This window comes from Streptomyces sp. NPDC006207, assembly GCF_040613835.1.
GTDB lineage: Bacteria > Actinomycetota > Actinomycetes > Streptomycetales > Streptomycetaceae > Actinacidiphila.
Map to the genome: position 1 here is coordinate 56,911 of NZ_JBEXSX010000004.1, position 56,095 is coordinate 113,005.

General features: G+C 72.3%; 51 protein-coding genes, 7 tRNA genes and 3 pseudogenes (2 of these 61 running past the window's edge). 20 read left to right on the top strand and 41 right to left on the bottom strand.

Annotation, left to right across the window (positions count from 1 at the left end):
• Both ABZ312_RS04170 and ABZ312_RS04175 read right to left on the bottom strand, forming a co-directional pair.
• Positions 1-741, bottom strand: the 5' portion of a protein-coding gene (locus ABZ312_RS04170) for a replication-associated recombination protein A (RefSeq protein WP_500324427.1). Its footprint begins 609 nt before the window's first position; 741 of the gene's 1,350 nt are visible here — the first part of the coding sequence; its start codon is at positions 739-741; its stop codon lies off the left edge, out of view.
• A 44-nt stretch (positions 742-785) separates the two neighbouring features.
• The gene (locus ABZ312_RS04175; protein ID WP_500324428.1) at positions 786-1,430 is read right to left on the bottom strand and encodes a vitamin K epoxide reductase family protein; all 645 of its coding nucleotides are present in this window, start codon (positions 1,428-1,430) and stop codon (positions 786-788) included.
• 280 nt (positions 1,431-1,710) lie between these two features.
• On the opposite strand from ABZ312_RS04175, the gene ABZ312_RS04180 reads away from it, so the two are divergent.
• Together ABZ312_RS04180 and ABZ312_RS04185 are read left to right on the top strand one after the other, a co-directional pair.
• Positions 1,711-2,520, top strand: a complete 810-nt coding sequence (locus tag ABZ312_RS04180; RefSeq protein WP_500324429.1) for an SAM-dependent methyltransferase — start codon at positions 1,711-1,713, stop codon at positions 2,518-2,520.
• Complete coding sequence (locus tag ABZ312_RS04185; RefSeq protein WP_500358910.1) at positions 2,517-4,622, top strand: putative bifunctional diguanylate cyclase/phosphodiesterase; 2,106 nt, start codon at positions 2,517-2,519, stop codon at positions 4,620-4,622. The genes ABZ312_RS04180 and ABZ312_RS04185 overlap by 4 nt, the downstream gene beginning before the upstream one ends.
• 94 nt (positions 4,623-4,716) lie before the next feature.
• Here the strand turns inward: ABZ312_RS04185 and hisS are convergent, their stop codons facing one another.
• Together hisS and ABZ312_RS04195 are read right to left on the bottom strand one after the other, a co-directional pair.
• Positions 4,717-5,979, bottom strand: a complete 1,263-nt coding sequence (gene hisS / locus ABZ312_RS04190; protein WP_500324431.1) for a histidine--tRNA ligase — start codon at positions 5,977-5,979, stop codon at positions 4,717-4,719.
• Positions 5,980-5,992: 13 nt separating this feature from the next.
• Positions 5,993-6,709 (bottom strand): MBL fold metallo-hydrolase, encoded by a 717-nt coding sequence (locus tag ABZ312_RS04195; RefSeq protein WP_500324432.1) that lies wholly within the window; start codon positions 6,707-6,709, stop codon positions 5,993-5,995.
• A 193-nt stretch (positions 6,710-6,902) separates the two neighbouring features.
• Between ABZ312_RS04195 and ABZ312_RS04200 the strand changes: the two genes are divergently transcribed.
• Both ABZ312_RS04200 and ABZ312_RS04205 read left to right on the top strand, forming a co-directional pair.
• Complete coding sequence (locus ABZ312_RS04200) at positions 6,903-7,727, top strand: peptidylprolyl isomerase (protein ID WP_500324433.1); 825 nt, start codon at positions 6,903-6,905, stop codon at positions 7,725-7,727.
• Positions 7,728-7,947: 220 nt separating this feature from the next.
• Positions 7,948-9,177 carry a DUF349 domain-containing protein gene (locus ABZ312_RS04205; protein WP_500436434.1) on the top strand — a complete coding sequence of 410 codons (1,230 nt, stop codon included), beginning with the start codon at positions 7,948-7,950 and terminating at the stop codon, positions 9,175-9,177.
• Positions 9,178-9,285: 108 nt separating this feature from the next.
• On the opposite strand, the gene ABZ312_RS04210 is transcribed toward ABZ312_RS04205, so the two are convergent.
• From ABZ312_RS04210 to pgsA, 15 genes are all read right to left on the bottom strand, one after another.
• A complete protein-coding gene (locus tag ABZ312_RS04210; RefSeq protein ID WP_500324435.1) occupies positions 9,286-11,838 on the bottom strand; it encodes a RelA/SpoT family protein in 2,553 nt (850 codons plus the stop codon).
• Positions 11,839-12,082: 244 nt separating this feature from the next.
• On the bottom strand, positions 12,083-12,643 hold the full coding sequence (locus ABZ312_RS04215; protein ID WP_499510796.1) for an adenine phosphoribosyltransferase: 561 nt from the start codon (positions 12,641-12,643) through the stop codon (positions 12,083-12,085).
• Between the two features lie 55 nt (positions 12,644-12,698).
• Complete coding sequence (secF, locus tag ABZ312_RS04220) at positions 12,699-13,838, bottom strand: protein translocase subunit SecF (protein ID WP_500324436.1); 1,140 nt, start codon at positions 13,836-13,838, stop codon at positions 12,699-12,701.
• Positions 13,838-15,598: a protein translocase subunit SecD gene (gene secD / locus ABZ312_RS04225; protein WP_500436436.1), complete on the bottom strand. Its 1,761-nt coding sequence runs from the start codon at positions 15,596-15,598 to the stop codon at positions 13,838-13,840. The genes secF and secD overlap by 1 nt, the downstream gene beginning before the upstream one ends.
• A 105-nt stretch (positions 15,599-15,703) precedes the next feature.
• Positions 15,704-16,129, bottom strand: a complete 426-nt coding sequence (yajC, locus tag ABZ312_RS04230) for a preprotein translocase subunit YajC (RefSeq protein WP_500324439.1) — start codon at positions 16,127-16,129, stop codon at positions 15,704-15,706.
• A 161-nt stretch (positions 16,130-16,290) separates the two neighbouring features.
• The gene (gene ruvB / locus ABZ312_RS04235; RefSeq protein ID WP_500324441.1) at positions 16,291-17,355 is read right to left on the bottom strand and encodes a Holliday junction branch migration DNA helicase RuvB; all 1,065 of its coding nucleotides are present in this window, start codon (positions 17,353-17,355) and stop codon (positions 16,291-16,293) included.
• Positions 17,356-17,386: 31 nt separating this feature from the next.
• On the bottom strand, positions 17,387-18,001 hold the full coding sequence (gene ruvA / locus ABZ312_RS04240) for a Holliday junction branch migration protein RuvA (RefSeq protein ID WP_500324442.1): 615 nt from the start codon (positions 17,999-18,001) through the stop codon (positions 17,387-17,389).
• Entirely contained in the window at positions 17,998-18,528 is a 531-nt protein-coding gene (ruvC, locus tag ABZ312_RS04245) for a crossover junction endodeoxyribonuclease RuvC (protein ID WP_500436437.1), read from the bottom strand. The genes ruvA and ruvC overlap by 4 nt, the downstream gene beginning before the upstream one ends.
• A gap of 136 nt (positions 18,529-18,664) precedes the next feature.
• On the bottom strand, positions 18,665-19,417 hold the full coding sequence (locus ABZ312_RS04250) for a YebC/PmpR family DNA-binding transcriptional regulator (protein WP_499510803.1): 753 nt from the start codon (positions 19,415-19,417) through the stop codon (positions 18,665-18,667).
• Between the two features lie 61 nt (positions 19,418-19,478).
• Positions 19,479-20,078, bottom strand: coding sequence for a pyridoxal 5'-phosphate synthase glutaminase subunit PdxT (gene pdxT, locus ABZ312_RS04255; RefSeq protein WP_500324444.1), 600 nt, complete (start codon positions 20,076-20,078; stop codon positions 19,479-19,481).
• Between the two features lie 85 nt (positions 20,079-20,163).
• The gene (pdxS, locus tag ABZ312_RS04260) at positions 20,164-21,078 is read right to left on the bottom strand and encodes a pyridoxal 5'-phosphate synthase lyase subunit PdxS (RefSeq protein WP_500324446.1); all 915 of its coding nucleotides are present in this window, start codon (positions 21,076-21,078) and stop codon (positions 20,164-20,166) included.
• Positions 21,079-21,226: 148 nt separating this feature from the next.
• The gene (locus ABZ312_RS04265) at positions 21,227-21,784 is read right to left on the bottom strand and encodes a LemA family protein (protein ID WP_500324448.1); all 558 of its coding nucleotides are present in this window, start codon (positions 21,782-21,784) and stop codon (positions 21,227-21,229) included.
• 101 nt (positions 21,785-21,885) lie between these two features.
• On the bottom strand, positions 21,886-23,073 hold the full coding sequence (locus ABZ312_RS04270; protein ID WP_500324449.1) for a glycosyltransferase family 4 protein: 1,188 nt from the start codon (positions 23,071-23,073) through the stop codon (positions 21,886-21,888).
• Positions 23,070-24,053, bottom strand: coding sequence for a phosphatidylinositol mannoside acyltransferase (locus tag ABZ312_RS04275; RefSeq protein ID WP_500324451.1), 984 nt, complete (start codon positions 24,051-24,053; stop codon positions 23,070-23,072). The genes ABZ312_RS04270 and ABZ312_RS04275 overlap by 4 nt, the downstream gene beginning before the upstream one ends.
• The gene (pgsA, locus tag ABZ312_RS04280; RefSeq protein ID WP_499510809.1) at positions 24,050-24,709 is read right to left on the bottom strand and encodes a phosphatidylinositol phosphate synthase; all 660 of its coding nucleotides are present in this window, start codon (positions 24,707-24,709) and stop codon (positions 24,050-24,052) included. The genes ABZ312_RS04275 and pgsA overlap by 4 nt, the downstream gene beginning before the upstream one ends.
• 247 nt (positions 24,710-24,956) lie before the next feature.
• Between pgsA and ABZ312_RS04285 the strand changes: the two genes are divergently transcribed.
• Entirely contained in the window at positions 24,957-27,161 is a 2,205-nt protein-coding gene (locus tag ABZ312_RS04285; RefSeq protein ID WP_500324452.1) for an elongation factor G-like protein EF-G2, read from the top strand.
• A gap of 179 nt (positions 27,162-27,340) precedes the next feature.
• Positions 27,341-28,984 carry an AbeC-like domain-containing protein gene (locus ABZ312_RS04290; RefSeq protein WP_500324454.1) on the top strand — a complete coding sequence of 548 codons (1,644 nt, stop codon included), beginning with the start codon at positions 27,341-27,343 and terminating at the stop codon, positions 28,982-28,984.
• Positions 28,985-29,048: 64 nt separating this feature from the next.
• Here ABZ312_RS04290 and ABZ312_RS04295 read toward each other — a convergent pair whose 3' ends face one another.
• A complete protein-coding gene (locus tag ABZ312_RS04295) occupies positions 29,049-29,609 on the bottom strand; it encodes an HIT family protein (RefSeq protein ID WP_499510812.1) in 561 nt (186 codons plus the stop codon).
• Between the two features lie 66 nt (positions 29,610-29,675).
• On the opposite strand from ABZ312_RS04295, the gene ABZ312_RS04300 reads away from it, so the two are divergent.
• A complete protein-coding gene (locus ABZ312_RS04300) occupies positions 29,676-30,350 on the top strand; it encodes a potassium channel family protein (protein ID WP_500324456.1) in 675 nt (224 codons plus the stop codon).
• Between the two features lie 37 nt (positions 30,351-30,387).
• Here ABZ312_RS04300 and thrS read toward each other — a convergent pair whose 3' ends face one another.
• From thrS to ABZ312_RS04315, 3 genes are all read right to left on the bottom strand, one after another.
• Positions 30,388-32,370, bottom strand: coding sequence for a threonine--tRNA ligase (thrS, locus tag ABZ312_RS04305; RefSeq protein WP_499510814.1), 1,983 nt, complete (start codon positions 32,368-32,370; stop codon positions 30,388-30,390).
• Between the two features lie 133 nt (positions 32,371-32,503).
• Complete coding sequence (locus ABZ312_RS04310; RefSeq protein ID WP_500436439.1) at positions 32,504-33,691, bottom strand: hypothetical protein; 1,188 nt, start codon at positions 33,689-33,691, stop codon at positions 32,504-32,506.
• A complete protein-coding gene (locus ABZ312_RS04315; RefSeq protein ID WP_499510816.1) occupies positions 33,691-34,257 on the bottom strand; it encodes a DUF4365 domain-containing protein in 567 nt (188 codons plus the stop codon). Before ABZ312_RS04315 ends, ABZ312_RS04310 begins: the two co-directional genes overlap by 1 nt.
• Before the next feature lie 172 nt (positions 34,258-34,429).
• Between ABZ312_RS04315 and ABZ312_RS04320 the strand changes: the two genes are divergently transcribed.
• Complete coding sequence (locus ABZ312_RS04320; protein WP_500324460.1) at positions 34,430-35,170, top strand: exonuclease domain-containing protein; 741 nt, start codon at positions 34,430-34,432, stop codon at positions 35,168-35,170.
• Between the two features lie 47 nt (positions 35,171-35,217).
• Here ABZ312_RS04320 and ABZ312_RS04325 read toward each other — a convergent pair.
• Positions 35,218-35,289 (bottom strand) — tRNA-Val (locus ABZ312_RS04325).
• 38 nt (positions 35,290-35,327) lie between these two features.
• A complete protein-coding gene (locus ABZ312_RS04330) occupies positions 35,328-35,804 on the bottom strand; it encodes an SRPBCC family protein (protein ID WP_500324462.1) in 477 nt (158 codons plus the stop codon).
• Positions 35,805-35,884: 80 nt separating this feature from the next.
• Between ABZ312_RS04330 and ABZ312_RS04335 the strand changes: the two genes are divergently transcribed.
• Positions 35,885-38,230, top strand: coding sequence for an SCO7613 C-terminal domain-containing membrane protein (locus tag ABZ312_RS04335; protein ID WP_500436440.1), 2,346 nt, complete (start codon positions 35,885-35,887; stop codon positions 38,228-38,230).
• Between the two features lie 541 nt (positions 38,231-38,771).
• On the opposite strand, the gene ABZ312_RS04340 is transcribed toward ABZ312_RS04335, so the two are convergent.
• From ABZ312_RS04340 to ABZ312_RS04365, 6 genes and pseudogenes are all read right to left on the bottom strand, one after another.
• Positions 38,772-39,353 (bottom strand): DUF624 domain-containing protein, encoded by a 582-nt coding sequence (locus tag ABZ312_RS04340; protein WP_500436442.1) that lies wholly within the window; start codon positions 39,351-39,353, stop codon positions 38,772-38,774.
• Between the two features lie 5 nt (positions 39,354-39,358).
• Positions 39,359-40,215: pseudogene (locus ABZ312_RS04345) on the bottom strand (carbohydrate ABC transporter permease).
• Positions 40,216-41,152 (bottom strand): annotated as a pseudogene (locus ABZ312_RS04350) (carbohydrate ABC transporter permease); the annotation flags it as partial.
• 32 nt (positions 41,153-41,184) lie between these two features.
• Positions 41,185-42,465: an extracellular solute-binding protein gene (locus ABZ312_RS04355; protein ID WP_500324470.1), complete on the bottom strand. Its 1,281-nt coding sequence runs from the start codon at positions 42,463-42,465 to the stop codon at positions 41,185-41,187.
• Positions 42,466-42,688: 223 nt separating this feature from the next.
• Positions 42,689-42,760 (bottom strand) — tRNA-Val (locus ABZ312_RS04360).
• 62 nt (positions 42,761-42,822) lie between these two features.
• On the bottom strand, positions 42,823-43,296 hold the full coding sequence (locus tag ABZ312_RS04365; RefSeq protein WP_500324471.1) for a TIGR02611 family protein: 474 nt from the start codon (positions 43,294-43,296) through the stop codon (positions 42,823-42,825).
• Positions 43,297-43,486: 190 nt separating this feature from the next.
• Between ABZ312_RS04365 and ABZ312_RS04370 the strand changes: the two genes are divergently transcribed.
• Together ABZ312_RS04370 and ABZ312_RS04375 are read left to right on the top strand one after the other, a co-directional pair.
• Positions 43,487-43,900 carry an SsgA family sporulation/cell division regulator gene (locus ABZ312_RS04370; protein ID WP_003959770.1) on the top strand — a complete coding sequence of 138 codons (414 nt, stop codon included), beginning with the start codon at positions 43,487-43,489 and terminating at the stop codon, positions 43,898-43,900.
• Positions 43,901-44,056: 156 nt separating this feature from the next.
• Complete coding sequence (locus ABZ312_RS04375; protein ID WP_499510824.1) at positions 44,057-44,641, top strand: CGNR zinc finger domain-containing protein; 585 nt, start codon at positions 44,057-44,059, stop codon at positions 44,639-44,641.
• Here the strand turns inward: ABZ312_RS04375 and ABZ312_RS04380 are convergent.
• Both ABZ312_RS04380 and ABZ312_RS04385 read right to left on the bottom strand, forming a co-directional pair.
• On the bottom strand, positions 44,620-44,754 hold the full coding sequence (locus tag ABZ312_RS04380) for a hypothetical protein (RefSeq protein WP_499510825.1): 135 nt from the start codon (positions 44,752-44,754) through the stop codon (positions 44,620-44,622). The two genes, ABZ312_RS04375 and ABZ312_RS04380, sit on opposite strands and share 22 nt — an antisense overlap.
• 143 nt (positions 44,755-44,897) lie before the next feature.
• A complete protein-coding gene (locus ABZ312_RS04385; RefSeq protein WP_500324473.1) occupies positions 44,898-45,344 on the bottom strand; it encodes a hypothetical protein in 447 nt (148 codons plus the stop codon).
• A gap of 126 nt (positions 45,345-45,470) precedes the next feature.
• Between ABZ312_RS04385 and ABZ312_RS04390 the strand changes: the two genes are divergently transcribed.
• On the top strand, positions 45,471-45,977 hold the full coding sequence (locus ABZ312_RS04390) for a DsbA family protein (RefSeq protein ID WP_500436444.1): 507 nt from the start codon (positions 45,471-45,473) through the stop codon (positions 45,975-45,977).
• Positions 45,978-46,112: 135 nt separating this feature from the next.
• On the opposite strand, the pseudogene ABZ312_RS04395 reads toward ABZ312_RS04390, so the two are convergent.
• The 4 genes and pseudogenes from ABZ312_RS04395 to ABZ312_RS04410 all read right to left on the bottom strand — a co-directional run.
• Positions 46,113-46,358 (bottom strand): annotated as a pseudogene (locus tag ABZ312_RS04395) (transposase); the annotation flags it as partial.
• Positions 46,359-46,780: 422 nt separating this feature from the next.
• A complete protein-coding gene (locus ABZ312_RS04400) occupies positions 46,781-47,623 on the bottom strand; it encodes a GNAT family N-acetyltransferase (protein WP_500436446.1) in 843 nt (280 codons plus the stop codon).
• Between the two features lie 65 nt (positions 47,624-47,688).
• A complete protein-coding gene (locus tag ABZ312_RS04405; RefSeq protein ID WP_500324478.1) occupies positions 47,689-48,552 on the bottom strand; it encodes an aminotransferase class IV in 864 nt (287 codons plus the stop codon).
• Entirely contained in the window at positions 48,539-49,606 is a 1,068-nt protein-coding gene (locus ABZ312_RS04410; RefSeq protein ID WP_500360682.1) for a chorismate-binding protein, read from the bottom strand. Before ABZ312_RS04410 ends, ABZ312_RS04405 begins: the two co-directional genes overlap by 14 nt.
• Positions 49,607-49,808: 202 nt before the next feature.
• Between ABZ312_RS04410 and ABZ312_RS04415 the strand changes: the two genes are divergently transcribed.
• The 5 genes from ABZ312_RS04415 (at position 49,809) to ABZ312_RS04435 (ending at position 50,272) form a co-directional block, all read left to right on the top strand.
• Positions 49,809-49,881, top strand: a tRNA-Gly gene (locus tag ABZ312_RS04415).
• Positions 49,882-49,908: 27 nt separating this feature from the next.
• A tRNA-Cys gene (locus tag ABZ312_RS04420) sits at positions 49,909-49,979 on the top strand.
• Between the two features lie 4 nt (positions 49,980-49,983).
• Positions 49,984-50,055 (top strand) — tRNA-Val (locus ABZ312_RS04425).
• Positions 50,056-50,102: 47 nt separating this feature from the next.
• Positions 50,103-50,174: transfer RNA gene (locus ABZ312_RS04430), tRNA-Val, on the top strand.
• Positions 50,175-50,197: 23 nt separating this feature from the next.
• Positions 50,198-50,272, top strand: a tRNA-Val gene (locus tag ABZ312_RS04435).
• 41 nt (positions 50,273-50,313) lie between these two features.
• Here ABZ312_RS04435 and ABZ312_RS04440 read toward each other — a convergent pair.
• From ABZ312_RS04440 to ABZ312_RS04455, 4 genes are all read right to left on the bottom strand, one after another.
• Positions 50,314-50,604, bottom strand: coding sequence for a TFIIB-type zinc ribbon-containing protein (locus ABZ312_RS04440; RefSeq protein WP_499510831.1), 291 nt, complete (start codon positions 50,602-50,604; stop codon positions 50,314-50,316).
• A gap of 7 nt (positions 50,605-50,611) precedes the next feature.
• A complete protein-coding gene (locus tag ABZ312_RS04445; RefSeq protein ID WP_500360683.1) occupies positions 50,612-51,589 on the bottom strand; it encodes a phosphotransferase enzyme family protein in 978 nt (325 codons plus the stop codon).
• Positions 51,590-51,781: 192 nt separating this feature from the next.
• Positions 51,782-51,985: a hypothetical protein gene (locus tag ABZ312_RS04450; protein ID WP_018564248.1), complete on the bottom strand. Its 204-nt coding sequence runs from the start codon at positions 51,983-51,985 to the stop codon at positions 51,782-51,784.
• A gap of 263 nt (positions 51,986-52,248) precedes the next feature.
• Entirely contained in the window at positions 52,249-52,491 is a 243-nt protein-coding gene (locus tag ABZ312_RS04455; protein WP_499510833.1) for a DUF8836 family protein, read from the bottom strand.
• Between the two features lie 207 nt (positions 52,492-52,698).
• Here ABZ312_RS04455 and ABZ312_RS04460 point away from each other — a divergent pair, with 207 nt between their 5' ends.
• The 3 genes from ABZ312_RS04460 to ABZ312_RS04470 all read left to right on the top strand — a co-directional run.
• Entirely contained in the window at positions 52,699-53,934 is a 1,236-nt protein-coding gene (locus ABZ312_RS04460) for a serine/threonine-protein kinase (protein ID WP_500322405.1), read from the top strand.
• Positions 53,935-54,385: 451 nt separating this feature from the next.
• Positions 54,386-55,570 (top strand): acyl-CoA dehydrogenase family protein, encoded by a 1,185-nt coding sequence (locus tag ABZ312_RS04465; RefSeq protein WP_500322388.1) that lies wholly within the window; start codon positions 54,386-54,388, stop codon positions 55,568-55,570.
• Positions 55,567-56,095, top strand: the start of a protein-coding gene (locus tag ABZ312_RS04470; RefSeq protein WP_500322387.1) for an acyl-CoA dehydrogenase family protein. The gene runs 596 nt beyond the window's last position; the window shows 529 of its 1,125 coding nt (coding positions 1-529); it begins with the start codon at positions 55,567-55,569; its stop codon lies beyond the right edge, outside the window. Before ABZ312_RS04465 ends, ABZ312_RS04470 begins: the two co-directional genes overlap by 4 nt.

The following is a 56,095-nucleotide window of genomic DNA, read 5'->3' on the forward strand; positions in this document are numbered from 1 at the left end:
CTCGAGGGTGCTCAGGGAGATCTCCGGCTCGCCCTTCGCCAGGGCCGCGCCCGCGCCGGCCTCCAGGGCGGTCAGCGCCCGGCGGGCGTCCCCGCCGGCGATCCGCAGCAGGTGCTCCTCGGTGTCCTCGGGCAGCGTGACCGCGCCCTTGAGCCCGCGCTCGTCGGCGAGCGCCCGCCGCAGCAGGCCGCGCAGGTCGTCGTCGGTCAGGGGCTCCAGGGTGAGCAGCAGGGACCGGGACAGCAGCGGGGAGATGATCGAGAAGTACGGGTTCTCGGTGGTGGCGGCGATCAGGGTGACCCAGCGGTTCTCGACGGCGGGGAGCAGGGAGTCCTGCTGGGCCTTGCTGAACCGGTGGATCTCGTCCAGGAAGAGCACGGTGTCGCGGCCGTAACCGCCGGACTCGCGCTTGGCGCTCTCGATGACCGCGCGGACCTCCTTGACGCCCGCGGTGATCGCCGACAGCTCGACGAAGCGCTTGTTGGTGGCGTGGCTGACGACGTAGGCGAGGGTCGTCTTGCCGATGCCCGGCGGACCCCACAGGATCACCGAGGACGGTCCCGCCGGTCCGCCGCCGCCCTCGCCGACCAGGCGCCGCAGCGGCGACCCGGGCCTGAGCAGATGGCCCTGCCCCACGACCTCGTCGAGGGTGCGCGGGCGCATCCGTACGGCCAGGGGGCTGCCTCCGGGCTCCCTCGACTGGCGTTCCTCTGCGGCGGCGGTGAACAGGTCGGGCTCCACGGCAAGGAAGCCTATGTCACGGCACCGACACCGCGGCCCCGCCGTCAGATCAGGGTGCTCCAGTACGTCCACCAGCGGGTCAGGATCGCGACCGCGATCACGCCGTACCAGAGGACGGGGACGACCCAGTGGAATTCCAGCACCAGGTCCCGGACACGGGCGGGCGCCGGGATGATCTCGTGCTTGAGGTTGTGGACGAGGGTGTACCAGAACAGCGCGATGGTGACGACCCACGCCAGCGAGCACCACAGGCACAGCGAGCCGATGCTGTACAGCGACTGGTACTGCAGCCATGTGACGAAGCCGACGCCGAAGAGCGTCCCGGCCTGCAGTCCGAGCCAGAACCAGCGACGGTAGCGCGCGCCGGCGAGCATTCCCACGGCGAGGGCGATGACGACCGGGTAGGCGACCATGCCGATCATCGGGTTGGGGAAGCCGAAGGCGTGCGCCTGCTCGCTCTTCATGATGTTGCCGCAGGAGATGATCGGGTTCAGGCTGCAGCCGGGGACGAAGTTCGGGTCCTCCAGCAGCTTGAACTTGTCGATCGTGATGACCCACGAGGCGAGCAGGCCGAGCGCACCGCAGACCACGAGCAGCCAGGTGAAGGCCCTGCCCGCGCCGACGAGCCCGTCCGTGGACTCCTGGCTCCCGCCGTCGGTGCGAGCCGTGTCAACCACCGTAGTCACCATGTCGCCGTTTCCGTGGGTCGGGGATGTGCCGCACTGCCCAACGCGTCGAACCTGCCGGAAGTGCCGGGTCCCATGGTGCCGTGTCACCCGCGCGAGCGACAACGGCCGGGCGGGAGGGCGGAATTCTGCTGCTCTTCGTGTGGCAGCCGTCGCGCCGTGTTACCGGCCGCCGCGCAGGCGCGATGGACCGCACCCTCCAAAAATGCGCATACATAAGACATATAGGATTCTCAGAGGACCCGGAGATCCGAGGATCCACTTCGACGGGGAGAGGTGCCCCATGCGTCGACCCGAGTGGGTGCCCGCAGGGACGGACGTCGAGACGCCGAACGCCGCCCGGGTCTACGACTACTACCTGGGCGGATCCCACAACTTCGAGGCCGACCGCGACATGGCGCGGCAGGCCATGGCGCTGTGGCCCGACCTGCCGGTGATCATGCGTGCCAACCGCGCCTTCCTGCGCCGCGCGGTCCAGCACCTCGCCGGCCTGGGCATCACCCGCTTCCTGGACATCGGCTCCGGGATCCCGACCTTCGGCGCCGTGCACGAGGTCGCGCGGGCCGTCCGCCCGGAAGCACACGTGGTGTACGTCGATCTGGACCCGATCGCGGTGGCCCACAGCCGCCTGCTGCTCCAGGACGACCCGCTGAGCGCCATGGTGATGGCCGACATGACCGACACCGGCGACCTGCTCTCCCGGCCCGAGGTCACCGCCCTGCTGGCACCCGGGGAACCGGTGGCGGTGCTGCTGGTGGCGATGCTCCACTTCGTCACCGACGCCGAGGACCCCCCCAAGATCGTGGGCGCGCTGCGCGACGCGGTACCGCCCGGCAGCCATCTGGTACTCACCCACGCCTCCCGGGACAGCCGCCCCGAGCAGGCGGACTCGCTGGCGGAGCTGTACGCGCGGCGCACCACGACGCCGCTGGTCATGCGGACCAGGAAGGACGTGACGGCGTTCTTCGACGGCTGGGACCTCCTGCCGCCGGGCCTGGTGTGGCTGCCCGAGTGGCGCCCGGAGGGCCCCGAGTCGGTGGGGCCGCATCCGGAGTGGATGTCGGGCCTGGCCGGCGTGGGGAGGCGGCCGTGAGCCAGTCGCCGTCGCCCGTCGCGGGACCCGCCCCGGACTTCGCGGACGCCTGGTCGCACCTGCTGCGTTCCGGCCCGGGGCTCGCCCTGCCCCCGTTGACCCTGCACCGGGTGGCGGCAACGACCGCGGAGCTGCTCGGGCGGGCGCTGGGCGACCCCACGTGCGACACCGCGCAAGCGGAACAGGCCGGCATGCTGCTGGTGGAGGCCCACTTCACCGACCCGGAGATCCTGGCGGCCGCCGTGGCGCTGCTGCAGATCCAGCCGGCTGCTCCCGACCGGGTGCCGGTGGTGGCCGGCGCCTTCGCCTCCGGCTGGGCGGCGGCGCTGCGCGAGCGGACGCTTCGCGAGCAGGAGGCGATCCAGCGCGCGGCCTTCCGTGCCCGTGAGGACGCCGAGCGGGCCCGGCACGCCTCGGAGGCCCGGTTCCGCGCCCTGTTCGAACACGCCGCCATCGGCATCGGCATCGCGGACGTGGACGGCACGATCGTGCAGTTCAACCAGGCGCTCCGGGATCTGCTCGGGGCCCGCCCGGAGGACCTGCGGGGCCGCCGGGTCACGGAGCTGGTGCACCCCGAGGATGCCCCGGGGGTGTGGGAGGCGTACGACGACCTGGTCAACGGCCGCCGCGAGCGGTTCCAGTGCGACAAGCCGTACTACCGGCGCGACGGCGAGGTGGTGTGGACCCACCTGACCGTCTCGCTGATCCGCGACGAACACGGCGAGCCCCGCTACCAGGTGGCGATGGTCGAGGACATCACCGACCGCTACCGGCTGCAGGAGCGGCTGCGTCACCAGGCCACCCACGACCCGCTGACCGGGCTGCCCAACCGCACGGCGTTCTTCGAGCGGCTGGAGGGCCTCTTCGAGCAGCCGCAGCCCGGCGCCCGCTTCGGCCTGTGCTACGTCGACCTCGACGGCTTCAAGGTCGTCAACGACAGCCTCGGTCACGGGACCGGGGACCAGTTGCTGACGGCCGTGGCCGAGCGGCTGGACGCCGCGCTCGCCCCGCTGGGGCACCTGGTCGCCCGGCTGGGCGGGGACGAGTTCGTGGTGCTGCTGGAGGAGTGCCGCGGCGACCAGGAGGCGGTGGCGGTCGCCAAGCTCGTCCTGACCACGCTCGCGCGGCCCTTCCTCGTGGGCGGCCAGCAGTTGACGATCGGCGCGAGCGTCGGGGTGCTGGCGCAGCGGATCGCCGCCACGACCCCGGGGGCGGCGGTACGGGCGGCGGATCTGACGCTGTACCGCTCCAAGGAGGCCGGCCGCGGCCGCTGGACGCTCTTCGACCCCCGGCACAACGCGCGCGCCGTGAGCCGGTACGCCATCTCCGTACGGCTGCCGGTGGCGCTGGACCGCGGGGAGTTCTTCATCGACTACCAGCCGCTGTGCTCGCTCGCCGACGGCTCCCTGGCGGCGGTGGAGGCGCTGGTGCGGTGGCGTCACCCGCAGTTCGGGGTGCTGGGGCCGGACGAGTTCGTGGGGACGGCGGAGGAGACCGGGCTGATCATGCCGCTGGGCCGGTGGATCCTGGAGCGGGCGGTCGGGCAGGCGGCCGCCTGGGTGCGGCGCTACGGGGAGGCGGCCCCGCAGATCAACGTCAACCTGGCGGTCCGTCAGATCCGCAACCCCGGCCTGGTGCACGACGTCACGTCGATCCTGGAGAGCACCGGGCTCGAACCCGGGCGCCTGGAGCTGGAGATCACCGAGAGCGCCGTGATCGGGCCCGAGGACGAGTCGCTGCGCGCCCTGCAGGCGATCGCCGACGCCGGGGTCTCACTGGCCGTCGACGACTTCGGCACCGGCTGGTCGAACCTCGCCTACCTGAGGGATCTTCCGGTGTCCGGGCTGAAGATCGCCGGCGCGTTCGTCACCGACCCCCACCGCGCCGGAACGGACGACCCGGTGGGCTGGCGGATCGTCGGCGGCCTGGTGTCGCTGGCGCACGCGCTCGGCCTCACGGTCACCGCCGAGGGCGTGGAGAGTTCCCAGCACGCCCGGCGGCTGCGCTCACTGGGCTGCGACTGGGGCCAGGGCTGGTACTTCGGGCGGCCGATGCGGCCGGAGCGGATCGCCCGGTGGATCGAGCGGGGACGGCCGGAGTGACCCGCGGCCGGGAGGCCGGTGGCCGACGGCCGGTGCGCGCGCACGGCGCGGCCGGCCGGTGGGGACACCGGCCGGCCGCGTGACCGCCGGACGGTCAGACGAGCCGCTCGCGCACGGCCGCGACGACGCCGTCGAGCGGCACCGCGCTCTGCTCGCCGCTCTCCAGGTCCTTCACCTGCACGACGCCCTCGGCGAGGTCGCGCTCGCCGGCGACGATCGCCAGGCGCGCTCCCGAACGGTTGGCTGATTTCATCGCGTTCTTCAGCCCCTTGCCGCCGAAGGCGAAGTCCGTGGCGACGCCCGCCCGGCGCAGCTCGGTGACCACCGCGAACAGCACCCGGCGCGCCTCCTCGCCCATCGGCACGGCGAACACCTGCGTGGCAGCGGGCAGTTCGAGCTCGATGCCCTCGGCCTCCAGGGCCAGCACCGTACGGTCCACGCCCAGCGCCCAGCCCACCGACGGCAGCGCGGGGCCGCCGATCATCTCGGACAGGCCGTCGTAGCGGCCGCCGCCGCCGACCGCGGACTGCGAGCCGAGGCCGTCGTGCACGAACTCGAAGGTGGTGCGGGTGTAGTAGTCCAGACCGCGCACCAGCTTCGGGTCGTCCTCGTAGGCCACGCCCGCGGCCGTCAGCAGCTCGCGCACCTGCTCGTGGTAGGCCTTGCAGGCCTCGCACAGGTGGTCGCGCATCATCGGGGCCCCGACGAGCTGCTTCTGCACGCTGTCGCGCTTGTCGTCCAGGACGCGCAGCGGGTTGATCTCGATCCGGCGCCGGGTGTCCTCGTCGAGGTCTAGGCCGCGCAGGAAGTCCTGGAGGGCGGCCCGGTAGACCGGACGGCACTCGCGGTCGCCCAGCGAGTTGAGCAGCAGGCGGAAGTCACGCAGCCCCAGCGAGCGGTAGGCGTCCACGGCCAGGATGATCAACTCGGCGTCCAGCGCCGGGTCCTCGGCGCCGATCGCCTCGGCGCCGACCTGGGAGAAGTGGCGGTAACGCCCGGCCTGCGGCCGCTCGTAGCGGTAGTACGAGCCGGAGTACCAGAGCTTGACCGGCAGGTTGCCGGCCTTGTGCAGGTTGGCCTCCAGCGCGGCGCGCAGCACGGAGGCGGTGCCCTCGGGGCGCAGCGCGAGGTTCGTGCCGCCCTTGGTGGTGAGGGTGTACATCTCCTTGGTCACGATGTCGGTGGACTCGCCGACGCCGCGGGAGAAGAGCTCGACCTGCTCGAATCCGGGGGTCTCGACGTAGCCGTAGCCGGACCGCCGCAGCGGCGCGGCCAGCGCCTCGCGGACCGCCAGGAACACGGCGGAATCGGGCGGCAGGAGGTCATAGGTGCCCTTGGGGGCCTGGAAGGTGCTCACAGGAGGTCTCTCGTCACATTCCTCGTCGCGGAGGGGCGGGGTGGTCGTCCCCTCCGAGGCCGCGGGCCACCTCCGCCAGGTACGGGTTGGTGGCGCGCTCACGGCCGATGGTCGTCTGGGGTCCGTGGCCGGACAGCACCACGGTCGAGTCGTCGAGCGGCAGGCACACACGGGCCAGCGACACGAACAGCTCGTCCATGGAACCGCCGGGCAGATCGGTGCGGCCGACGGAGCCGGCGAACAGCAGGTCGCCCGAGAAGAACACCGAGGGGATCTCGGCGGTCTCGGGGAGCCTGAAGGTCACCGACCCCTCGGTATGGCCGGGCGCGTGCGCCACGGACAGCTCGAGACCGGCGAGCTCCAGCGTGCTGCCGTCGGTGAGCTCCTTCAGGTCGTCGGGCTCGCCGATGGTCAGTTCGCCGAGCAGCTGCGCGCCGATCGAGCGGCCGAGGGCCTTCTCCGGGTCGTTCAGCATGTAGCGGTCCCGGGGGTGGATCCAGGCCGGGACGCCATGGGCCCCGCAGACCGGGACGACCGAGGCCGTGTGGTCGAGATGGCCGTGGGTGAGGATGACGGCGACGGGCTTGAGACGGTGTTTGGCGAGCGTGTCCTCGACGCCCTGGGCCGCTTCGTGGCCCGGGTCGATGATCACGCACTCCTCACCGGCGGCGGGGGCGACCACGTAGCAGTTGGTGCCCCAGGCCCCGGCGGGGAACCCGGCAATGAGCACGTTCGTCCTTCTGTCGGCAGTCGTTCTCGGCAGGTCGTACCGCACGACGGCGGTCCCACGAGCCTACCGGCGCCGACGCGGCCATCGCGAACCAGTAACGTCGCTGGACTGGGGGCGCGCCGGGCGCGAAGATCGGCGGCGAACGTTTGTCACATTCGGACGCGACGAGCAGAACGCATCGGGAGACGGCTCAGTGGTCACCAAGGATCAGCGGCGGCGCCAGCTCGCCCGGGAGAAGTTCGAGCGGCAGCACGACCGCCGTGTGCAGGCCCACCGGAAGACCGTACGGCGCAACGCGGTGGTCGCCGCCGTGCTCGCCGTGGTCCTGGCGGCGGGCGCCACGGCCTGGGCGGCCGGCGCCTTCGGTTCGGACCCCAAGAAGGACGACGCCGCCGCCGCGGGCGCCTCCCCCACCCCCGCGGAGACGAGCAAGGCGCCCGACCCGTGCGCCAAGCCCGCCGCGGGCAGCCCCGGCACGGAGCAGTGGAAGAAGGAGCCCGCGGTCACCGTCGACACCGCGGCGAAGTACACCTTCGCGCTGCAGACGACCTGTGGCGACATCGCGCTGGACCTCGACGCGAAGAACGCCCCGCACACGGTCAACTCCTTCGCGTTCCTGGCCGGCAAGGGCTACTTCGACCACACGAAGTGCCACCGGCTCACCACCAGCGGCATCTACGTGCTGCAGTGCGGCGATCCGACGGCCCAGGGCAGCGGCGGCCCCGGCTACACCATCCCGGACGAGAACCTGAAGGCGAAGGAGATCGCCGGGGGCACGTACCCGGCAGGCACGGTCGCCATGGCCAACACCGGCCAGGCGCACACCGGCGGCAGCCAGTTCTTCCTGGTCTACAAGGACAGCCCGCTGCCGCCGAACTACACCCCGTTCGGGACGATCAGCGCGGCCGGCATGAAGGTGCTGGACAAGATCGCGGCCGCGGGCGAGTCGACCGGTGCCGGAGACGGCGCCCCGAACGCCACCGTGGTGATCAACAAGGCGACGGTCGGGAAGTCCTGACCGCCGCGTCCCGCACCCGCAGGTGAATTTCGCGGGTGCGGGATGCGGACAGCCGGGGCACCGGTCGCCTATGTTGGCGTTGTGTAGGGTGCCTGCTCCGACGGCTGCACCATGGATGTGAGCGGACCGTCGGACCGGTCAGGGCACGGCCCGGCCGAATGGAACTGTGGACGATGCCCGCGAGCCGTACGGCGGCCGGGCATCACGTGGAGGAGGCGCTGTGAGCAGCGACCCGTGGGGCCGCGTCGACGAGACGGGGACCGTGTACGTGCGTACGGCCGATGGCGAGCGTGAAGTCGGCTCGTGGCAGGCAGGCTCCCCTGAGGAGGCGCTCGCCTACTTCGAGCGGAAATACGAGGGCCTCGTCGTCGAGATCGGCCTCCTCGAACGCCGGGTGAAGACCACCGACCTGTCCCCCAAGGACGCGTTGACCGCCATCGATCACCTGCGCGCCACGGTGACCGAGGCCCACGCCGTGGGAGACCTGGAAGCCCTCGCCAAGCGGCTGGACGCGCTGACCGACCAGGTCGACGCGCGCCGCGAGGAGCGCAAGGTCGCCAAGGCCAAGGCCTCCGAGGAGGCCAAGACGGCCAAGGAGGACCTGGTCACCGAGGCCGAGCAGCTGGCGCAGAGCGAGCAGTGGCGGGCCGCCGGTGAGCGGCTGCGCGCCCTGGTCGACATCTGGAAGGGCCTGCCCCGGCTGGACCGCAAGACCGACGACGAGCTGTGGCACCGCTTCAGCCACGCCCGTTCGGTCTTCTCCAAGCGGCGCAAGGCCCACTTCGCGGCGCTCGACTCGCAGCGCGAGGACGCCCGCCGGCGCAAGGAGAAGCTGGTGGAGGAGGCGCAGGCGCTGTCCGGCTCCACCGACTGGGGTCCCACGGCGGCGCGCTACCGCGAGCTGATGACCGACTGGAAGGCCGCCGGCCGCGCCCAGCGCGAGGCGGAGGAGGACCTGTGGAACCGCTTCCGCGGCGCCCAGGACGTCTTCTTCGCGGCCCGCTCCGAGGTCTTCGCCGAGCGCGACACCGAGCAGCGCGAGAACCTCACGCTGAAGGAGGAGCTGGCCATCGAGGCCGAGAAGCTGCTCCCGGTCACCGACTTGAAGGCGGCGCGCGCCGCCTTCCGCGGCATCAACGAGCGCTGGGAGGCGATCGGCCACGTGCCGCGCGACGCCCGGCCGCGCATCGAGGGCCGCATGCACGCGGTGGAGCGCTCCATCCAGGAGGCCGAGGAGGCCGAGTGGCGCCGCACCAACCCCGAGGCGCGGGCGCGTGCCGCGGGCCTGACCGGGGCGCTCCAGGCGGCCGTCGACAAGCTGCGCGAGCAGATCGAGGCGGCGCGGGCGGCGGGGAACACCTCCAAGGCCGACAAGCTGCAGCGGGAACTGGACGGGCGGCAGGCGCTGCTCGACCAGGCGCTGAAGTCCCTGGACGAGTTCGGCGGCTGAGGCTCGGCTGATGCTCCGCTGAGCCACCGGGGCATCGGCAGGACCACGAAGGACGAAGGGCCCGTACGCGAGGCGTGCGGGCCCTTCTGCGTGCTTCTCCGCGCCGTGTCAGCGCTGGCGCGCCGACGTCACCCGGTACACGTCGTAGACGCCCTCGACGCCGCGCACGGCCTTCAGGACGTGCCCGAGGTGCTTGGGGTCGCCCATCTCGAAGGTGAAGCGCGAGGTGGCCACCCGGTCGCGGGAGGTCTGGACGGCGGCGGACAGGATGTTGACGTGCTGGTCGGACAGGACACGCGTGACGTCCGACAGCAGACGGGACCGGTCCAGCGCCTCGACCTGGATGGCGACCAGGAAGACCGAGGACTGGGTCGGCGCCCACTCGACGTCGATGATCCGCTCGGGCTGCTGCGAGAGCGACTCGACGTTCACGCAGTCGGCCCGGTGCACGGAGACGCCGTTGCCGCGGGTGACGAAGCCGATGATCGGGTCGCCCGGCACCGGGGTGCAGCAGCGGGACAGCTTGACCCAGACGTCCTTCTCGCCCTTGACGATGACACCCGGGTCGGCGGCCGAGCGGCGCTTGGTGCGGCTGCGCGACGGGGTCGTGACCTCGGCGATGTCCTCGGTCGCGCCCTCCTCACCGCCCAGGGCCTCGACGAGTTTGTGCACGACGGACTGCGCGGTGATGTGCCCCTCGCCGATCGCCGCGTAGAGCGCGGAGATGTCGGGGTAGCGCATCTCGTGGGCGAGCGTGACGAGCGAGTCGCCGGTGAGCACCCGCTGGATCGGCAGGTTCTGCTTGCGCATCGCACGCGCGATGGCTTCCTTGCCCTGCTCGACGGCCTCCTCGCGGCGCTCCTTGGAGAACCAGGCGCGGATCTTGTTGCGGGCGCGCGGGGACTTGACGAAGCCGAGCCAGTCGCGGGACGGGCCGGCGCCCGCCGCCTTGGAGGTGAAGACCTCCACGGTGTCGCCGTTGTCGAGGGTCGACTCCAGCGGCACCAGGCGGCCGTTGACCCGCGCCCCTATCGTGCGGTGGCCGACCTCGGTGTGGACTGCGTACGCGAAGTCGACGGGGGTCGCGCCGGCGGGCAGCGCGATGACATCACCCTTGGGGGTGAAGACGAAGACCTCGTTGCGGGACAGGTCGAAGCGCAGCGACTCCAGGAACTCGCCCGGGTCCTCCGTCTCCTTCTGCCAGTCGAGCAACTGCCGCAGCCACGCCATGTCGTTGACGGCGTCGTCCTTCTTGGCGGACTTCGGGCTGTCGGTGCGCACCTTGGAGGCGCCGGCGACGGCCTCCTGCTTGTACTTCCAGTGCGCCGCGATGCCGTACTCGGCGCGGCGGTGCATGTCGAAGGTGCGGATCTGGATCTCGACCGGCTTGCCGCTGGGCCCGATGACCGTCGTGTGGAGCGACTGGTACATGTTGAACTTGGGCATCGCGATGTAGTCCTTGAACCGCCCCGGCACCGGGTTCCACCGCGCGTGGATGGTGCCCAGCGCCGCGTAGCAGTCGCGGACGGTGTCGACCAGGACGCGGATGCCCACCAGGTCGTAGATCTCGGCGAAGTCCCGGCCCCGCACGATCATCTTCTGGTAGACGCTGTAGTAGTGCTTGGGGCGACCGGTGACGGTCGCCTTGATGCGGGCGGCGCGCAGGTCCTGCTGCACCTGGTCGGTGACGACCGCCAGGTACTCGTCCCGCTTGGGGGCGCGCTCGGCGACCAGCCGGACGATCTCGTCGTACATCTTGGGGTAGAGGATCGCGAACGCGAGGTCCTCCAGCTCCCACTTGATGGTGTTCATGCCCAGCCGGTGCGCCAGCGGGGCGTAGATCTCCAGCGTCTCGCGGGCCTTCTTCTCCTGCTTCTCCCGCTTGAGGTAACGCATGGTGCGCATGTTGTGCAGGCGGTCCGCGAGCTTGATGACCAGCACGCGCGGGTCCTTCGCCATGGCGACGACCATCTTGCGCACCGTCTCGGCCTGCGCGGCCTCGCCGAACTTGACCTTGTCCAGCTTGGTGACGCCGTCCACCAGCAGCGCGACGGAGTCGCCGAAGTCGCGGCGCAGCGCGTCCAGGCCGTACTCGGTGTCCTCGACGGTGTCGTGCAGCAGCCCGGCCATCAGCGTCGCCGGGTCCATGCCCAGCTCGGCCAGGATCGTCGTGACCGCCAGCGGGTGCGTGATGTACGGGTCGCCGCTCTTGCGCTTCTGGCCGCGGTGCCAGCGCTCGGCGACCTGGTAGGCGCGCTCGATCTGGCGCAGCTGCGACGTGTCGCCCTTGGGGTCGTTGCTGCGGACTATGCGCAGCAGGGGCTCCAGGACCGGGTTGTACGGGCTGGAACGCTGGACGCCGAGCCGGGCGAGACGGGCACGGACACGGTTGGAGGAGGTGGCGGGCCGGTTCGGGGCCACGCTCCCGGGAGTGCGTGCGGGCCGGGCGGCGGGGGTCGCCGGGGCGGCGGGAGCGGGCCCTGCGGCCTTGCTCTCCGCGGGTGCGGCGGGCGCGACGGGAGGAGCCGCGGAGAGGGCAGCCGCCTGCTTCCCGTCTGCGGTCGTCGTCGGCTGAGCCTGCCTGGCCTCTTCTTGCAAGGGCACTCCTTCTGGTCCCCTCCCGGCCGGAGACGGGCGAGGAGGGAGGTTCCGAGACACCATGGTAGCGATCTGACCGGGTGGACCGCGTCCCGTCCGCCCCGTGGACCCCCCGCAACGCCCGGAGGCGGGCCCCGGACCGCTTCCGGGCCGGGAGCCCGCCTCCCGCCGTCGAGCCGCCGACGGGCTGGTCAGGCCCTCGGCGCCCGCGGTCGTCCCGGCATCCCCGCGTCCTCGCGTCCCCGCATCCGGACATGCGTGTGGCGCCGGAGCCGGGACTCTGGCGCCACACGTCGGAGAAGGGTGCTCAGACCGCGATCAGTGCCTCCAGGGGGGCACCGCCCAGGGACCGGGCGAGGCGGGCGCGCCCGCCGAGGAAGCCCAGTTCCAGGAGGACCGCGACACCGGCGACGTCGGCGCCGGTGCGGCGGATCAGCTCCAGGGACGCCTCCGCCGTGCCGCCGGTGGCGAGCACGTCGTCGATGACCAGGACCCGGTCACCGGCCGAGAAGGCGTCCTGGTGGACCTCGATCTCGGCGGTGCCGTACTCCAGCTCGTACGCCTGGCCCAGCGTCGCCCCGGGCAGCTTGCCCGCCTTGCGCACGGGCACGAACCCGAGCCCGGCGCGGGCGGCCGCCGGGGCGGCGAGGATGAACCCGCGCGCCTCGAGGCCGACGACCTTGTCGGCGCCGTGCCGGGCACAGAGCCCGGCCAGGGCGTCGATCAGCGCGTTGAACGCCGCGGGGTCGGCCAGCAGCGGGGTGATGTCCTTGAACGTCACGCCCGGCTTCGGGTGGTCGGGCACGTCCCGTATGCGGCTGAGCAGCAGGCTGCGCAGCCCTTCCGGGGTGGCGTCCGCGATGGTCATCGGTGGTGTTCCTCGGTCCTTCGTCGCTGCGACTCGTCGAACGTCCGCTGCGTCCTCAGCGGCGCTTGCCGGAGGGACGGTTGCGGCTGCGGTTGCGGGCCGGCTGGTTGCGCTGGCCGCCGACGACGGCGGCACCCGCGTGGGTGTCGTCCTCCGCCGGTCCGCCGTCCTCGTCCGCGGGGATCCCGTCCTGCGGCTCGTCCACGCCGTCCTCGCCGCGGCGGGCGTCGGCGGCGCGCTTGGCGAGCACGCGCTTGCGCAGCGCCTTCATCTCCGGGGCGCGCTCCTTGAGGTCCGCGACCAGCGGGGTCGCGATGAAGATCGAGGAGTACGCACCGGCGGTGAGGCCGACGAAGAGCGACAGGGCGATGTCGTTGAGCATGCCCGCGCCGAGCAGACCGCCGCCGACGAAGAGCAGGCCCGCCACCGGGAGCAGCGCCACGACCGTGGTGTTGATCGAACGCACCAGGGTCTGGTTGAGGCTGCGGTTGGCCAGCTCGCTGTACGTGTAGCGGTTCTGCTTGGTGATGTCCTTGGTGGACTCCTTCAGACCGTCGAAGACGACGACGGTGTCGTAGAGGGAGTAACCGAGGACGGTCAGCAGGCCGATCACGGTGCCCGGGGTGACCTCGAAGCCCACGATGGCGTAGACGCCGATGGTGATCGTGAGGTCGTGGATCAGGGCGATCAGCGCGGCCACGGCTTTGCGCCACTCGAAGGCGATCGCCAGGTAGATCGTCACCAGGACCATGAAGATCACCAGGCCCTGGAAGGCCTTCTTGGAGATCTCGTCGCCCCAGCTCGGACCGATGATCTGCGGGTCGATGTCCGCCGACTTGACGTTCAGGTCCTCGGCGATCTCGCCCTGGATCTTCTTCGCCTCGGTGAGCGAGATGTCGCTGATCTGGACGCGGACGGCGCCCGTGCCGAGCTTCTGCACGATGGCCTGGTGGCCACCGGTGTTGCCGGCGATCTTGTCCTGGACCTGGCTGACCGACATCTCGGTCTTCGGGGTCGTGAAGACCGCGCCACCGGAGAACTCGATGCCGAGCTTGAGGCCGTTGACGGCGAGACCGACGATCGCCGCGATGGTGATCAGGATCGAGACGCCGTACCAGAGCTTGCGCTTGCCGACGAAGTCGTAGGCGATCTCGCCTCGGTGCAGGCGGTGCCCGAGGTTGCCGAGCCGGGACATCAGGCCTCCTTGACGTCGGTACGGGCCGCGGGGCGGCGAGTGCGGCGCAGCGGGGGGTTGACGCCCAGGGCACGCGGGTCGAGCCCGGACCAGGGGTGTCCGCTGGCGTAGAACTTCTTGCGGGCCAGGATCGTCATCAGCGGCTTGGTGAAGAGGAACACCACGGCCACGTCGAGCAGCGTCGTCAGACCCAGGGTGAAGGCGAAGCCCTGCACCTTGCCGACCGAGACGACGAAGAGCACGGCGGCCGACAGGAACGACACGAAGTCCGAGACGAGGATCGTGCGGCGGGCGCGCGGCCAGCCACGGGCCACGGCCGGCTGCAGGGAGCGGCCCTCGCGCAGCTCGTCACGGATGCGTTCGAAGAAGACGATGAACGAGTCCGCGGTGATGCCGATGGCCACGATGGCGCCGCAGACCGCCGGCAGGTTCAGTGCGAAGCCGATGGCCGGGCCGAGCAGCGTCATGATCTCGTAGGTGAGGATCGCCGAGACGATGAGGCTCAGGATCGCCACGAAGCTCAGGCCGCGGTAGTAGGCGACCAGGTAGAGCACGACCAGGGCGAGGCCGACGCCGCCGGCGATGAGGCCGCCGTGCAGCTGCTCGCCGCCGACCGCCGCCGAGACCTTGGTGACGTCCGACTTGTCGAAGGTGAGCGGCAGGGAGCCGTAGGACAGGACGTTCGCCAGGTCCTGGGAGCTCTCCTGGGTGAAGCTGCCGTAGATCTCGGCGCTTCCGCTCAGGGTCTGGTTCACCGAGGGGGCGGAGACGACCTCGTTGTCCAGCACGATCGCGAACTGGTTGTTCGGCGGCTGCTGCTGGGACAGCTGAGAGGTGATCTTCGAGAAGGCCTTGGAGCCGGTGCCGTCGAAGTTCAGGGTGACGACCCAGCCGTTGCCGCCCTGGGTGTCGAACTGCGCGGCGGCCTTGCTGACGTTCTTGCCGTCGACCGCGGAGGGACCGAGGGCGTACTTGGCGCCGCCGTCCTGGCTGCACGCGACGATCTTGTCGGTCGGCTTGGCCTTGAGGTTCAGGTTGGCGCGCGTCTTCGCGTCGGAGCAGTCCAGCGCGGCGAGCTTCGCCTGCAGGTCCTCCGGGATGGAGGTGTCCAGCGTGCTCCCGGGGGCCGCGGCGCTCGCCGAAGGCGTCGGGGTCGGCGAGGGCGAGCCCGAAGCGGAGGCGGACGGCGTCGACGAGGCCTTCAGCGCGTCGGTGACGGCGCGGCCCTGCGTCGAGGCGCTCGCGGACGGGGAGCCGGAGACCTTGGCACCGGTGGAGGCGCTCGCGGACGGCGAGGCCGGGGACGAGGGCGAGCCCGAGGGGCTGGCGCCGGGCGACTCCGACGCCGCCGGGGCGTTGGCCACCTCGGCGAGCACCGGGCGGAAGTAGAGCTGGGCCGTGGTGCCGACCTGCTGCTCGGCCTGCGCGGCGTTGGTGCCCTTGGGGATGTTGACGATGATGTTCCGGTCGCCCTGGATCTGGCTTTCGGCTTCCGAGACACCAAGACCGTTGACACGCCGGTCGATGATCGCCTTGGCGGTGTCCATGTTGGTCTTGTTGATCGCGCCGGCCTGGTCGCTCTTGGCCGTCAGCGTGATGCTCGTACCGCCGGCGAGGTCGATGCCCAGCCGGGGGGTGGTGTGGCCGGAGAGGAACATCCCTCCGGTAAGCGCCACGATGGCCAGCAGGATCACTGCCAGCGCCCGCCCGGGGTATCCCTGGCTCCCCGAGGGCTTACGGCCCCTCTTCGGTGCTGCCACCTTCTCGATTCTCCCTGTCCAACCGCCCTGCGGACCTGCGCGCGCAGCAGGGCGGCACGATGAGTAGTACGGACTTGCCGAACCTGAAACGTACCGGCCGGGCCGTTACTTCTTGTCGGTGCCGTCCGTCTTGGAGGCGTCCTCGGTCACGCCCTCGTCGGCGGTCTTGCTCAGGTCGACGTGCTCGTCGGCCTTCTCGACGTCCTCGACGTCCTCGGCGTCGTGCGCCTCGAGCTCGGGCTCCGGGTCGATGCCGTGGACGACACGGTCGTACTCGGCCTGGTCGAGGACGGCGGCGATGGCGTTCTTCGCGAAGTGCGCGTGGACGCCGTCGGCCAGCTCCAGCAGGACCGTGTCCTCGTTGACCTCCTTGACGACGGCGTACATGCCGCCGATCGTCCGGACGCCCGAGCCGGGGGACATCTGGTCACGCATCTGCGTGGCCTGGCGCTGACGGTTCTTCGCGGAACGGGTCATCAGCAGCATGACACCGATGATCAGGACGAAAGGCAGGATTTGAACCAGATTCATGGTGTCTTGACGATCCTTCGCACGGCCGCTGGGGCCTGGTCTACGGGATTGTGGGTGTCGGTCCCGGAGGCACGACGTCGGCGGAGTCTAAGCGTTCGTTCGCCGGTGGAACAACGCCAAGCATTACACCGAGGTTCCTGCGGCGGCGAGTCTCCCCGCCGTCAAGGGCCGAACAGCCCGTCTTGCCCGGGTCCGCCGCCCTGTGGCGGCACGAGTCCAAGGTGTGCCCAGGCAGCGGGAGTGGCTACGCGGCCACGGGGTGTGCGCGCCAGGAGCCCCTCGCGCACCAGGAACGGCTCGGCCACCTCCTCCACCGTCTCCCGCTCCTCCCCCACGGCCACCGCCAGCGTCGACAGCCCCACCGGACCGCCGCCGAAGAGCCCCAGCAGGGCCTGCAGCACGGCGCGGTCCAGCCGGTCCAGGCCGCGGCCGTCGACCTCGTACACGTCCAGTGCCCGGGCGGCGACCTCGCGCGTGACCACGCCGTCGACCTTCACCTGCGCGAAGTCCCGTACGCGGCGCAGGAGTCGGTTGGCGATGCGCGGGGTGCCCCGGGAGCGGCCGGCGATCTCCGCAGCCCCCTCGGGCTCGATCTCGACGTCCAGCAGGCGCGCGGAGCGGTGGATGACCCGCTCCAGCTCGGCCGGGGCGTAGAACTCCATGTGGCCGGTGAAGCCGAAGCGGTCGCGCAGCGGCGGCGGCAGCAGACCGGCCCGGGTCGTGGCGCCGACCAGGGTGAACGGCGGCAGCTCGAGGGGGATGGCGGTGGCGCCGGGTCCCTTGCCGACGATGACGTCGACCCGGAAGTCCTCCATCGCCATGTAGAGCATCTCCTCGGCGGGCCGGGACATCCGGTGGATCTCGTCGAGGAAGAGCACCTCGCCCTCGGCGAGGGAGGAGAGGATCGCCGCGAGGTCCCCGGCGTGCTGGATGGCGGGGCCGGAGGTGATGCGGATCGGGGCGCCCATCTCGGCCGCGATGATCATCGACAGGGTCGTCTTGCCGAGCCCGGGGGCGCCGGAGAGCAGCACGTGGTCCGCGGTGCCGCCCCGCTGGCGCGCGGCCTTCAGCACCAGGTCGAGCTGCTCGCGGACCCGCTCCTGGCCGACGAACTCCTCCAGCGCCTTGGGCCGCAGCGCCGCCTCGACGGCCTGGTCCTCGCCGTCTGCGGCAGCGCCGACGAGACGGTCGGCGGTGGTCGGTACGGACTCGTCGTCCCAGTTCACTTCGGTGCGCCTTACGCTCGGCGGGCTACGGTCAGCGGGCTCGGTTCAGGGTCTGCAGGGCGGCCCGCAGGAGGGCGCCGACCTGCGGCTCGGCGCTCGCCTCCGCCTGCGGCGTCACCGCGGCCACGGCCTCCTCCGCCTCGCGCGGCTGGTAGCCCAGGCCGATCAGCGCGGCGTGCAGCTGCTCGCGCCAGGAGGCGGGCCCTGCGGCCACCGCGGGGCGTGCGACGCCCGCCGCGCCCACGGGGGCGCCGAGGCGGTCCCTCAGCTCCAGCAGCAGCCGCTGGGCGCCCTTCTTGCCGATGCCCGGGACGGCGGTCAGGGCCTTCTCATCGCCGGTGGCGACGGCCGTGCGCAGCGCGTCGGGGCTGTGCACCGCGAGCATGGCCTGGGCGAGCCGGGGACCGACGCCGCTGGCGGTCTGCAGCAGTTCGAAGACCTGGCGCTCGTCGTCGTCGGCGAAGCCGTAGAGGGTGAGGGAGTCCTCGCGGACGACGAGGGAGGTGGCGAGCCGGGCCTGCTCCCCCAGGCGCAGCGATGCCAGGGTGCCCGGGGAGCACTGGACGGCCATGCCGATGCCACCGACCTCGATCACCGCGATGTCCGGGGCGAGGGCGGCGACGGGCCCGCTGACGAAGGCGATCATGTGCTGGGCTCCTGGGTTCGTGCTCGGGCGACGGCCTGCTGGAGGCGGTTGGTCGCGGTGCCGCGCCAGATGTGACAGATGGCGAGCGCCAGCGCGTCGGCGGCGTCGGCGGGCTTCGGTGGGGCGTCGAGCCGCAGCAGCCGGGTGACCATGGCACCGACCTGTGCCTTGTCGGCCCGGCCGCTGCCGGTGACGGCGGCCTTGACCTCGCTGGGGGTGTGCAGGTGGACGGGCAGGCCGCGGCGGGAGGCGCAGAGCATGGCGACGGCGCTGGCCTGGGCCGTGCCCATCACGGTGCGCACGTTGTGCTGGCTGAACACCCGTTCCACGGCGACGGCTTGGGGCGCGTACTCGTCCAGCCAGGCCTCTATGCCGCGCTCGATCAGCACCAGGCGATGGCCGATGTCGGCCTCCACCGGGGTGCGGACGACCCCGACGCCGGCCATGCGCAGCGGCTTGCCGGGGGCACCGTCCACCACGCCCACGCCGCAGCGGGTCAGCCCCGGGTCCACACCCAGCACACGCACCGCGCCCCTCCCTCCCTCGGACAGCCGTTCAAGCGGCCCCTGGAGGCTATCGGGTGCCACCGACAACGACGGCGGCCCGGTGGGGGTGTGTCCTCCCCACGGGCCGCCGTCCTGCCGTACGTCCTGCCGGACCGGATCAGGCCTCGACCTTCTCCATGATCTCGTCGGAGACGTCGAAGTTGGCGAAGACGTTCTGCACGTCGTCGCTGTCCTCGAGCGCGTCGATGAGCTTGAAGATCTTGCGCGCGCCCTCCTCGTCCAGCTCCACCTGCATGGTGGGGACGAAGTTGGCCTCGGCGGAGTCGTAGTCGATGCCCGCATCCTGGAGCGCCGAGCGCACCGCGACGAGGTCGGTCGCCTCGCTGAGCACCTCGAAGGACTCACCGAGGTCGTTGACCTCCTCGGCGCCCGCGTCCAGGACCGCGCCGAGCACGTCGTCCTCGTTGAGCTCGCCCTTGGGGACGATCACGACGCCCTTGCGGTTGAACAGGTAGGACACCGAGCCGGGGTCGGCCATGGAGCCGCCGTTGCGGGTCATGGCGACGCGCACGTCGGAGGCGGCGCGGTTGCGGTTGTCGGTGAGGCACTCGATGAGCACCGCGACACCGTTGGGGCCGTAGCCCTCGTACATGATCGTCTCGTAGTCGGCACCGCCCGCCTCGAGCCCGGCACCGCGCTTGACCGCGCTGTCGATGTTCTTGTTGGGCACCGAGCTCTTCTTCGCCTTCTGGATGGCGTCGAAGAGGGTCGGGTTACCGGAGATGTCGGCGCCGCCCGCGCGGGCGGCGACCTCGATGTTCTTGATCAGCTTCGCGAAGAGCTTGCCGCGCTTGGCGTCGATCACGGCCTTCTTGTGCTTCGTCGTAGCCCATTTAGAGTGGCCGGACATCAGCCTGTCTCCTTCACGTCACCGATTGCTTCACGAACACTGCGATCCTACCGGGATCACCTCACCGGGCGGCGCGCACCATGTCGACGAAGTACCGGTGCACCCGGTGGTCCCCGGTCAGTTCGGGGTGGAACGAGGTGGCCAGGAGGTTGCCCTGGCGCACGGCGACGACCGTTCCGTCGTCGAGCCGGGCCAGCGTGGCGACCCCGCTGCCGGTGGACTCGACCCAGGGTGCGCGGATGAAGACGCCCTCGACCGGGCCGCCTTCCACGCCCTCGACCTCGACCGCGGTCTCGAAGGACTCGTTCTGCCGGCCGAAGGCGTTGCGGCGCACGATCATGTCGATCCCGCCGAAGGTCTCCTGGTCGTCCCTGCCGTCCAGGATCTTGTCGGCGAGCATGATCATCCCGGCGCAGGTGCCGTAGACCGGAAGCCCGTCCCGGATGCGGTCGCGCAGCGGCTCCATCATGCCGAAGAGCGTGGCGAGCTTGGACATCGTGGTCGACTCGCCGCCCGGGACCACCAGACCGTCCACCTCGGCCAGTTCCTCGGGCCGCCGCACGGGGCGGGCCAGGGCGTCGGCCTCGGCGAGCGCGACCAGGTGCTCGCGGACGTCGCCCTGCAGGGCGAGGACTCCGATGGTCGGGGTGCTGCTGGACACGGGCTGGGACCTTCCGGAACGTCGGGTGGGGCAACGGACGATGGGCAGGCCGTCGCCGGCCTGCCCATCGCGGGGGGTGGGGCGCCTACCAGCCGCGGTTGGCGTAGCGCTCGGCCTCGGGGAGGGTGTCGCAGTTGATGCCGACCATGGCCTCACCCAGGTTGCGGGAGGCGTCCGCGATGATCTTGGGGTCGTCGTAGAAGGTGGTGGCCTTCACGATGGCGGCGGCCCGCTTGGCGGGGTCGCCGGACTTGAAGATGCCGGAGCCGACGAAGACGCCCTCGGCGCCGAGCTGGCGCATCAGCGCCGCGTCGGCAGGGGTGGCGACACCGCCCGCGGAGAACAGCACGACCGGCAGCTTGCCGAGCTCGGCGACCTCCTTGACGAGCTCGTACGGGGCGCGCAGCTCCTTGGCCGCGGCGTACAGCTCGTGGTTGTCGTAGCCGCGCAGGCGGGCGATCTCGTTCTTGATCTGGCGCAGGTGACGGACGGCCTCGACCACGTTGCCGGTGCCGGCCTCGCCCTTGGAGCGGATCATGGCCGCGCCTTCGGCGATGCGGCGCAGGGCCTCGCCCAGGTTGGTGGCGCCGCAGACGAAGGGCGTGGTGAAGGCCCACTTGTCGGAGTGGTTGACCTCGTCGGCCGGGGTGAGCACCTCGGACTCGTCGATGTAGTCGACGCCGAGCGACTGCAGGACCTGGGCCTCGACGAAGTGGCCGATGCGGGACTTGGCCATCACCGGGATCGAGACGGCGTCGATGATGCCCTCGATCATGTCCGGGTCGGACATGCGGGCCACGCCGCCGTCCTTGCGGATGTCGGCGGGGACCCGCTCCAGCGCCATGACGGCGACGGCGCCCGCGTCCTCGGCGATCTTGGCCTGCTCGGGGGTGACGACGTCCATGATCACGCCACCCTTGAGCTGCTCGGCCATACCGCGCTTGACGCGGGCGGTGCCGGTCTCGGGGGACTCGGGGGTGCTGGGAAGCGTGGTGGACACGGGGACCTCACTCGGAGACTCAACTGCAGGGTCACGGCAGCCCACGGCGTCTGCGGGCCTCCTCACGGACGACCGGCGGAACACCGATGGCTGCTCTGTGTTTCATGGTGGACCGCACGAAGTGGACCGCAAAAGGGCCAATCGCTCCTCAGTGGCCTGCCACGCCCTCCGCGGTCAGGACGACCGGGGGCTCGTCGTCCATCTCGAACGTCACCGGCTGCGCCGCGTGCCCGGCGAGCCGGAACCAGCGCACCTTGCGGTGCTCGCGCAGCGCCCTGGCGGCGCGCACGGCGTCGTTGTGGAAGCGCCGCGCCATCGGCACCCGGCGTACCGCCTGGGTGAGCTCGCGCGCGGCCTCGTCGCCGCCGGGGGCGGCCCGGACGGCGTCGACCGCGTCGGACTCGGCGAAGACCGCGCGCAGCGCCTGGCTGAGTTCGCTCTCGGCCACCTCGCGCTGTTCGTCCAGGGCCTGCCGGGCGGAGTGCGCGGCCTCGTAGAGCACGATGCTCGCCGCCGGGTCCAGCACCCCCGCCGTGGCCAGCTCCTGGGCCACGGAGGCCCTGCGCAGCAGCTGCGCGTCCAGCGCGGCCCGGGCGGCGTCGATACGGGCGTGCAGGCGGTCCAGCCGGCCCGCGGTCCAGCTCAGGTAGAGGCCGACGGCGACCAGCGCCACGGCGACCCAGATGAAGGTGGTCACGGGCCGCAAGGCTACCGGTGCGCCCGGTGCGGCCCACCGGGCGGCGGACCGCCGGGGCGCCGGCGGCGGGCTTCGGTCGCGGGCTTCGGTCGCGGGTGGCGGTTCCGGGGTCAGTCGCGGGCGAAGCCCAAGCGGGCCCGCAGGCCCACCCGCTCGTCGGCGGCGACCGCCACGGCGCCGGCGGTGACGGTCTCGTACACCGCGAGGATGTCGGCGGCCACGACCGACCAGTCGAAGCGCCGGACGTGCCGGGAGCCCAGCTCGCGCAGCTGGGCACGCCGCTCGGCGTCGCCCAGGAGCCGTACGGCGGAGGCGGCCAGCGCGTCCGGGTCCTCGTTGGGGAAGAGCTCGCCGGCCGCGCCCCCGTCGAGCACCTGGCGGAAGGCGTCCAGGTCGCTGGCGAGCACCGGCGCCCCGGCCGACATGGCCTCGACCAGGATGATGCCGAAGCTCTCGCCGCCGGTGTTGGGCGCCACGTACAGGTCGACGCTGCGCAGCAGCCGCGCCTTGTCCTCGTCGCTGACCATGCCGAGGAACTCGACCCGGTCGCGCATCTCCTTGGGCAGGCCCTCCACGGCCTCGGCCTCGTCGCCGCGCCCGGCGACCAGCAGCCGGGTGCCCGGCTGCTGGGCGAGGATCTTCGGCAGGGCCTTCATCAGCACGGGCAGGCCCTTGCGGGGCTCGTCGATCCGCCCGATGAAGCCGATGGTCCTCCCCCTGTCTTCGCCGGGGGGACCTCCGCCCTGCCACTCCGTCTTCGGCTCGGCGTCGGCGAAGAAGCCCACGTCGACGCCGTTCGGGATGACCACGGCGTCCCCGCCCAGGTGCTCGACCAGGGTGCGCCGGGCGTACTCGCTGACCGCGATGCGGGCGCTGATCTTCTCCAGCGCCGCCTGCAGGATCGGGTAGGCGGCGATCATCGCCCGGGAGCGCGGGTTGGAGGTGTGGAAGGTGGCCACGATCGGCCCCTGCGCGGCCCAGCAGGTCAGCAGGCCGAGGGAGGGCGAGGAGGGCTCGTGGACGTGGATGACGTCGAAGGCGCCCTCGTGGAGCCAGCGACGCACCCGCGCGGCCGACAGGAAGCCGAAGTTCAGCCGCGCGACCGAGCCGTTGTACGGCACGGGCACGGCACGGCCGGAGGAGGTGACGTACGGCGGCAGCGGGGTGTCGTCGTCGGCCGGCGCCAGGACGGAGACCTCGTGGCCGAGCGCGATGAGGTGCTCGGCGAGGTCGCGGATGTGGAACTGGACGCCGCCTGGGACGTCCCACGAGTACGGGCTGACGATCCCGATCCTCAAGGCTTCTCCGTTCCGGAGCGGTCGGTGGGGTCGCCGGACACCGGGGAGGACGCCGCTTCGCGCCCTGCCGGTTGCCCGGCGGGCGCGTCCGCCCGCGGTTCCAGGTCTGCGAGCCACAGCCGCTGCAGCATGTGCCAGTCCTCGGGGTGCGCGGCGATGCCGGCGGCGAAGACGTCCGCCAGGCGCTGCGTCATGACGGCGGTCCGCTCCGCCCGCGTGCCGTCCTCCGGCACCTCGATCGGTGCGTGGACCTGGCCCTGGAGGTTGGGCGAGTCGTCGTACCACAAGGTGACCGGCAGCAGCAGCGCCCCGGTCTGCTGGGCGAGGAGCGCGGGGCCCGCGGGCATGCGCGTGGCCTCGCCGAAGAAGTCCACCTCGACGCCGGAGGAGGACAGGTCGCGGTCGGCGACCAGGCACACCAGGCCGCCGCCGCGCAGCCGCCGGGCCAGCGCGCCGAAGGCGGCGCCGCCGGTGTGCGGCAGCACCTCCATGCCCAGGCCCTCGCGGTAGGCGACGAAGCGGTCGTACAGGCTCTCGGGCTTGAGCCGCTCGGCGACGGTGGCGAAGGGCACCCCGAGCCGGGTGGTGACCCAGGCGCCCGCGAGGTCCCAGTTGGCCATGTGCGGCAGGGCGAGGACGACGCCGCGGCCGGAGGCCAGGCCGTCCTCGAGGTGGTGCAGGTCCTTGCAGTCGAACGCGGAGCGGATGCGTTCCTTACTCCAGGCCGGCAGCCGGAAGGACTCCATCCAGTAGCGCAGGTACGAGCGCATGCCGGCCTTCGACAGCTCCCGCAGCCGCGCCTCGTCGGCGTCGGGCACGACCCTGGCCAGGTTGGACTCCAGGCGCTGCACGCCCTTGCCGCGGCGGCTCCAGGCCAGGTCGGCGACGGACCGGCCGAGCCGCGCCGCAGCGGGTTCCGGCAGCCGTTTGACCGCACCCCAGCCCAGTCCGTACAGCGCGTCGGTCAGCCCGTCCTTCACGCCCGCCCGCTCCCTTCGTGCGCCGCCGCGTCGGCCTCGAAGGCCTCGCGGCGCACGGTGATCACCCGCTGCACCAGCGTCACCAGGCTGCCGACGGCCACGATCCACAGGGCGATCGGCAGCAGCCACTGGATGCCGGGGACGCCGAACTTGTGGAGCCCCGCGAAGCCGCAGGCCACCAGTGAGATCACCAGTCGCTCGGCCCGTTCGACCAAGCCGTTGACCGCGACCGGCAGTCCGATGCTCTCACCGCGCGCCTTGGTGTACGAGACCACCTGGCCGCTGGCGAGGCAGAAGATCGTCACCGCGCACAGCACGAGGTCGTCCCCGCCCCCGGCGTACCAGAGCGCCAGCCCGCCGAAGATGGCCGCGTCGGCCACCCGGTCCAGGGTGGAGTCCAGGAAGGCGCCCCAGCGGCTGGAGACGCCCGCCTGGCGGGCCATGTTGCCGTCCACCAGGTCCGAGAAGACGAACAGGGTGATGACGACCGTGCCCCAGAAGAACTCGCCCCTGGGGTAGAAGACCAGCGCTCCCGCGACCACGCCTCCCGTGCCGATCAGCGTGACCGTGTCCGGGCTGACGCCCCGGCGGAGCAGAAACGCGGCGAACGGTGTGAGGACACGCGTGAAGAAAGCACGCGCGTACTTGTTCAGCATGGCCTTCCCGGAGGTTCGTGGGGTGCACCGGCACGACCCCGTCGGCCGTCCGGCTGGCCCATCGTAGCCAGGCGCGTTCCGCGGCAGGTCCGTGGCTCCCGTCCTACCGCGGCACGTACGACGTATGGACGCACCGTGACGGGCGTGGGAAGGTCGAATTACCGCGGGCGTCACTGCAGACCGCCCTGGGCGGGTGGTCTCCCGTGGCGCCAGTCCCCATGCCGTGACGGACCGGGAGGCGAGGCACATGGGCGACAGGAGAGACGCAGGTCCGGGAGCCGCCGGAAGGGCATTGGCGGCCGGCCGGCCCCAGGATGTACGCAACGTGGTGCTGGTCGGCCACAGTGGCTCCGGGAAGACGACGCTGGTCGAGGCGCTCGCCCTGGCGACAGGGGCGGTGAACCGCGCCGGGCACGTGGCCGACGGCGGGACCGTCTCCGACCACGACGAGATCGAACACCGTCAGCAACGCTCGGTACAGCTCTCGCTGGTACCGGTGGAGTGGGACGGAATCAAGATCAATCTGCTGGACACCCCCGGGTACGCCGACTTCGTGGGGGAACTCAGGGCCGGTCTGCGGGCAGCGGACGCGGCCCTCTTCGTCGTCTCGGCGGCCGACGGCGTCGACGGCGCCACCCGGATGGTCTGGGAGGAGTGCGCGGCGGTCGGCATGCCGCGTGCGGTGGTCGTCACGCACCTGGAGGCGGCACGGGCCGACTTCGAGGAGATGACCGAGACGTGCCGTGAGGCCTTCGGGGGCGACTCCCCCGACTCGGTGCTGCCGCTGTACCTCCCGCTCCACGGGGAGGAGACCGCGGACGGCCACACACCCGTGACCGGGCTCATCGGCCTGCTGTCGCAGCGGGTCTACGACTACTCCTCCGGCAAGCGCGAGGAGCGCCCGCCGGACGAGGCGCAGCTGCCCGCGATGGACGACGCGCGCGCCCGGCTGATCGAGGGGATCATCGCCGAGAGCGAGGACGAGACCCTCATGGACCGCTACCTGGGCGGCGAGGAGCTCGACCTCAAGACGCTGGTCCAGGACCTGGAGCGTGCCGTGGCGCGCGGCTCCTTCCACCCCGTGCTGGCCGCCGCGCCGGCCGCGGAGGGCTGCAAGCAGGGCATCGGCACCGTGGAACTGCTGGAACTGGTCACCGGCGGCTTCCCGACGCCGCTGGAACGTGAGGTCCCCCAGGTCAGCACGCCCCAGGGGACGTCGCACGCGCAGCTCACCTGCGATCCGGACGGACCGCTGGCCGCCGAGGTCGTGAAGACCTCCTCCGACCCGTACGTGGGGCGGATCAGCCTCGTGCGGGTGTTCTCCGGCACCCTGCGCCCCGACGAGACCGTCCACGTCTCCGGCCACGGCCTGGAGGACCGCGGCCACGAGGACCACGACGTCGACGAGCGCGTCGGCGCCCTGTCCTCGCCCTTCGGCAAACAGCAGCGGACGGTGCCGCACTGCGTGGCCGGCGACCTGGCCTGCGTCGCCAAGCTGACCCGCGCGGAGACCGGCGACACGCTCTCCGCCAAGGACGACCCGCTGCTCATGGAGCCCTGGCTGATGCCGGACCCCCTGCTGCCGGTCGCGATCCAGGCGCACAGCAAGGCCGACGAGGACAAGCTCTCCGTCGGCCTGTCCCGGCTCGTCGCCGAGGACCCCACGATGCGGCTGGAGCAGAACCCCGACACCCGGCAGGTCGTGCTGTGGTGCCTGGGCGAGGCCCACATGGACGTGGCGCTGGAGCGGCTGCGCACGCGCTACGGCGTGCAGGTCGACGCCGTGCCGCACAAGGTGGCGCTCCGCGAGACCTTCGGCGAGAAGTCGACGGCGCGCGGACGGCACGTCAAGCAGTCCGGCGGGCACGGCCAGTACGCCATCTGCGACATCGAGGTCGAACCGCTGCCGGTCGGCTCCGGCATCCAGTTCGTCGACAAGGTCGTCGGAGGCGCGGTACCGCGGCAGTTCATCCCCTCGGTGGAGAAGGGCGTCCGCGCCCAGGCCGCCAAGGGCGTGGCCCTCGGCTTCCCGGTCGAGGACATCCGCATCACCCTGGTCGACGGCAAGGCGCACTCGGTGGACTCCTCCGACGCCGCCTTCCAGACCGCGGGCGCGCTCGCCCTGCGCGAGGCGGCCACGCAGTGCCGCATCCACCTGCTGGAACCGGTCAGCGAGATCCGCGTCATGGTGCCGGACGAGTACGTCGGGCCGGTGATGAGCGACCTGTCCGGGCGCCGCGGACGGGTGCTGGGCACCGAACCGGTCGGCCTGGGACGCACGTTGGTGCGGGCCGAGGTACCGGAGATCGAGATCGGGCGCTACGCGGTCGACCTGCGGTCGCTGTCGCACGGCACCGGACGGTACGGCCGCAGCTACGCCCGGCACGAGCCGATGCCGCCCCAGCTGGCGCAGAAGCTGAGGGAGCAGCACGCCCAGGAGTCCGGCAAGTAACCCCCGTACGGGGGACGTTGGCGGCCCGGCGGAACGATCTTCTTCCGCCGGGCCGATGACGCACGTCACACCCCCCGTATACGCTGGGTGGGCGGCCTCGCAGGTGTGCCGGGGCCGCGACCGGGGAAAGGGCCGTGCGGGTTCACGTCCGCACGGGCGGGGACCAGAAGGGGGCGGCAGTGACCGACGGTTTCGACTTCCTGAGCCCGGGCGCGCAGATACCGCTGAGCGGTGTCGACGGGCAGACGGGGGCCACCCAGGCCCTCGCGTCGGCCGCGTACCGCGACAGTCCCATGGATGCCCTCGCCACGGCCGACGCGGGCAAGTCGTCGGTCAAGGAGGCGAAGGTCAAGCTGCTGCAGGCGAACCTGGGCGAGGCCTTCGCCCGCGCCGTGCAGAACCGGATGCTGGGCGCCTCCCGGAACGAGCTGGTGCAGTCCTTCGGCGCAGAGCCGCAGACCGTCGTCGAGCACTGCCTGGCCGCCAACCGGATCCGCCAGGAGCGCGACAACAAGCTGACGGCCGTGATGGTCGTGTTCGGCCTGCTCTTCCTGCCCGGGATGCTGGTCTGGCTGGGCGCCTTCCAACTGCGGGCCCTCGTACGGAGGTCCGAGGGCTCCCGGGCAGGGCTGCTCGGCTCGGTGGTGCTGCTCGTGGTCGGCTTCTTCGCCGTCCTCTTCGTCGTCAACCCGCCGCTCACCGGCTTCTGGTCGCAGTACCTGCGGGTGATGATGGTGGCCCCGGTCCTCGGCTGGTTCTGGGCGAAGCGGCTCTGCGAGCAGACCGCCAAGGACCTGCGCGAACGCTGGGCGGGGCTGGTCTCGGGCAGCGGCGTCGGCGCGAAGATCCCCGAGGCCGTGCCGCGCAACCCCAACCAGACCCGGGCCGAGAAGCTGCGCCAGAGCCTGGCCAAGCTCTCCGCCGAGCAGCAGAGCAACGTGGTCTTCTACCAAGGCCCCAAGGGCGTGCTCGGCATGGGCGCCCGGTGGGGCGCCTGGCACATGGCCGAGGAGCTGACGCCCCGCGAAGGGCTGAGCGAGATCCACCCCTTCCGCAGCTGGGACGTCATCAAGGTGATCCACGGCAAGTTGCGCGGCCTGCAGCGCGGCCCGCTGCACACCGGTGGTTTCCCCAAGCCGCTGATACAGCACTGGGTCGTCTCCCACGTCGGCGAGGGCGCCAAGAAGATCACCCGGCCCACCGGCTCCGACGTCGACGGCTACACCGTCCGCGACTTCGAGATCCAGCGGATCTGCAACGAGCAGCAGTTCGACAAGGGCAACCGGCACTACCTGGGTCTGCAGTTCGTGGTCTGGGACGGTCAGCTGGTGATCACCATGATGGTCACCGTGACCGTGCTGGCGAGCACGCTGCGGATCGAGGTGACCGGGCACGCGCTCGGACCGGTGCACTCCCTGTTCACCACGGCACCGGAGGCCAAGGAGAAGGAGATAGCCCACCCGGTCAAGTTCTGGGAGACGAAGAAGGTGCAGCTGCCGCTCGTGACGAGCGACGAGGTGGTGCGGCTGGCCGCCCGCGCCCCCCTGACCCGTTTCCCCCAGGTGCTCGACCACCTCGGCGGCAAGATCGTCCTGCCCGAGCCCTTCGGTCTGCGGCACAGCTGGGCCTCACAGCCCTGGAACCACCGTTTCATGGCCGACGACGCCCTGCGCGCCGCCACCCCCGTGCTGCGGGCGGTGCACTCCGCGGCCATCACCGTCATGGAGGAGAACGGGGTGGACGTCTCGAAGTTCAACAACCGCTCGGGCATATTGAGCAACATGGTGCAGGACGCCTCGCCCAGCGAGGCCGACGTCTACTGACGGGCCCCGGGGCGGACGGCTCGCGCGCCGCCCGGCCCCGGCCCGGTCGGCGGGACGGACCGGGTCAGCCGGCCGGCCAGGCGTCGGCGAGCATCTTGCGGGTGTCGGCGAGGAGCTGCGGCAGCACCTTGGTGTGGCCGACCACCGGCATGAAGTTGGTGTCGCCGCCCCAGCGCGGCACCACGTGCTGGTGCAGGTGCGCGGCGATCCCGGCGCCCGCCACGGTGCCCTGGTTCATGCCGATGTTGAAGCCGTGCGCGCCCGAGGCCGAGCGCAGCGCGACCATGGCGCGCTTGGTGAACTCGGCGAGCTCGATGGTCTCCGGCCCGTCGAGGTCGGTGTAGTCCGCGACGTGACGGTAGGGCACCACCATCAGGTGGCCGCCGTTGTACGGGTAGAGGTTGAGGACCGCGTAGACGGCGTCGCCGCGCGCGATGACGAGCCCGTCCTCGTCGCTCATCTCCGGAATCGCACAGAAGGGGCAGCCGTCGCCGGCCCCTGGGCCGGTCGGCTTGTTCTCGCCCTGGATGTACGCCATGCGGTGCGGCGTCCACAGGCGCTGGAACGCGTCCTGCGTCCCGACTCCGTTCTGCAGTTCCGGCTCACTCGTCATGCCTTGCAGCATATGGCGTCGTCCCGGCCCTGCGTGTCGCCGGGGGCGCTCCCGCGTGCGGGGCACGATGCTGGCTCCATGCCCATGGATGACGACCGGCGGCTGCGGGAGTGGGAGCGTCGGGGCAGTGTGCCGCTGTCCATCGCGTCCCTGGTGTTCCTCGTCACGTACGCGGTGCGCGTGCTCGTCCCGGACCTGCCGCCCGAATGGTCCGACCTGCTGCTGACGGTCACCGTCGTGACCTGGGGACTCTTCGTGCTGGACTACCTGGTCCGGGTGGCCGTCGCGCCCCACCGCTGGAGTTACGTCCGCCGCCGCTGGCTCGACCTGGTCGTGGTGGTCCTGCCGCTGCTGCGCCCGCTGCGTCTGCTGCAGATCTACGGGAGGGTCCAGGACCTCCACAAGCAGCCGCGGTTCTCCCTGGAGGCCCGGGTGATGGGGTACGCGGGGCTCAGCGCGCTGCTCCTCGGCTTCGCGGCGAGCCTGCAGGTGTACGCGGACGAGCACAACGCGCCCGGCGCGCAGATCCGCACCTACGGCCAGTCGGTGTGGTGGCTGTGCTCCACGATCACCACGACCGGCTACGGCGACCTCGTGCCGGTGACGGTGCGCGGACGGGTGATCGCGGTGGGGGTGATGTTCCTGGGCGTCGTCCTGATCGGCGCGGTCGTCGGGTCGTTCTCGGCCTGGCTCACGCAGAGCTTCCGCCGTGCCGACGAGCGGCCGGACGCGGGCGGGCCCCCGGAGGGCTGACCTCCGGGGGCCCGTCGCCGTGCGTCGTTCCGGCGGCTCAGACCTGGACGCGGTCCTCGACGGCCTTGGCGATCTCGGCGATCGCCTCGTCGCGCGGGATGCCGTTCTTCTGCGAGCCGTCCCGGTAGCGGAAGGAGACCGAGCCCGCCGCCATGTCCTCGTCGCCGACGATGACCATGAACGGCACCTTGCTGCGCTGCGCGTTGCGGATCTTCTTCTGCATCCGGTCGGCGGAGGCGTCCACCTCGACGCGCAGGCCCTTCCTCTTCGCCTCGGCGGCGAACTCCTGCAGGTAGGACACGTGCGCGTCGCCGATCGGGATGCCGACCGCCTGGACGGGGGCCAGCCATGCCGGGAAGGCGCCCGCATAGTGCTCGAGCAGCACCGCGAAGAAGCGCTCGATGGAACCGAAGAGCGCGCGGTGGATCATGACCGGGCGCTGCTTGGTGCCGTCCGCCGCCGTGTACTCCAGGTCGAAGCGCTCGGGCAGGTTGAAGTCGAGCTGCACGGTCGACATCTGCCAGGTGCGGCCGATGGCGTCCTTGGCCTGGACGGAGATCTTCGGACCGTAGAACGCGGCGCCGCCCGGGTCGGGGACGAGCGGGAGGCCCTGCTTCTCGGCCACCTGCCGCAGCGTCTCGGTGGCCTCCTCCCAGATCTCGTCGGAGCCGACGAACTTCTCCGGGTCCTTGGTCGACAGCTCCAGGTAGAAGTCGGTCAGGCCGTAGTCGCGCAGCAGGTTGAGGACGAAGGTGAGCGTCTTGTCGAGCTCGTCCGCCATCTGCTCCTTGGTGCAGTAGATGTGCGCGTCGTCCTGGGTGAAACCGCGGGCCCGGGTGAGGCCGTGCACGACACCCGACTTCTCGTACCGGTACACGGTGCCGAACTCGAACAGGCGCAGCGGCAGTTCACGGTACGAGCGGCCGCGCGCGTCGAAGATCAGGTTGTGCATCGGGCAGTTCATGGGCTTGAGGTAGTAGTCCACGCCCTCGTCGAGCTGCATGGGCGGGTACATGCCGTCGGCGTACCAGTCCAGGTGGCCCGAGGTCTCGAAGAGCTTCCCCTTGGTGGCATGCGGGGTGTAGACGAACTCGTACCCCTCCTCCTCGTGCCGGCGGCGCGAGTAGTCCTCCATGACCCGGCGGACGATGCCGCCCTTGGGGTGGAAGACCGCCAGGCCCGAGCCGATCTGCTCCGGGATGGAGAACAGGTCGAGCTCGGAGCCGAGCTTGCGGTGGTCGCGCTTCTCGGCCTCGACGAGGAAATCCAGGTACTCCTTGAGCTCGTCCTTGGACGGCCAGGCGGTGCCGTAGATGCGCTGCAGCTGCTTGTTCTTCTCGCTGCCGCGCCAGTAGGCGGCGGCCGAGCGCATCAGCTTGAACGCCGGGACGAACCTGGTGCTGGGCAGGTGCGGACCGCGGCAGAGGTCCTTCCAGCACAGCTCGCCGGTCTTGGCGTCCAGGTTGTCGTAGATGGTCAGCTCGCCGGCGCCGACCTCGGCGGAGGCGCCCTCGGCGGCCTCGGCTGCGGAGCCCTTGAGGCCGATCAGCTCCAGCTTGTAGGGCTCGTCGGCGAGTTCCTCGCGGGCCGCGTCGTCGCCGACGGCACGGCGGGAGAAGCGCTGGCCGCGCTTGACGATCTCCTGCATCTTCTTCTCGATGCGCTTGAGGTCGTCGGGGTGGAAGGGCTTCTCGACGTCGAAGTCGTAGTAGAAACCGTCCTTGATCGGCGGGCCGATGCCGAGCTTGGCCTCCGGGAAGAGCTCCTGCACGGCCTGGGCCATCACGTGCGCGGTGGAGTGGCGCAGGATGTTGAGGCCGTCCTCGCTGGCGATCCCGACGGGCTCGACCTCGTCGCCGTCGGCGACCTCGTAGGCGAGGTCCTTCAGCTGGCCCCCGACCCGCGCGGCGACGACGGTGCGGTCGCCGTCGAAGAGCTCGGCGGCCGTCGTGCCCGTCGTGACCAGCCGCTCTTCCTGCTCATCGGAATCGCGTTTGATGATCACACGGACGTCTGACACCGGTCTCTCCTGACGTATGTCCCACTGGGTCCGGCAGCGGAAAGCTGCACCGGTGAATCCTACCGAGCCGGGCGGGTGCCCCGCGAAGCGATGGCCCCCGGCGTCGGGGGCCCCCGCCCGGTGCGCCCCCCGGTCAGCCGCCGAAGGAGTCCTCGAAGGTGTCGACGCCGCCGTGCAGGGCCTTCATCAGCCGGTCGCGGTCGGCCTCGTCGACGTGGACGGGGGTCAGCGCCGACGGGTGGGTGAGGTGGCGGAAGCCGGTACGCCGTTCCAGCCGCCCGGAGAGCCGGACCGGCAGCCCGACCAGGTGCGCCTGGGCCGCGATGCGGTACCCCTCCTCGGGCAGGCGGATGCGTACCTGGCGGACGTCCGCACCGGCCAGGACGCGCAGCCGGATGCTGCCGCCCCCGGAGGGGCGCGGCCGGCGCAGCCGGGTGACGGTGCCGGTGACGCGCACGTCGACCGAGGGTTCCTCGCGCACGTAACGCTCACTGGCGGCCTCCAGCGCGGGGAGGTCGCCAGGGGAGAACTCGACCGGCTCCGGCACCCTGGCGAACCCCACGGGCGGCCCGGCCGCCGGGGCCCAGGCGAGGGTGACCACCACGCCCTCGTTGCCGCGCACCATCCGGATCAGGGAGTCGGCCAGTTCGTGGCAGACGCCGAGGCCCACCGCCGCGTCGAAGGCCTCCATGCCGCCGGTGGTCCGCTGGTAGTCCACGGCGTCCCGGGCCGCCTGCAGCGCGCGCAGCAGCGTGGTCACGGTGCGGCGGCCCTCGGGGACCGGCGCGTACGCGGTGAGCTGGTGCCCCGGCGCGGCACCGACCAGCACCTGCTCCAGGAAGGCGTTGGCGTGCCCGGTGTGGCGCGCGCCGAAGTAGCCGAAGCGGTCCCGCTCGGCGCGGGCGGCGGACATGAGCATGGCGCGGGCGGCCGCGCGCAGCTGCTCCGCCGCCGTCCACGGCACGGCCGCGCCGGCGGCCGGCGGCAGCTCTTGGTGCCAGTGGATCTCGTCGCCGGGGACGGCGAGCGCGGTCAGCACCTCGCGCGCCGAGGGCTCGCCGCAGCGGGCGAGGGCGTCGAGGGCCTCGCCCAGCAGCTCGGCGTGGTCGGCGTAGCGGGCGCCCGCGGTACGCCGCTCGGGCACCAGGAGGCTGGTCCGGGCGGCGGACTCAGGCTCGCCCGGGGGCGTCCAGCGTGTGTAGCGGCCCGGGGCGCCGCCACGCCGCCGCCAGCCGTGGCGGACGAGCAGCGCGACGAGGACGCCGGGGTCGACCCGCTCGGGGTCGGGCGGGACGAGTGCGTCGTCTGCCGTCCGGCTCATCAGGGCCTCCCTCCCGCCCCGACCCGCGTCATGATCTCGCACAGGGCCCGGTCGTCGAAGATCCGCGCGGTGGGTATCCGCACGGTCGTCTTGCGCTTGCCGGTCGCGGCGTGACCGGCGAGGTTCGTCCAGTAGCAGCAGTGCCGCAGCTCCAGCCGGTCGTGGCCGGCACGCAGCCACTCCTCCTGGGTGCGCGGCACGAGCATCACCACGAGGATCTTGTGCACCGAGACCGGGGTCCGGGCCAGCTTCACCAGGTGCTCGTTCTCCAGGGTGAAGCCGAAGGTCGGACCGGGAGGCCGCGGGGCGACCTGGTAGGTGCACTTGAGCTGCACCTTGATCGTGACCTCGTCGTCCACACCGTGGCCGTGCGAACTGTGGCTTATGTGCCAGTCGATGCCGTTGTCCGGGAAGGGCTGGGCGAGCGAACAACCGGCGGCCGCCGCCACCGCGTGCAGATATCCCACTTGGAGGGTTTCCATGCAGCTGGTGGTGGCGAGTCCGCCGCGCAACGGTGCGTTCGGTTCGGACAGCAGCCCACCCGGGCCGGGCTGCTCGAGCGCCATCGCTCTCCGTGCCTTTCCGGGCGCGGGAATCCTAGTGATCCCCGTTGCCCTCTTCATCCCCACCAGCGACAAGTCGCAAACCGTTGCGGTTCGGTGACGTGCGGTCACGGGTACGTACCGTAAGGGCGGCCGCCGGCCGCCCGCATCCTGCGATCCGCACGGGAGGTGCGCCATGCCGCACTGGTACGACGGCCCGCTGGCCGCCTTCGACACGGAGACCACGGGGGTCGACGTGGAACACGACCGGGTGGTCTCGGCCGCGTTGGTGGTCGAGGACGCCCCCGGCATACCGGCCAGGACGACCCGCTGGCTGGTGGACCCGGGGGTCCCGGTGCCCGAAGGGGCCCGCGCGGTGCACGGGCTGGACGACGACTACCTCCGGGCGAACGGACGCCGTCCCGGCCCGGTGATGGAGGAACTGGCACGCGCGCTGGCCGACCAGGCCGCGGCCGGCGTGCCGCTCGTGGTGATGAACGCACCCTTCGACCTGACGCTGCTCGACCGGGAGTTGAAGCGCCACCGCGGCATGGCGCTCGACGCCTACCTGGTCCGCGGCCCGCTGCGCGTCCTCGACCCCCGGGTCCTGGACAAGCACCTCGACCGCTACCGCAAGGGCCGCCGCACCCTCACCGACCTCTGCGCGCACTACGGCGTGGTGCTGACCGACGCCCATGACGCCGCGGCGGACGCCCTCGCCGCGCTCGCGCTCGTACGGGTGCTGGGCCACCGCTTCGCCACACGGATCGGCGGGGTGCCGCCCGCCGAACTCCACGCTCGCCAGGCCCTCTGGCACGCCGGCCAGGCCCGCGGGCTGCAGGCGTGGTTCGCCCGCAGCGGCACCGACGACCGGGTCGACCCGGCCTGGCCGCTGCGGCCGACACCCGCGCGGGCCCCCGAGGAACCGGCGGCCTAGGCACACGCCGAAGGGCCGGTCCGTGATGGACCGGCCCTTCGTGACGGTGGGCGATACTGGGATCGAACCAGTGACCCCTTCGGTGTGAACGAAGTGCTCTCCCGCTGAGCTAATCGCCCGGGACGACCTGAACAATACAGGGCGCGGGCGGCTGCGTTCAAACGGCTTCCCGGCCCGGTGCCCCCTCCGCGCGCAGCCGGGCGGACAGGCCCCGCCGCCCCTGCCGCATCATCAGGGCGTGGTTCGCACGGAACAGCGGCCGGCACGGGACGGCCAGCCGCCGCATCAGCGGCTTGTTGACGATCACGTCCTCCTCGAAGACCAGCCGGGTGCCGCCGCCCGCCCCGTCCGCGCCGACCGTCCAGCGCACCCACCCCTCCAGGTCCCCGTACATCGCCACCTCCAGCACCCCCGCGCGCGGGTCGCGGCGGGTCTGGTGCGCGGTGACGAACAGGTCGTACGGCAGGACCGAGCGGAAGCGCAGGGTGCCGGCGGTCTCGCCGGTCTGCCGCACCTCGCGGACCTGGGGCCACCAGACCGGGTACTCGTGCGGGCGCTCCAGGAGGCCGTACACGGCCTCGGGCGGGGCGGCGATCCGCCACAGGCTGCGGAAGCGGTAACGGCTCCAGTCCATGGAGCCAGTGTGCGTACTCAGCGCGGATCTGAGTACCGGCGCGCATGCCCGCGCACGTGGGCCGCGCCACACTCCGAGCCATGGAGACGATGCCCCCGCCGCACGACCGCTGTCCCGCGTGCGGCACCTACCTGCCCGCGACGGCGCCGCCCGCGTGCCCGCGCTGCGCGCTGCCCCTGGTCGGGCCGGTCGCCGAGGAACTGCGCGAGACCGACCGCGCCCTCCTGCGGCTGGACGCCGAACGCGGCCGCCTCATCGCGCGCCGCGGGCAGTTGCTGGCGCAGCTGCGGCCGCCGTACCCGCCGGCGCCGTGGGGCACGCCGTGGGGTGCCCCGCCGCGCCGCGAGACGTCGCCCCGCGCGGTGCAGAACCTGCTGCTCGCCCTGGGCGGTGTGCTGCTGGCGGTCGCCGCGATCGCGTTCACCGTCATCAGCTGGGGCCACCTCGGCATCGGCGGACGTGCCGCCGTCCTGGGCGCGCTGACCCTCGCGGCGACGGGCGTGCCCGTACTGCTGCTGCGCCGCACGCTGACCGCCACGGCCGAGGTCGTCGCCTGCCTCGGCCTCGTGCTGCTGCTGCTCGACGCGTACGCGCTGCACCGCGTGGCGTTCCCCGGCGCCGACGGGCTGCGCTTCGCGGCGGTGTCCCTGACCGTCGTCGCCGCGCTCTGGGCCGGGTACGGGAAGGCGCTCGGGCGGCTCGTGCTGCCGGTGCCCTTCGCCGTGGTGATCGGTCAACTCCCCCTGGCGCTGTGGGCGTCGGCCGCGGAGTCGGCGTACGGGCTCGCGGCCGCCCTGCTCGTCACGGCCGCGCTGGACGCGGCGGTCGCCCTCCTCACCGGCGGGCGCGGGACGCGGATCACCGCCGTCGTCGCCGGGACGGCCGTCGGTCTGGGCGCGCTGCTCACCGCGGGCGGGCTCTCCGTCTCTGCCGACGACGGCGGAGCGGCACTGCGCGCGGGCGTACTGCTGCTGGGCGCCGCCGCGGTGGCGCTCACCGTCGCACTGCGGCCCTCGGTGCCCGCCACCGTGTCGGGGATCCTGTCCGGGGTCGCGGCGCTCGCAGTCGTGGGCGCGGCCGGCGGGATCCTCCGGTCGGACGTGCCCGGCGACTGGATCGTGCCGGGGTACCTGGCGTGCGCGGCGGTCGTGCTCGGCGCGGCGGCCCTCGCCGTCCCGGCCCGCCTCCGCACGGTGGCCGCCGGTCTCGCGGCCGGCGCCGCCGCCGTGCACGCCCTCGCCCTGCTGTGGGCGCTGCCCTCGCTGATCGTGGGCGTGGTCGCGCCCGACGCGTGGGAGGGCCGGTACGGCGCGGTCGCCGTGGCCGGCCTGCTCGCGGCGGAACTGGCCACGGCGGCGCGGCTGCACCGCGCCACCCCGTACGGCCCGCTCGCCGCCTCCGGCGCCCTGGTGGCGGCCGCGGTCGCCGTGTGCGTTCCCGGTCCGCTGCCCGTACGGCTCGTCGTCGTGGCCGCCCTGCTCGCGCTGTCGGCCCGGGCGCTCACCTGGACCGCCCTGGTGAGCGCCTGCGGGCTCGCCGTGACGGCCGTCGCGTGGGCCCACCCGGAGCCCACGACGACGCTCACCGTGCTCGCCGTGCTGCTGGCCTGCTTCGGCGCGCTGTACGTCGTGGCCCCGCGCACCCGCGTGGTGAGCGCCGCCGCGGTGGTCGCCTGCGCGGCGGGCCTCGCCTGGACCGGACTGCCCGCCCACGCGGCCGCGTTCACCCTCCTCGCGATCGCCGCGACCGCCCAGGCCGCCGCTTTCCGCGCCGCCGGACACCCCTTCGAGCACCCCGGCCACGCCGCGGCCCTCCTCACGATCGGCCTCGTCGCCGACGACCTCGCACTCCTCGCCCTGGCCCTCGCCCTCGCAGGTGTCCTCGCCGCGGCCGTCGCGGCGCTGCGGGCCGACCGGCGGTGGCTCGGCTACGTCGCGACCTGCCTGATGATCGTGGCGAGTTGGGTACGCCTCGCGGCGTCCGACGTCCACGTCCCGGAGGCGTACACCCTCCCCGTCACGGTCGCCGCCCTGGCCGTCGGAGCCCTGCGGCGGCGCCGCGACCCCACGTCCTCGTCCTGGGCCGCCTACGCCCCCGGGCTCTGCGCGACCCTCCTGCCCAGCCTCGCCGCCGCCTGGGGCGACCCCGGCTGGGTCCACCCCCTGACCCTGGGCGCGGCCTCGCTCGCCGTGATGCTCCTCGGTGCCCGCCACCGGTTGGCGGCGCCGCTCCTGCTGGGGGCGGGCGTGCTCGCGCTCGACGCGCTGCACGAACTGGCCCCCTACATCGCCCAGGCCCTCGGCGCGGTCCCCCGCTGGGTGCCGCTCGCCCTGGCGGGCGTCCTCCTGCTCGGGGTCGGGGCGACGTACGAGCGCCGTCTGCGCGACGTCCGGCGCGTGCGGGACGCACTGGGGCGCCTCCGCTAAGAATGTGCCGGTGGGTTGTGGTTGCGGGCCCGGTGGTTGTGCGTGGCTCGTTTGCGCCTGCGGCGGGCGGTTTCCCCGCCGCCCGCCCGATTGCCCGGCGCGGTTGGTGCGGGCCTCGCGCGGTACGTAGTGGGCCGGGGTCGGGGCCTCCGGGGCTGGGCATTCTGGACCGCATATTTATGTGCATGACGGGCGGTCCAGGTCGTGCCGTCCGTGCCGCACAACACATACACGTCAGCGTCCAGAACGCCCACCCTCCCCCCCCAGCCTTCGGCCGGGGGTGCCCCCACCTCCCCCGCCCTATCGCGGGCGGCCAACGGCCGGTGGGGGTTCAGAAAGCGGTCCGGGGTCGCCGCAAGTGCCTCACTCATCCCCCACCGGCCGTCATGCGCCCACACAGCGGGAGGGGGTGTGGCGGGGTGCGCCCATGGGGGTCCCCCCGGCCGAAGGCTGGGGGAGGGCGGGCGGCGGGAAACCGCCCGCCGCAGGCGCAAACAACCCGCACACAACAACGGGCCGCAAGGAGCACCCCCACCCGCCATCACAACGCACCGGCAGAGGAACGGCGTTCCACCGCCACCGCCGCCCCCGCCACGCACCCCAACGCCACCGCCCCCAGCGGCAAAAGCATCCACGCGGCCACCCCGACCACCACCACCCCGCCCACAAGAAGCAGCGTCCCCCCGGGGTCGCCCACGACGCGCCGCACCGCACGGCCGGCCGCACCCCGGCCGCTCTCCCCGGGCCGCCAGAGCGCAGCCGCGCGAATCCCCGTCACCACGAGGACGACCGCGGCCAGGACACCGGCACACGTGAACGCTCCCCCAGCGGGCATCCCGGAACGGGCCACCGCCAGGTCGAGCCCGAGCAGCGCGAGCCCGCCCCACCACAGCAGCGTGCAGCGCCACCCGGCGCGGGTCGCGGCCGCGGTCTCCGCCATGAAGTCGCGCCACGTGGACCGCTCTCCGTCCAGGTGCCGCCGCAGGTGCCCGCAGGCGGCGGCGAACGCGGCCAGCGCGGTGACCAGCGGCAGCGCGGCGGCCACCAGCCACACCCCGGTCAGCAGGCACTCGGCGAACAGCGCGAACCGCCCCACCGCAGTACGGGCACCGCCGAACGCCATCGGCCTCAGCCCTTCAGTCCGGAGGTGGCCGCTCCCTCGACCAGGTGGCGCTGGAAGGCCAGGAAGAAGAGGAGCACGGGCAGGAGGGCGACCAGCGACATGGCGACCATGCCGCCGTAGTCGGCCACGCTGTCCTGGTCGATGAACATCTTCAGCCCGAGCGAGACCGTGTACTTGTCGGGCTCGTTCAGGTACAGCAGGGGCCCGATGAAGTCGTTCCAGGACCAGATGAACGTGAAGATGGCGCTCGTGATGAGGGCGGGCCGGCACAAAGGGAGCACGATGCTCCAATAGACGCGCAGATGTCCGCAGCCGTCCAGGCGCGCCGCCTCGTCCAATTCCCGCGGGAGATTGCGCATGAATTGCGCCATGAGAAAGACGAAGAACGCGTCCGCGGCGAGGTATTCCCGAGCAGCAACGGAACGTAAGTGTTGATCAGGCCGAGTTTCTGGAAGAGCACGTACTGCGGGATGATGAGCACCTGGAAGGGCAGCAGCAGCGTCGAGATCATGACCGCGAAGAGCAGCTTGCGCCCGGCGAAGCGGATCCTGGCGAAGGCGTAGGCCGCCAGCGAGCAGGAGATGAGCACGCCCACCACCGAACCGACGGCCAGGACGAGCGAGTTGGTGAAGAAGGTGGAGACGGGGATGTCGGCGATGCCACGGGTCAGCCGCCGGTAGTTGTCGGCGATGGGGCGGCCGGGCAGCAGTTCCAGGCTGCCGACGATCTCGTCGCCGGGCTTGAGCGAGGCGCCGACCAGCCACACCACCGGGTAGAGGATCACCGCGAGCAGGGTGAGGGCGCCGGCGTGCCAGGCGAGGGTGCGTGCCGTGCGGCGGCGGGCCGTGGCGGCGGGGGTCACGTAGTGGACCCAGCTGCGCTGGGTGCGGAACAGCAGCGCGGTCAGCAGGCCGATGCCCAGCATCAGCATCCAGGCCATGGCGGACGCGTAGCCCATGCGGAGGTTGCGGAAGCCCTGTTCGTACAGGTACCAGGTGTAGACGAGCAGGGAGTCGGCCGGGCCGCCGGCCCCGCCGCCGCTGCCGCCGAGGGCCACCGCCGAGGTGAAGACCTGGAAGGAGTGGATGAGTTCGAGCAGCAGGTTGAAGAAGAGCACCGGCGAGATCAGCGGCAGGGTGATGGAGCGGAACCGCCGCCAGGCCCCGGCCCCGTCGACCTCCGCCGCCTCGTAACAGCTCCCGCGGCACCTGTTTCAGCCCCGCCAGGAAGATCACCATCGGGGCGCCGAACTGCCAGACGGTCAGGGTGACGAGGGTGGGCAGCGACCAGTCGGGGTCGCCGACCCAGCCGCCGACGTCCCAGCCGGCGAGGTGCAGCGCACGGTCCACGACGGCGTCGTCCTGGAAGACCGAGCGCCACACGATGCCGATGCTGACGCTCGCCCCGATCAGCGACGGGGCGTAGAAGGCGGAGCGGTAGAAGCCCTGGCCGCGACGGGGCCTGACCAGCAGCAGTGCCACGGCGAGGGCGGCGGCGAGCTTGAGCGGGGTGCCGACCAGTACGTACTCCAGCGTCACCCGCACCGAGTGCCACCAGCGGTCGTCGGCGAACATGTCGCGGAAGTTCCTCAGCCCGGTCCACTTCGGGGAGTCGAAGAGGTTGTAGTCGGTGAAGGCCAGGTAGAGCAAGACGAGCCTCGGGCCCAGTGTCAGCAGCAGGACGCCGACGCACCACGGGGTCAGGAACAGGTAGCCGGCCAGGGTCTCCCGGCGTCCCCGCCGCCGGCCTTCCGGGGGCCGGTCCTGCGGGGTGCGGCGCCGCTCGGCGACATCCGGCACGGCGGTCTGGGTGCGCGTCACGGGATGTCCCCTCAGGAGCCGAGCGCGGTCTTCGCCTCGCCGAAGAACTGTGTGACGGCGTCGTCGACCGAGGTCTTGCCCAGCGCGACGTCGCCGTAGATCCGCAGGAAGGCCGCCTCCGCGACGTCTGCGCCCGCCGGGTGCGGGGTGATCGGCTCGATGACCCCGGTCACGGACTTCTCGTACGCGGCGATCTGCGCGTCGACGCCGGTCGGCCGGTACGCGTCGAACTGGGCGTGCGTGGGCAGGACGCCGCGGTTGTAGCCCATGATCTTCCCGACCTCGGGGTCGTGGACCATGAAGTCGATGAACTCCGCGACCTCCTCGGGGTGCTGGGTGCGGGCCGATCCGCTGAGCATCAGCGAGGAGATGTACTGGCCGGTCCTGGTGCCGTCGGTGGTCGGGACCGGGGCCAGGGCGAGCTTGGTGCCGGTCTCGGCGGCGTAGCGGACGATGAAGTTGTCCCAGGTGAACTCGGCGGCGGAAAGGTCGCCGCTGACCGAGGACTTGGGCTTGATCTGCTCGCTCTTCTTGGCCGGGACCAGGTCGCCCGCCTCGTTGTCGGCGTAGTGGTCGCCCCACCACTGCCTGAGGTCGGCCTCGGTGAACCCGAGCTCGTTGTCGGCGGTGAAGAACGCCGTGCCGTTCTGGCGCAGGTAGAGGTCGTACAGGTACATGACCCCGCCGTTGTCGCTGGCGCCGTAGAGGTCGCCCTCGGCTGCGCTGATCTTGTGGACGGCGGCGTCGAACTCGTCCCACGTCCAGCCGGCGGCGGGGGTGACGCCGACGCGCTCGAAGGCCCCGGGGTTGTAGACCAGGGCGAAGGTGTTGCCGCCGACGGGGACGCCGAGCAGCTTGCCGTCGACCTCGCCGGCCTTCTCCAGGCCGGCCCGGAAGTCGTCCATGCTGAGGTTGCCGGCCTTGACCTGGGTGTTCAGGTCGAGCAGCAGGTCCTTCTCGCCGTACTTGCGCAGGAAGGCGACGGAGTTCTGGAAGACGTCGGGGGCGTTGCCGCCGGCGGCCTGGGTGTTGAACTTGCTCCAGAAGTCGGCGTACTCGGCGAAGTCGGTCTTGACCTTGATGTGCGGGTGGTCCTTCTCGAAGAGCGCGATCGTCTTCCGGATCAGCTCGGCGCGGTCCTGGGCGCCCCACCACGAGTAGCGGATGGTCACGGTCCCGCCGTCCGGGTCGCCGCCGCCCCCGCAGCCGGCCGCCAGCAGCGCCAGCGCGGCGACCGCGGCCCCGGCGGCCCTGAGGCCCCACGGCCCGCGCACACTCCGTCGAACGCCCACGACATGCCCCCTTCGGGCAGACGCCGCCCCGCGTCCAGCGGAGGGCCTGAAACGATTAAGGCAAGCGCTTGCCGAGAAACCGTAGGGAGACCCTGCCGAGGCGTCAATGGTTAGGGCGGAGAATGACGGAAAGCGCTTCCCGTGCTCACTGGCACGGCACCACCGCCGGATACGACGACGAGGGCCCGGAAGCCGCTCTCGGCTTCCGGGCCCTCGGTCCGGGTGGGCGATACTGGGATCGAACCAGTGACCCCTTCGGTGTGAACGAAGTGCTCTCCCGCTGAGCTAATCGCCCCGGTGCGGGAACAACATTACCGCATGTCAGCGGGTGCCCCGACCATCGCGGACGGTGCGCCCTCAGTGCAGGTCGGCCTTCCACGGCATCACGAAGCCGAAACGCCAGAGGTAGTACCCCAGGAGGACGCCGATGATCACCAGCCCGATGGCGGTCAGCGTCAGGTTCCGCCGCCGCACCTTCGGGTCGAGCGCCTTCTGTGCCGCCTCGGTCACCTTCCGCTTCGTCCAGCGCAGCACCAGCTGGGCCCAGACGAACTCGGTCGCCCAGACGGCCATGCCGGCGAAAATCACCACCCAGCCGGGTCCCGGCAGCGGGAGCAGGACCACGCCCGTCCCGACGATCGCCAGACCCACCAGGAAGACCCCGACCTGCCAGCTCACGTGCAGCGCGCGGGAGCGCCGGATGAAACGTGGCGCCCTCGACCCCAGCGGGCGCTCGGAGCCCTCGGGCTCCACGTCCCCGCCGTCCCCGTTGTCGACGGTCGCGGGATCCATGGCCACGGCCACCTCCCGCTCGTCACTCTCCGCAGTCATGCTCCCAAACTTACCCGAAGCCACTTCGTCACCGGAATGGCTCGCCGGGGAGGAAAAGAACTCGGCCGGACGAGGTACCGGAACCCTCACAAACCCGTCAGAGGGGTTTACAACGTCCCCGCAGGTGGCATGTCGATTTCGCCGACGTGCGAATCCCCGAGCGCACACTGAGCGAAAGGCCCTGGCGCTTATGAACACCACGGTCAGCTGCGAGCTGCACCTGCGCCTCGTTGTGTCGAGCGAATCGTCACTGCCCGTACCCGCGGGCTTGCGGTACGACACGGCCGATCCCTACGCCGTGCACGCCACCTTCCACACCGGTGCCGAGGAGACAGTCGAATGGGTCTTCGCCCGCGACCTGCTCGCCGAAGGTCTGCACCGGCCCACCGGCACCGGCGACGTCCGGGTCTGGCCGTCCCGCAGTCACGGCCAGGGCGTCGTGTGCATCGCCCTCAGCTCTCCGGAGGGGGAGGCGCTGCTCGAGGCCCCGGCGCGGGCCCTGGAGTCGTTCCTCAAGCGGACCGACGCCGCGGTGCCCCCCGGCACCGAACACCGTCATTTCGACCTGGACACCGAGCTCTCGCACATCCTCGCCGAGAGCTGAGTCCACCGACCGTCCGTCGCCGTACGCATCTCGGGGGTACGGCGCGGACCCGACCTGCCGGAGCCGTCGTCGGGGAGCAGCACGCTCCACGACGACGGCTCTCGCGCTAAAGTCACCGGAACGCCCGACCCACCAGGCCAGGGAGAGAGCGATTCCGTGCTGATCAACCATGACACCAGGTGCGCACTCGACTGCGTGGTGGATCTCATCAACACCACACCGGAGAGTGACGGCCGCGAGGGTCTGGCCGACCTCGCGGCGCTGCGCGCCTTCGTGGAGCGCAACGAGATCAGCGACGTGGGATCGCTCGACGAGGACGACCTCGTCGCGGTGCGCGCCGTACGGCAGCTCTTCGCCCAGGTCTTCTCCGCGCCCGCCACGCCCGAGGCCGCGGCGCTGGTCAACTCGCTCGTCGCCGAGGCCGGCACCACGCCCCGGCTGACCGACCACGACGGCTACGACTGGCACGTCCACTACTTCGCCCCGGGAGCCTCCCTCGCCGACCACCTGGCCGCCGACTGCGGGATGGCCCTGGCCTTCCTCCTCGTCGCCGGGGAGCGGGAACGGCTGCGCCGCTGCGACGCCCCGGACTGCCGGCGCGCCTTCGTCGACCTGTCACGCAACCGCTCACGCCGCTACTGCGACAGCCGCACCTGCGGCAACCGGCTCCACGTCGCCGCCTACCGGGCGCGCCGCCGCGAGGCCGTCGCCGTGCCGGCTCAGAACGGCCAGAGGTCATAGAGCCCGCCGAAGGCGAGCAGACTGCCGATCACGGTCAGGAAGAGCATGAGCGGCGGCTGGGAAAGCGCGAACAGGCAGCCGCGGGGCTCGTCGTCGTCTGCTTGGGCTTCCATGGCCTTACGGTGTGCTCGGAGGGACGCGAACTCGCACAACCGTACGCCCCCGGACACACCAAATCCCGCTCAGGGGGCGGTAGTTGAGGTCCGCCAGGGCGATGATGACGTAACCCCGCCACCCCCTGCCACCAACACGCCGCTCAGATCCCCCTGCGCTTGAGGATCTCCTCGATCTCACCGAATTCGGCCAGGTCGGGATCGGTCTTCGCCGCCTTCGGGACCGGTTTCTTCCCCTGCTCCAGAGCCGGCGCCCCCGCGCCCGACGCGACCTCCCGGCGCGGGCTCGCCTCCGCGACGCCCTTGCGGCGCCCCGATACCCGTGCGACGAAGTACAGCACCACCGACAGGGCGAGCACGCCGAAGCCCGCCCATACCGAGGGCTTGAACACCAGGTCCGCCGCCCAGTCGGCGACGGCCCGGACGACGGTCCCGGCCAGCGACACCAGTCCCGTCATGTACAGGCCGACGGGCAGCAGCGCCACCGCCGCGATCATCGTCGCCCTGCGGAACCTGCGCCGGTAGGCGGTGAGCAGGGCGATCGCCAGGCCCGCCGCGGACAGCGCGACACACACGGTCGAGGTCAGCATGCGGAGCTCCTCCGAAATGGTCTGCTCGCTCCATCGTGCACCCGTCCCCCGCCTGCGGGCCACGGCCCGGCGGCAACCTCAGGGTGATCTCCGGGACGGCTCCTCCCCCGGTGGGAGACTGGCCCCATGAACGAAGCGACTCCCCGCACCGTCGTCCTCGAGTACTGGTGCGAACTCCAGTGCCCCGATTGCGCCACCGCCCTCACCGACCTGCACGCCCTGCGCGAGCGGTACGGCGACGCCCTGGAGATCCAGCTGCGGCACTTCCCCCTGGAGAAGCACAAGCACGCCTACGCCGCCGCCCAGGCCGCGGAGGAGGCCTTCGCACAGGGCCGCGGCTGGGAGTACGCGGAGGCGGTCCTCGCCCGCACGGACGAGCTGGGCGAGCGCGGCGAGGCACTGCTGGTCGAGATCGCGGCGGACCTGGGCCTCGACGCGGAAGAGGTCGACACGGCGCTCGTCGACGGGCGGCACCTCCTCGTCGTCGACGCCGACCAGGCCGAAGGCAAGGCCATCGGCGTCACCGGCACCCCCACCTACGTCATCTCCGGCGAACGCCTCGACGGCGGCACGTCCCAGGACGGCCTCCGCACCCGCATCGAGTCCCTCGCGGACGCCGCCCTGGGCCGGTAACCGGCATCCTGGCGTGTGCACGCCGGTGGTGGGGGTGTGCCAACCCTCCGCCGGCCTTCGGCCGAGAGGCCCCTCATGCCTTGCGGAACGACTTCCCACAACCCCCACCTCGTCCGGCCGAAGCTCCTATAGACGTCAAGGGGTCTGGAGGAGGGCTGGGGGTGCTGTGGGTCGTTGGAGGTGTTTGTAGATTTCGCGGGCGATGAAGCGTTTGAGGCAGCGCAGGATGTCCTTTTTGGACATGCCTTCTTTGGTGCGGCGGATGACGTAGGCCTGGGTGCGGGGGTCATGGCGCATGCGGACCAGGGCGATCACGTGGAGTGCGTTGTTGGCCTGACGGTCGCCGCCGCGATTGAGGCGATGGCGGTTGGTGCGGCCGGAACGCACGCCGCCGATCACCGATAGCTGTTCTGCCATCCTGGGAACTGCCTTCCTTCCGTGCCATGCGTGAGGGGGACGGCACGGGCCGGTCAGGCGGCGGGACAAGACTGTGATGGGACCTTTGGCCGGGCTCCTATGAAGTCACCGAAGCCCGACCGGCCCGTGCAGGACGACACCGCCTACGCAGCCGACGATTCGACCGCAGGACAGCCGCAGCGTCAGTCAGTCGCCGAGTCAGACCACCCAGGCGATGCCACCCACATCCTCACAGTCAGTCGCGCACACGACCGGAGGGGGTGTGGCGGGGTGCGCCCATGGGGGTCCCCCCGGTCGAAGGTTGGGGGGAGGGAGGGCGGGGGACGCCCGCCGCAGGCGCAGACAACCCGCACACAACCGGCCGCAACCTCCACACCCCCGGGCACTCAGAGAAGCGGCTTCGCCAAATGCACCTCCGTCACCCCGTACCCCAGCGCCCCGTAGAGCCCCTCCGCCGCCTCGTTCCCAGCGAAGACGTTGAGCCCGATCCACCGCAGCCCCGCCGCCAGGCACTCCCGCTCCGCGGCGAGCATGAGCGAGCGCCCGTGACCCCCGCCCCGGTGCCCCTCGGCGACGTGGACGTCGAAGACGAACCCCGTGGCCTCGTCCCTGTGCCCCACCCACAGCTCCCCCACCACCTGCCCGGCCTCCCCGGCTCCGCCGACCTCCAGCACCCTCAGCACGGCGCCGGGCGTCCCGAGCCCCTCGGGGAGGGCGGCCAGGTCGTCCGCCTCGGCCTTGGCGCGGGCCTGCTCCTCGGGCACGCCGCGCCGCGTCCAGGACCGGACGTACTCGTCCCGCCTGCGGGCCGCCCACGCCGGGTACTCCGCCTCCGTCATGGGCCGCACGACGCTGCCGTCGGGCAGCGCGGGCGGCGCGTCGGGCAGCGCCTTGAGCATGTTCCGGTTGCGGACGACGTACCCCAGCACGCCCGCGAGCCGGAGCGCGGCCGCGTCCTCCGTCCGCACCGAGACCTCGATGCGGCGGCAGCCCCATCCCCGCAGGACCTCCTCCGCGGCGAGGGCCGCGACCGTGCCGCGGCCGCGGTGCTGCTGGTCGGGGTCGATCCGCAGTGCGGCGATGCGTCCGACCTCGGGCCCGAACCGGGCGTCGGTGCACAGGGTGGTCTCCCCCACCGGGCGCCCGTTGACACAGACGTGGAAGCGGCGGGCGCGTACTCCGCCGCGCCAGCGCTGTTCGGGCTCGGCCGGGCGCAGGGTGGTGGTCATGGTGTGGAGTTCTACCGGGTCGCCGCGGTTACGTCACGGGTTCAACCACCCGGGACCGCCCCGGCTCAGGGGTTCGGGTGCTCCACGGACCGCTCCGCGAAGACCCGCATCGCCTTGGCCGTGACCGGGCCGGGGCGGGCCCCGGTGGCCAGCTCGCGGTCGTCGACCCGGTGGACGCCCTGGACGTCGCGGAGCGAGGAGGTCACGAAGATCTCCTCCGCCTCGGCGAGGGCCTCGAAGGGCAGGTCGGCCTCTTCGGCGCCGGCCCACTCGATGACGAGCTCGCGGGTGATCCCGGCGAGGCACCCGGAGGCGAGCGGCGGGGTGAGCAGCTTGCCCCCGAGGACGACGAAGACGTTGGAGCCGGTGCCCTCGCAGAGGCGTCCCTGCGTGTTGGCGAAGAGCGCCTCGGAGGCGCCGTGCTGGTGGGCGCGGGCCAGGGCCACGACGTTCTCCCCGTAGGAGGTCGTCTTGAGCCCCGCGAGGGCACCCTTCTCGTTGCGGGTCCAGGGGACGGTGACGACGGCCGTCGTGTCGGGGCGGACGGTCGCGGTGCCGAGGGCGACGACCAGGGTGGGGCCCGTGGTTCCGCGCTCGGAGCCGAGCGGCGAGGTGCCGCCGGTGTAGGTGACGCGGAGCCGGCCGTGGGGCGCCGGGTTGGCGGCGAGGACGGCCTCGCAGGCGTGGCGCACCTCGTCCAGGTCGGGCTCGGGCAGGCCGAGGCCGCGCGCGGAGCGGGCCAGCCGGCGCAGGTGGCGGTCCATCGCGAAGGCGGTGCCGCCGGTGGCCTTGAGCGTCTCGAAGACGCCGTCCCCGACGGTCAGGCCGTGGTCCATGACGGACACGGACGCCTCGTCGGTCTCGCGCAGCGCGCCGTTGACCCAGATCGCGCCGGCGGTGGTCGTGCTCACGGTGTCACTCTGCCCCATGGTTCCGTTCGCCTTCGTTCGAGTCGTACGTACCCGACGCTACTGCCAGCAGCCGGGAGGCCTTCAGTTCCGTCTCGTCCCACTCCCGCTCGGGATCGGAGCCCCAGGTGATCCCGGCACCGGTGCCGAAGCGCAGCACGGGGCCGCCGGGGGCGGCGCGGTCGATCCAGAAGGTGCGGATGCCCACGGCGAGCTCGCCGGTGCCGCGGTCGGCGTCGACCCATCCGATGCCGCCGCAGTAGGGGCCGCGGGGGGCGGTCTCCAGTTCGGCGATGATGCGCAGGGCGCTGGACTTGGGGGCGCCGGTGACGGAGCCCGGCGGGAACGCGGCGTCCAGCAGCGCGGCCCAGCCGGCACCCTCGCGCAGTTCGCCGCGCACGGTGGAGACGAGGTGGACCAGGCCGGGGTGCTTCTCCACGACGCAGAGGTCGGGGACGGTGACCGTGCCGGTGGCGCAGACCTGCCCGAGGTCGTTGCGGACCAGGTCGACGATCATGACGTTCTCGGCGTGGTCCTTGGGCAGCAGGTCGGCCTCGGTGCGGCCGGTGCCCTTGATGGGTCCGGACTCGACCACCTCGCCGCGGCGGCGCAGGAAGAGTTCGGGGGAGGCGCTGGCCACCTCTATGCCGTGCGCGGGCAGCCGGACCGTTCCCGCGTGCGGGGCGGGGTTGCCGCGGGCGAGGACGGCCGCGAGGGCGTCGACGTCGGCGTCCGGCTCGGGCAGCGGCGCGGTGAGCACCCGGCAGAGGTTGGCCTGGTAGACCTCGCCGGCCGCGATGTACTCGCGGACGCGGCGCACTCCGGCGGTGTACCCGGCGCGGTCCAGTGAGGACGTCCAGTCGCCGCGGGCGGGGCCCTTCCAGAGCCGGCGGGGGGCGGCCGCGGCAGGTTCCGGCCGGACGTTCCCGAAGCGCGCGCAGACCATGTCGCCCTCGAAGCCGGCGACCACCGCCCAGAAGCCGGAGGAGTCCAGCGCGGCCGGGTCGGTGGTGACATCCCGCAGGTCGGAGGCGACGAGGCCGCCGAATCTGGCGAGGGGCTCGAGGTCGGGCACGGGGCTTCCCAGGTCGGTCCGGTGGGGCGAGTGCGAGTCTAAGTCGGCGCCGACGAACGAGATGCGCTGGTCACCGACCCGGCACGCTGCGGAAACGCGTTTTGGTGGCGGAGCCGTAATCCGCTAGAGTTCAACTCGTCGCCGGGACGCGCAAGCGCATCGGCGGAGGTCCCGCCCGGGTGCGAGCTCCGGGGGAGACACTGCGGACGTGGCTCAGTTGGTAGAGCATCACCTTGCCAAGGTGAGGGTCGCGAGTTCGAATCTCGTCGTCCGCTCGAAGTGGGGGTCACCGCCCCCGCGCTGGTGGAGTGGCCGAGAGGCGAGGCAACGGCCTGCAAAGCCGTCTACACGGGTTCAAATCCCGTCTCCACCTCTGAGGACGATTAGCTCAGCGGGAGAGCGCTTCCCTGACACGGAAGAGGTCACTGGTTCAATCCCAGTATCGTCCACTGGGCCCGGGAGGGCCTTCCCCGACGCTTCGGCACGGGGGAACCGAGCGCGATTAGCTCAGCGGGAGAGCGCTTCCCTGACACGGAAGAGGTCACTGGTTCAATCCCAGTATCGCGCACGCTGCACCACCCGCAGTACCGAGGACGATTAGCTCAGCGGGAGAGCGCTTCCCTGACACGGAAGAGGTCACTGGTTCAATCCCAGTATCGTCCACCAGCAGCCGAGGGCCGGAGCGTTCGCTCCGGCCCTCGGTCGTGTCATGACGAGAAGAGCATGTGCGCCCAGCTCTGCTGCTTGTGGTGGCCGTGGTGGCCCCCGTGGTGCCCGCCGTGCGGGGCACCCCAGGCCGGGGCGGCGTGCTGCTGCGGGTACGCCTGCGGGTAACCGGGCGGCGGCGGGGCGGGCTGGGCGTACTGCGACTCCATGCGGGTCAGCGCCTCGAGCTCCCCGTAGTCCAGGAAGATCCCCCGGCAGTTGCCGCACTGCTCGATCTGGACGCCGCTGCGGGTGAACGTCTGCATCGGGCCATGACACTTGGGACAGAGCATCGTCGGCTCATCTCCTCGTTCGCGCCGGCCGGGGGTCCTCCCCCGGCGTAGGACTGCACTTTACTTCCGCGATTCGGCGGCACGTATCGAGGACGGTACGTTCCGTCCCGTCGAGTGCGCGGCCCTCCTGCGCGGCCTTGGCGACGGCTGTCGCCGCGGTCTGGACCGCCAACGCCCGTGCCGCCACGTCGAGATGCGGCCACGGGTCGCCGTCCGCGGGAACGGCGGGGCCGCCGCCGGCGCGGTACGCGCCGAGGAAGCGGCCCCAGTCGGCGGGGTCGAGCAGCCCGGCGGCGAACCACATCGCCGGCCGGGCCAGGTCCCAGGCGGGCTCGCCGAGCCCGAGGTCGTCCACGTCGATGAGGCACCACGGCCCGTCGGGCGCCGGGTGGCGCACCAGTTGGCCCATGTGCAGGTCGCCGTGGCACAGCACCTGCCGCGGCTGCGGGGCCTCGCCGCGCGCCCAGGGCGGCAGGCCGCGCCAGGCGGCGAGCACCGCCGGGTCGCCGGCGCCGGCGGCGCGCATCCTCGCGACCGCGCCGGCCGCCCTGACGGGGCCGCGCATCTGCGGCCGCGGGCCGGGCAGCGCGGCCACCGGCACGGTGTGCAGACGGGCCAGGAGCGTGCCGGCCTCCGCCCAGGGTGCGGAGTCCGGGTCGTCGCGGTCGACCGGCTCGCCGAGGGGCCACAGGCTCACGGTGCGGCCGAGGAGCACGGCGCTCAACGCGCCGCCGTGGTCGGGCAGCGGCGCCGGGGGCAGCAGGACGCCGTCGAGCAGAGGATGGGCGGCCACGCGCAGCCGCAGGTCGAGCTCTTGCGGATCGGTGCCCGGGGCGTGGGCCTTGGCGACGAGGCGGCCGCCGCGGACGACGGTGGCGTCGGGCCGTTCGGCGAGCACGGCGGGCCGCGCCTGGGCGGGTACCCGCGAGGCCGCTGCCGCGACCGCCCCCAAGGCGTGCGTCAGCGGTGCTCCGCTGCTGGTCACTTGCTCCCCCATGCCCCGTGTCACCGGCCCACTGTGCGGCAGCGCGCCGCCCACTGGCAATGCCGGGTGTGATGCCCGGGTACCGCCACGGTACCCGGGCATTCATGCCGTCCGCCGTACCCCCGTCCCCACGGGGTTGGTTCACCGGTCCTCGCGGACCCGGACCGCTCTTCCGGGGCCGCGGGGCGTCTGTCAGCGCCCCATCAGACCAGCTACGGACGACGCCTGTGTGACCACTGCGTCCCAGCCCCCGAAGGCCACCGCGAGCAGCACCGCGAGCGGCAGCACCATCGCCACCGCCACCAGCGGATGCCGGGTGCCCGACGGGCGTATGCCGAAGGCGGCGATCCTGCTGCCGCGCGCCGGCCGCACCGTACGGCTCACCGTGTTCGCCATGGCCCTCTCCCGGTCGTGGTCCGTGATCATGCACAGTTGTCTGGGCGGCGGGCGTTTGACCTCGGGGGACGAGTGCTCCGCCCGCCGCTTGACCTCAACATTAGGCGCGGCGCCGGCGCCGGTCGTCATGCCCTCGTACCGCTTCCCTGGCCTCCCCGAGGATGACTCCGGGTCCGGTCGCGTACTCCCCTGGGTGGAGGGACCCGGCCGCACCCCCGGGACATCCCCAAGGGGATCTCCCGGGCGGGCGCGGACGGGGACCGTCAGCCCCGTTCCTCGTCCTCCGCGTCGCCGGTCGGCATGGGCTGCTCGACCAGGGCGAGGACCCGGGTGGCCATGAAGCGCGCGGTGCGCACCACGGAGCCGGACCGGGTGACTTCGCTCACTTCCACCACCCCTCGGCGGACCGCCGTTTCGACCCTGCGGCCCGCCCTGGTGGCGACCACTTCGTACGTCCTTGTCGTGTCGCCCGCGTCGACGACTATCTCCACGCGGTCACCCTTCATGGCGTCAATCCCCCTTGTCCGACGGACTGTTGACGGCATGACGAAATTCCTGGCCGTCAGCGGCCGGAATTTTCCCCACCCTTCAAGGATCCCATCCGGCACTGACAATCCGCCGCCCCGCGCGGGCGCGGCCTCGCGGCGCGACGGGCGGTCAGTCCGTAAGCTGTCGGCGTCAGACTGGCCAGGCAGGCAGCGGGGATGGACGACATGGCGATGATGCGGCTCCGGCGCGAGGACCCGCGTGTCGTCGGCTCGTTCCGCCTGCACCGGAGGCTGGGCGCGGGCGGCATGGGCGTCGTCTACCTGGGCGCCGACAAGCGCGGCCAGCGGGTCGCGCTGAAGGTGATCCGCCCCGAGCTGGCCGAGGACCAGGAGTTCCGCTCCCGCTTCGCGCGCGAGGTGTCCGCGGCGAGACGCATCCGCGGCGGCTGCACGGCCCGGCTGGTCGCCGCCGATCTGGAGGCGGACCGCCCGTGGTTCGCCACGCAGTACGTTCCCGGGCCCTCCCTGCACGACAAGGTCGCCCGGGACGGCATGCTCCCGGCCGCCGAGACCGCGTCCATCGGCGCCGCGCTGGCGGAGGGGCTGGTCGCCGTCCACGAGGCCGGGGTCGTCCACCGGGACCTGAAGCCCTCCAACATCCTGCTGTCGCCCAAGGGCCCCCGGATCATCGACTTCGGCATCGCCTGGTCCACCGGCGCCAGCACCCTCACCCACGTGGGCACCGCCGTCGGGTCCCCCGGGTTCCTCGCGCCGGAGCAGGTCCGCGGGGCGGCGGTCACCCCGGCCACCGACGTCTTCGCCTTCGGCGCGACGCTGGCGTACGCGGCGATGGGCGACTCGCCGTTCGGGCAGGGCAGTTCGGAGGTCATGCTCTACCGGGTCGTCCACGAGGAGCCGGACCTCACCGGTGTGCCGGACTCACTGGCCCCGCTGGTGTACGCCTGCCTCGCCAAGGACCCGGAGCAGCGGCCCAGCACGGTCCAACTCTCCGAGCGGCTGGCCGAGATCGCCGCCCGTGAGGCCCGCGGCCTCGGCGCGGCGCCGGGCCGGCGCGACATCGTGCCGAGGGCGTCCGGTCCGCGCGCCGAGCGCCCCACGGGCCCGCGGGCGCAGGCGTACGCGGACCAGCAGACCGAGCGGCGGACGGCGGCGGGCACGCCCGTCCCGCCGCGTACCCCGGCCTCCCCCCGTACGCCCGCCTCGCCGCGCACCCCGGCCCGGACGCCCTCCGGCCGCACCCCGGCCCCCCGTACGCCGGCGGGCCGCCGGCCCGTGGGTGCCGACCGCAGGCTGCTGCGGCAGCGGCTCATCGTCTTCGTCACCGTGACCCTCCTCGTCGCGCTCGGCATCGCCGCCGCCCAGGGCTGCCAGGGCCCCAGCCGCGGCATCGGCCTGCTGCCCGCGGCCGGCGCCGACGCGACGGCGCCGCACGCGCCGTAGGCCTGCCACCTCGTAGGCACGGCCACCGGGACACCGCCGGCCGCCTGTCCCGGTCCGGTCCGCGTCCCGGCCGCCCGGACCGCCGGGACCCGCACGCCCCCACGCGCCTGCGCCGCAGCGGCTGGGGGACACGAGCGGTGGGTGCGGTGCCGATTGATGTGGGGGCAGCGCCGCGAGCGCCGAGGCGGGGGTCCCCCCGGCCGAAGGCTGGGGGCGTGCCCCGGCGCGGCACCGACCCCACAACGACCGCGCGAGGGTCAGTGACCGCGCCGGATGGGGGTCCCCCCGGCCGAAGGCTGGGGGGAGGGAGGGCGGCGGGGAAACCCCCGACGCCAACCACAACGGCGCCGCACACGAGACGCGGTGCACCAGGGGGTGACGGGAGGGCGCCACGTGAGCTAGTTTCTAAGCGCTTGCTTAGGGCTACGCACACGCGGAGGGACGCATTCGCATGACGGTCACACCGGAGGAGCTGCGCGAGCGGGTGCGCGCGCTGCTGGCCTCTCACGATCCGGCGGCGACGGACCGCCTGGACTTCCTGCGGGCCAGGTTCGACGCCGGCCTGGCGTGGGTGCACTACCCGGAGGGCCTCGGCGGGCTGGGTGCGCCGCGCGCCCTGCAGGGGGTCGTGGACGCCGAGCTGACGGCCGCCGGGGCGCCGGACAACGAACCGCGCCGGATCGGCATCGGCCTCGGGATGGCGGCCCCCACCGTCCTCCGGTACGGAACCGAGGAGCAGAAGGCGCGCTTCCTGCGCCCGCTGTGGACCGGGGAGCAGGTCTGGTGCCAGCTGTTCAGCGAGCCCGGCGCCGGCTCGGACCTGGCGGGCCTGCGCACCCGCGCGGTGCGGGACGGCGACGACTGGGTCGTCACCGGCCAGAAGGTGTGGACGTCCAACGCCCACAACGCGCGCTGGGCGATCCTGATCGCCCGCACCGACCCGGACGTCCCCAAGCACCAGGGCATCACGTACTTCGTGTGCGACATGACGGACCCGGGCGTCGAGGTGCGGCCCTTGCGGCAGATCACGGGTGAGGCCGAGTTCAACGAGGTCTTCCTCACGGACGTGCGGATCCCCGACGCCCACCGCCTCGGCGAGGTCGGCGACGGCTGGCGCGTGGCGCAGACGACGCTGATGAACGAGCGGGTCGCCATCGGCGGCACCGCGCTCCCCCGCGAGGGCGGGATGATCGGCACCGTCGCCGCGACGTGGCGGGAGCGGCCCGAGCTGCGCACGCCGGACCTGCACGACCGGCTGCTGCGGCTGTGGGTGGACGCCGAGGTCACCCGCCTCACGGGCGAACGGCTGCGCCAGCAGCTCGCGGTGGGCGCCCCCGGCCCCGAGGGCTCGGGCATGAAGCTGGCGTTCGCCTCGCTCAATCAGCGCATCAGCGGCCTGGAGGTGGAGCTGCTGGGCGAGGACGGGCTGCGCTACGGCGAGTGGACGATGAGCCGTCCGGAGATCGTCGACTTCTACGGCCGCGACGCCGGTTACCGCTATCTGCGGGCCAAGGGCAACTCGATCGAGGGCGGTACGTCCGAGATCCTCCGCAACATCATCTCCGAGCGCGTCCTCGGCCTGCCCTCCGAGCCCCGTACGGACAAGGACGTCCCCTGGAAGGACCTGCCGCGATGAGCTCCGACCTGCTCTACTCCGACGTCGAGAACGACCTGCGCGCCGCGGTGCGCGGTCTGCTCAGCGACCGGTGCGCACCGGCGGACGTCCTGGCGCGCTGCGAGGGCGACGAGCCGTACGACGCCGCACTGTGGCGGACCCTGGCCCGGGAGGTGGGGGTCGCGGGGCTGCTGGTGCCGGAGAAGCTCGGCGGCCAGGGCGCCTCCGCGCGGGAGGCCGCGGTCGTGCTGGAGGAGCTGGGGGCCTTCGTCGCACCCGTGCCCTTCCTGGGCAGCGCCGTGCTGGCCACCGCGGCGCTGCTGGCGGCCGGCACCGCGGAGGCCGACGCCGTCGTGACGCGCCTCGCGGAGGGCGAGCGGACGGCCGCCCTGGCCGTGCCGCTGCCCACGGCGCCGGGCTCGGACGTCTCCCAGGGCGTGCGGGCCGACGCGGACGGCGTCCTCACCGGGCGCGTGACCAGCGTCGCCGACGCGACCGCCGCGGACGTGCTGATCGTGCCCGCGCACGGTCCGGACGGGCCCGGGC

Coding starts and splice junctions, on each gene's coding strand:
- ABZ312_RS04370 (WP_003959770.1), top strand. CDS start 43,487: ATGAACACCACGGTCAGCTGCGAGCTGCACCTGCGCCTCGTTGTGTCG.
- ABZ312_RS04455 (WP_499510833.1), bottom strand. CDS start 52,491: ATGAAGGGTGACCGCGTGGAGATAGTCGTCGACGCGGGCGACACGACA.
- ABZ312_RS04335 (WP_500436440.1), top strand. CDS start 35,885: ATGGAGACGATGCCCCCGCCGCACGACCGCTGTCCCGCGTGCGGCACC.
- ABZ312_RS04295 (WP_499510812.1), bottom strand. CDS start 29,609: ATGCTGCAAGGCATGACGAGTGAGCCGGAACTGCAGAACGGAGTCGGG.
- ABZ312_RS04330 (WP_500324462.1), bottom strand. CDS start 35,804: ATGGACTGGAGCCGTTACCGCTTCCGCAGCCTGTGGCGGATCGCCGCC.
- ABZ312_RS04400 (WP_500436446.1), bottom strand. CDS start 47,623: ATGACCACCACCCTGCGCCCGGCCGAGCCCGAACAGCGCTGGCGCGGC.
- ABZ312_RS04310 (WP_500436439.1), bottom strand. CDS start 33,691: ATGAGCCGGACGGCAGACGACGCACTCGTCCCGCCCGACCCCGAGCGG.
- ABZ312_RS04450 (WP_018564248.1), bottom strand. CDS start 51,985: ATGGCGAACACGGTGAGCCGTACGGTGCGGCCGGCGCGCGGCAGCAGG.
- ABZ312_RS04175 (WP_500324428.1), bottom strand. CDS start 1,430: ATGGTGACTACGGTGGTTGACACGGCTCGCACCGACGGCGGGAGCCAG.
- yajC (WP_500324439.1), bottom strand. CDS start 16,129: ATGAATCTGGTTCAAATCCTGCCTTTCGTCCTGATCATCGGTGTCATG.
- ABZ312_RS04180 (WP_500324429.1), top strand. CDS start 1,711: ATGCGTCGACCCGAGTGGGTGCCCGCAGGGACGGACGTCGAGACGCCG.
- ABZ312_RS04250 (WP_499510803.1), bottom strand. CDS start 19,417: ATGTCCGGCCACTCTAAATGGGCTACGACGAAGCACAAGAAGGCCGTG.
- ABZ312_RS04465 (WP_500322388.1), top strand. CDS start 54,386: ATGACGGTCACACCGGAGGAGCTGCGCGAGCGGGTGCGCGCGCTGCTG.
- pgsA (WP_499510809.1), bottom strand. CDS start 24,709: ATGCTGAACAAGTACGCGCGTGCTTTCTTCACGCGTGTCCTCACACCG.
- ABZ312_RS04340 (WP_500436442.1), bottom strand. CDS start 39,353: ATGGCGTTCGGCGGTGCCCGTACTGCGGTGGGGCGGTTCGCGCTGTTC.
- ABZ312_RS04405 (WP_500324478.1), bottom strand. CDS start 48,552: ATGGGGCAGAGTGACACCGTGAGCACGACCACCGCCGGCGCGATCTGG.
- ABZ312_RS04385 (WP_500324473.1), bottom strand. CDS start 45,344: ATGCTGACCTCGACCGTGTGTGTCGCGCTGTCCGCGGCGGGCCTGGCG.
- ABZ312_RS04320 (WP_500324460.1), top strand. CDS start 34,430: ATGCCGCACTGGTACGACGGCCCGCTGGCCGCCTTCGACACGGAGACC.
- ABZ312_RS04315 (WP_499510816.1), bottom strand. CDS start 34,257: ATGGCGCTCGAGCAGCCCGGCCCGGGTGGGCTGCTGTCCGAACCGAAC.
- ABZ312_RS04210 (WP_500324435.1), bottom strand. CDS start 11,838: ATGGTGTCTCGGAACCTCCCTCCTCGCCCGTCTCCGGCCGGGAGGGGA.
- ABZ312_RS04460 (WP_500322405.1), top strand. CDS start 52,699: ATGGCGATGATGCGGCTCCGGCGCGAGGACCCGCGTGTCGTCGGCTCG.
- ABZ312_RS04380 (WP_499510825.1), bottom strand. CDS start 44,754: ATGGAAGCCCAAGCAGACGACGACGAGCCCCGCGGCTGCCTGTTCGCG.
- ABZ312_RS04215 (WP_499510796.1), bottom strand. CDS start 12,643: ATGACCATCGCGGACGCCACCCCGGAAGGGCTGCGCAGCCTGCTGCTC.
- secF (WP_500324436.1), bottom strand. CDS start 13,838: ATGTCCCGGCTCGGCAACCTCGGGCACCGCCTGCACCGAGGCGAGATC.
- ABZ312_RS04300 (WP_500324456.1), top strand. CDS start 29,676: ATGCCCATGGATGACGACCGGCGGCTGCGGGAGTGGGAGCGTCGGGGC.
- ABZ312_RS04365 (WP_500324471.1), bottom strand. CDS start 43,296: ATGACTGCGGAGAGTGACGAGCGGGAGGTGGCCGTGGCCATGGATCCC.
- ABZ312_RS04285 (WP_500324452.1), top strand. CDS start 24,957: ATGGGCGACAGGAGAGACGCAGGTCCGGGAGCCGCCGGAAGGGCATTG.
- ruvA (WP_500324442.1), bottom strand. CDS start 18,001: ATGATCGCCTTCGTCAGCGGGCCCGTCGCCGCCCTCGCCCCGGACATC.
- ABZ312_RS04440 (WP_499510831.1), bottom strand. CDS start 50,604: ATGCTCTGTCCCAAGTGTCATGGCCCGATGCAGACGTTCACCCGCAGC.
- ABZ312_RS04390 (WP_500436444.1), top strand. CDS start 45,471: ATGAACGAAGCGACTCCCCGCACCGTCGTCCTCGAGTACTGGTGCGAA.